At 41.1% G+C, this 54,052-nt stretch carries 48 protein-coding genes and 2 pseudogenes (1 of these 50 running past the window's edge); 35 read left to right on the plus strand and 15 right to left on the minus strand.

The window, feature by feature from the left end:
• The 14 genes and pseudogenes from E0H81_RS07890 to E0H81_RS07955 form a co-directional block, all read left to right on the plus strand.
• Positions 1-218, plus strand: the 3' end of a protein-coding gene (locus tag E0H81_RS07890) for a muconate/chloromuconate family cycloisomerase (protein WP_131317977.1). Its footprint begins 892 nt before the window's first position; only the last 218 of its 1,110 coding nucleotides appear in the window; its start codon lies off the left edge, out of view; it ends in the stop codon at positions 216-218.
• Positions 219-233: 15 nt separating this feature from the next.
• Positions 234-524, plus strand: coding sequence for a muconolactone Delta-isomerase (gene catC / locus E0H81_RS07895; RefSeq protein ID WP_131266175.1), 291 nt, complete (start codon positions 234-236; stop codon positions 522-524).
• Positions 525-683: 159 nt separating this feature from the next.
• Positions 684-1,604 (plus strand): catechol 1,2-dioxygenase, encoded by a 921-nt coding sequence (gene catA / locus E0H81_RS07900; RefSeq protein WP_131317979.1) that lies wholly within the window; start codon positions 684-686, stop codon positions 1,602-1,604.
• A gap of 81 nt (positions 1,605-1,685) precedes the next feature.
• Entirely contained in the window at positions 1,686-3,071 is a 1,386-nt protein-coding gene (gene benA / locus E0H81_RS07905) for a benzoate 1,2-dioxygenase large subunit (protein ID WP_131317981.1), read from the plus strand.
• Positions 3,068-3,559: a benzoate 1,2-dioxygenase small subunit gene (gene benB / locus E0H81_RS07910; RefSeq protein WP_131266172.1), complete on the plus strand. Its 492-nt coding sequence runs from the start codon at positions 3,068-3,070 to the stop codon at positions 3,557-3,559. The genes benA and benB overlap by 4 nt, the downstream gene beginning before the upstream one ends.
• A gap of 89 nt (positions 3,560-3,648) precedes the next feature.
• Positions 3,649-4,665, plus strand: a complete 1,017-nt coding sequence (gene benC, locus E0H81_RS07915) for a benzoate 1,2-dioxygenase electron transfer component BenC (RefSeq protein ID WP_131317983.1) — start codon at positions 3,649-3,651, stop codon at positions 4,663-4,665.
• 300 nt (positions 4,666-4,965) lie between these two features.
• Positions 4,966-5,751: a 1,6-dihydroxycyclohexa-2,4-diene-1-carboxylate dehydrogenase gene (locus E0H81_RS07920; protein WP_131317985.1), complete on the plus strand. Its 786-nt coding sequence runs from the start codon at positions 4,966-4,968 to the stop codon at positions 5,749-5,751.
• Between the two features lie 60 nt (positions 5,752-5,811).
• Positions 5,812-7,032: a benzoate/H(+) symporter BenE gene (gene benE, locus E0H81_RS07925; protein ID WP_131317987.1), complete on the plus strand. Its 1,221-nt coding sequence runs from the start codon at positions 5,812-5,814 to the stop codon at positions 7,030-7,032.
• A gap of 27 nt (positions 7,033-7,059) precedes the next feature.
• Positions 7,060-7,731: a 3-oxoacid CoA-transferase subunit A gene (locus E0H81_RS07930; protein WP_131317989.1), complete on the plus strand. Its 672-nt coding sequence runs from the start codon at positions 7,060-7,062 to the stop codon at positions 7,729-7,731.
• A 21-nt stretch (positions 7,732-7,752) separates the two neighbouring features.
• A complete protein-coding gene (locus tag E0H81_RS07935; RefSeq protein WP_131317991.1) occupies positions 7,753-8,406 on the plus strand; it encodes a 3-oxoacid CoA-transferase subunit B in 654 nt (217 codons plus the stop codon).
• A gap of 171 nt (positions 8,407-8,577) precedes the next feature.
• Positions 8,578-9,783, plus strand: a complete 1,206-nt coding sequence (gene pcaF / locus E0H81_RS07940; protein WP_131317993.1) for a 3-oxoadipyl-CoA thiolase — start codon at positions 8,578-8,580, stop codon at positions 9,781-9,783.
• A gap of 59 nt (positions 9,784-9,842) precedes the next feature.
• Positions 9,843-10,619, plus strand: a complete 777-nt coding sequence (pcaD, locus tag E0H81_RS07945) for a 3-oxoadipate enol-lactonase (protein WP_131317995.1) — start codon at positions 9,843-9,845, stop codon at positions 10,617-10,619.
• 147 nt (positions 10,620-10,766) lie between these two features.
• Positions 10,767-11,486 carry an SIR2 family NAD-dependent protein deacylase gene (locus tag E0H81_RS07950; protein ID WP_131317997.1) on the plus strand — a complete coding sequence of 240 codons (720 nt, stop codon included), beginning with the start codon at positions 10,767-10,769 and terminating at the stop codon, positions 11,484-11,486.
• A gap of 81 nt (positions 11,487-11,567) precedes the next feature.
• Positions 11,568-12,297, plus strand: a pseudogene (locus tag E0H81_RS07955) (HAD family hydrolase).
• 36 nt (positions 12,298-12,333) lie between these two features.
• Here E0H81_RS07955 and E0H81_RS07960 read toward each other — a convergent pair.
• The 4 genes from E0H81_RS07960 to E0H81_RS07975 form a co-directional block, all read right to left on the minus strand.
• Positions 12,334-12,672, minus strand: coding sequence for a hypothetical protein (locus E0H81_RS07960; protein WP_131317999.1), 339 nt, complete (start codon positions 12,670-12,672; stop codon positions 12,334-12,336).
• A gap of 197 nt (positions 12,673-12,869) precedes the next feature.
• Positions 12,870-14,372: a succinyl-CoA:acetate CoA-transferase ScpC gene (locus tag E0H81_RS07965; RefSeq protein WP_131318001.1), complete on the minus strand. Its 1,503-nt coding sequence runs from the start codon at positions 14,370-14,372 to the stop codon at positions 12,870-12,872.
• A gap of 95 nt (positions 14,373-14,467) precedes the next feature.
• Complete coding sequence (locus E0H81_RS07970; protein ID WP_131318003.1) at positions 14,468-15,637, minus strand: thiolase family protein; 1,170 nt, start codon at positions 15,635-15,637, stop codon at positions 14,468-14,470.
• 104 nt (positions 15,638-15,741) lie between these two features.
• Entirely contained in the window at positions 15,742-17,523 is a 1,782-nt protein-coding gene (locus tag E0H81_RS07975; RefSeq protein WP_131318005.1) for an acyl-CoA dehydrogenase C-terminal domain-containing protein, read from the minus strand.
• A gap of 622 nt (positions 17,524-18,145) precedes the next feature.
• Here E0H81_RS07975 and E0H81_RS07980 point away from each other — a divergent pair.
• The gene (locus tag E0H81_RS07980) at positions 18,146-18,754 is read left to right on the plus strand and encodes a TetR/AcrR family transcriptional regulator (protein WP_131318007.1); all 609 of its coding nucleotides are present in this window, start codon (positions 18,146-18,148) and stop codon (positions 18,752-18,754) included.
• A 46-nt stretch (positions 18,755-18,800) separates the two neighbouring features.
• Here E0H81_RS07980 and E0H81_RS07985 read toward each other — a convergent pair whose 3' ends face one another.
• Positions 18,801-19,736 (minus strand): LysR family transcriptional regulator, encoded by a 936-nt coding sequence (locus tag E0H81_RS07985; RefSeq protein ID WP_131266159.1) that lies wholly within the window; start codon positions 19,734-19,736, stop codon positions 18,801-18,803.
• A 296-nt stretch (positions 19,737-20,032) separates the two neighbouring features.
• Here E0H81_RS07985 and E0H81_RS07990 point away from each other — a divergent pair, with 296 nt between their 5' ends.
• Both E0H81_RS07990 and E0H81_RS07995 read left to right on the plus strand, forming a co-directional pair.
• Positions 20,033-21,640 (plus strand): GMC family oxidoreductase, encoded by a 1,608-nt coding sequence (locus E0H81_RS07990; RefSeq protein WP_131318009.1) that lies wholly within the window; start codon positions 20,033-20,035, stop codon positions 21,638-21,640.
• A gap of 173 nt (positions 21,641-21,813) precedes the next feature.
• Complete coding sequence (locus E0H81_RS07995; RefSeq protein ID WP_244926513.1) at positions 21,814-23,256, plus strand: coniferyl aldehyde dehydrogenase; 1,443 nt, start codon at positions 21,814-21,816, stop codon at positions 23,254-23,256.
• 82 nt (positions 23,257-23,338) lie between these two features.
• Here the strand turns inward: E0H81_RS07995 and cysK are convergent, their stop codons facing one another.
• Positions 23,339-24,337, minus strand: coding sequence for a cysteine synthase A (gene cysK, locus E0H81_RS08000; protein WP_131318011.1), 999 nt, complete (start codon positions 24,335-24,337; stop codon positions 23,339-23,341).
• Positions 24,338-24,604: 267 nt separating this feature from the next.
• Between cysK and plsB the strand changes: the two genes are divergently transcribed.
• The 7 genes from plsB to E0H81_RS08035 all read left to right on the plus strand — a co-directional run bounded on the left by plsB (position 24,605) and on the right by E0H81_RS08035 (position 33,729).
• Positions 24,605-27,106: a glycerol-3-phosphate 1-O-acyltransferase PlsB gene (gene plsB, locus E0H81_RS08005; RefSeq protein WP_131318013.1), complete on the plus strand. Its 2,502-nt coding sequence runs from the start codon at positions 24,605-24,607 to the stop codon at positions 27,104-27,106.
• Between the two features lie 185 nt (positions 27,107-27,291).
• On the plus strand, positions 27,292-27,615 hold the full coding sequence (locus E0H81_RS08010) for an ArsR/SmtB family transcription factor (RefSeq protein ID WP_131272079.1): 324 nt from the start codon (positions 27,292-27,294) through the stop codon (positions 27,613-27,615).
• A 95-nt stretch (positions 27,616-27,710) separates the two neighbouring features.
• Positions 27,711-29,441 carry a SulP family inorganic anion transporter gene (locus tag E0H81_RS08015; RefSeq protein ID WP_131318015.1) on the plus strand — a complete coding sequence of 577 codons (1,731 nt, stop codon included), beginning with the start codon at positions 27,711-27,713 and terminating at the stop codon, positions 29,439-29,441.
• A 328-nt stretch (positions 29,442-29,769) separates the two neighbouring features.
• Positions 29,770-30,963: a serine/threonine transporter SstT gene (gene sstT, locus E0H81_RS08020; protein WP_131266153.1), complete on the plus strand. Its 1,194-nt coding sequence runs from the start codon at positions 29,770-29,772 to the stop codon at positions 30,961-30,963.
• Positions 30,964-30,995: 32 nt separating this feature from the next.
• The gene (locus E0H81_RS08025; RefSeq protein WP_131318017.1) at positions 30,996-31,670 is read left to right on the plus strand and encodes a YoaK family protein; all 675 of its coding nucleotides are present in this window, start codon (positions 30,996-30,998) and stop codon (positions 31,668-31,670) included.
• A gap of 14 nt (positions 31,671-31,684) precedes the next feature.
• Positions 31,685-32,221 (plus strand): DUF2058 domain-containing protein, encoded by a 537-nt coding sequence (locus E0H81_RS08030; protein WP_131318019.1) that lies wholly within the window; start codon positions 31,685-31,687, stop codon positions 32,219-32,221.
• A 233-nt stretch (positions 32,222-32,454) separates the two neighbouring features.
• Positions 32,455-33,729 (plus strand): mechanosensitive ion channel family protein, encoded by a 1,275-nt coding sequence (locus E0H81_RS08035; RefSeq protein ID WP_131318021.1) that lies wholly within the window; start codon positions 32,455-32,457, stop codon positions 33,727-33,729.
• A gap of 223 nt (positions 33,730-33,952) precedes the next feature.
• Here the strand turns inward: E0H81_RS08035 and E0H81_RS15925 are convergent, their stop codons facing one another.
• Positions 33,953-34,090, minus strand: coding sequence for a hypothetical protein (locus tag E0H81_RS15925; protein WP_165492604.1), 138 nt, complete (start codon positions 34,088-34,090; stop codon positions 33,953-33,955).
• Between the two features lie 396 nt (positions 34,091-34,486).
• Between E0H81_RS15925 and E0H81_RS15930 the strand changes: the two genes are divergently transcribed.
• Positions 34,487-34,639 (plus strand): hypothetical protein, encoded by a 153-nt coding sequence (locus E0H81_RS15930; protein WP_165492605.1) that lies wholly within the window; start codon positions 34,487-34,489, stop codon positions 34,637-34,639.
• A 161-nt stretch (positions 34,640-34,800) separates the two neighbouring features.
• Here E0H81_RS15930 and E0H81_RS08040 read toward each other — a convergent pair whose 3' ends face one another.
• A complete protein-coding gene (locus E0H81_RS08040; RefSeq protein ID WP_131318022.1) occupies positions 34,801-35,316 on the minus strand; it encodes a hypothetical protein in 516 nt (171 codons plus the stop codon).
• Positions 35,317-35,456: 140 nt separating this feature from the next.
• The gene (locus E0H81_RS15935) at positions 35,457-35,627 is read right to left on the minus strand and encodes a hypothetical protein (RefSeq protein WP_165492606.1); all 171 of its coding nucleotides are present in this window, start codon (positions 35,625-35,627) and stop codon (positions 35,457-35,459) included.
• Between the two features lie 1,096 nt (positions 35,628-36,723).
• On the opposite strand from E0H81_RS15935, the gene E0H81_RS08045 reads away from it, so the two are divergent.
• The 5 genes from E0H81_RS08045 (at position 36,724) to E0H81_RS08065 (ending at position 42,113) form a co-directional block, all read left to right on the plus strand.
• Positions 36,724-38,577, plus strand: a complete 1,854-nt coding sequence (locus tag E0H81_RS08045; protein ID WP_131318024.1) for an ABC transporter ATP-binding protein — start codon at positions 36,724-36,726, stop codon at positions 38,575-38,577.
• A complete protein-coding gene (locus E0H81_RS08050; protein ID WP_131318026.1) occupies positions 38,577-39,011 on the plus strand; it encodes a MaoC family dehydratase in 435 nt (144 codons plus the stop codon). Before E0H81_RS08045 ends, E0H81_RS08050 begins: the two co-directional genes overlap by 1 nt.
• Positions 39,012-39,137: 126 nt before the next feature.
• On the plus strand, positions 39,138-40,166 hold the full coding sequence (locus E0H81_RS08055; RefSeq protein ID WP_131318028.1) for a helix-turn-helix transcriptional regulator: 1,029 nt from the start codon (positions 39,138-39,140) through the stop codon (positions 40,164-40,166).
• A 71-nt stretch (positions 40,167-40,237) separates the two neighbouring features.
• Positions 40,238-40,612 carry a glycine cleavage system protein GcvH gene (gene gcvH, locus E0H81_RS08060; RefSeq protein ID WP_131318030.1) on the plus strand — a complete coding sequence of 125 codons (375 nt, stop codon included), beginning with the start codon at positions 40,238-40,240 and terminating at the stop codon, positions 40,610-40,612.
• A 319-nt stretch (positions 40,613-40,931) separates the two neighbouring features.
• Complete coding sequence (locus tag E0H81_RS08065; protein ID WP_131318032.1) at positions 40,932-42,113, plus strand: MFS transporter; 1,182 nt, start codon at positions 40,932-40,934, stop codon at positions 42,111-42,113.
• Between the two features lie 118 nt (positions 42,114-42,231).
• Here E0H81_RS08065 and E0H81_RS08070 read toward each other — a convergent pair whose 3' ends face one another.
• Positions 42,232-43,425, minus strand: coding sequence for a PilT/PilU family type 4a pilus ATPase (locus tag E0H81_RS08070; protein ID WP_131318033.1), 1,194 nt, complete (start codon positions 43,423-43,425; stop codon positions 42,232-42,234).
• A 303-nt stretch (positions 43,426-43,728) separates the two neighbouring features.
• Positions 43,729-44,790 carry a 3-deoxy-7-phosphoheptulonate synthase gene (locus E0H81_RS08075; RefSeq protein ID WP_131318035.1) on the minus strand — a complete coding sequence of 354 codons (1,062 nt, stop codon included), beginning with the start codon at positions 44,788-44,790 and terminating at the stop codon, positions 43,729-43,731.
• A 668-nt stretch (positions 44,791-45,458) separates the two neighbouring features.
• Here E0H81_RS08075 and E0H81_RS08080 point away from each other — a divergent pair.
• Positions 45,459-46,586: pseudogene (locus E0H81_RS08080) on the plus strand (amino acid permease); the annotation flags it as partial.
• A gap of 32 nt (positions 46,587-46,618) precedes the next feature.
• A complete protein-coding gene (locus E0H81_RS08085; protein ID WP_131318037.1) occupies positions 46,619-47,824 on the plus strand; it encodes an amino acid aminotransferase in 1,206 nt (401 codons plus the stop codon).
• Positions 47,825-47,877: 53 nt separating this feature from the next.
• On the opposite strand, the gene E0H81_RS08090 is transcribed toward E0H81_RS08085, so the two are convergent.
• Positions 47,878-48,993 (minus strand): S-(hydroxymethyl)glutathione dehydrogenase/class III alcohol dehydrogenase, encoded by a 1,116-nt coding sequence (locus E0H81_RS08090; RefSeq protein WP_131318039.1) that lies wholly within the window; start codon positions 48,991-48,993, stop codon positions 47,878-47,880.
• 121 nt (positions 48,994-49,114) lie between these two features.
• Between E0H81_RS08090 and E0H81_RS08095 the strand changes: the two genes are divergently transcribed.
• The 3 genes from E0H81_RS08095 to E0H81_RS08105 all read left to right on the plus strand — a co-directional run bounded on the left by E0H81_RS08095 (position 49,115) and on the right by E0H81_RS08105 (position 52,070).
• Positions 49,115-50,668: a phospholipase D family protein gene (locus E0H81_RS08095; protein ID WP_131318043.1), complete on the plus strand. Its 1,554-nt coding sequence runs from the start codon at positions 49,115-49,117 to the stop codon at positions 50,666-50,668.
• Between the two features lie 285 nt (positions 50,669-50,953).
• Positions 50,954-51,391 (plus strand): hypothetical protein, encoded by a 438-nt coding sequence (locus tag E0H81_RS08100; protein WP_131318045.1) that lies wholly within the window; start codon positions 50,954-50,956, stop codon positions 51,389-51,391.
• Positions 51,392-51,584: 193 nt separating this feature from the next.
• Complete coding sequence (locus tag E0H81_RS08105; protein WP_131318047.1) at positions 51,585-52,070, plus strand: pyridoxamine 5'-phosphate oxidase family protein; 486 nt, start codon at positions 51,585-51,587, stop codon at positions 52,068-52,070.
• A gap of 43 nt (positions 52,071-52,113) precedes the next feature.
• Here E0H81_RS08105 and E0H81_RS08110 read toward each other — a convergent pair whose 3' ends face one another.
• From E0H81_RS08110 to E0H81_RS08120, 3 genes are all read right to left on the minus strand, one after another.
• Complete coding sequence (locus E0H81_RS08110; protein WP_131318049.1) at positions 52,114-52,707, minus strand: uracil-DNA glycosylase family protein; 594 nt, start codon at positions 52,705-52,707, stop codon at positions 52,114-52,116.
• 30 nt (positions 52,708-52,737) lie between these two features.
• Positions 52,738-53,448, minus strand: coding sequence for an SGNH/GDSL hydrolase family protein (locus tag E0H81_RS08115; RefSeq protein ID WP_131318051.1), 711 nt, complete (start codon positions 53,446-53,448; stop codon positions 52,738-52,740).
• A 423-nt stretch (positions 53,449-53,871) separates the two neighbouring features.
• Positions 53,872-54,052, minus strand: a 181-nt coding sequence (locus tag E0H81_RS08120) for a transposase (protein WP_165492607.1), incomplete at its 5' end; no start/stop codon positions are given.

Here is a 54,052-nt window from a genome sequence, read left to right on the forward strand (position 1 = left end):
TGCTTGAAGGTCCGGTCGGAACGATTGCTTCAGCACATGTGTTTTCAACTTTCGAAAGCCTTGCCTATGGCACAGAGTTATTTGGCCCACTGCTATTGACTGAAGAAATTTTAAAAACACCGCTTCAATATCAAAACTATGAGTTGGTTCTGCCCACTGTACCTGGTTTAGGTATCGAACTCGATTTAGACAAAATTGACAACTTGCGTCGTCAGTAATTAAAGGAATTAGACATGCTTTTTCAAGTACGTATGGATGTAAATATTCCGCTAGATATGCCAAGCGATAAAGCCAACGAAATTAAAGCCGTTGAAAAAGCTTATTCACATGATTTACAGCGTCAAGGTAAATGGCGTCATATCTGGCGCATCAGCGGTCAGTACTCAAACATCAGTATTTTTGATGTCGAAAGCAATGAAGAGCTGCACAACATTTTGCAAGGTCTTCCACTGTATCCGTATATGAATATTGAAGTGATGCCGCTGAACCGTCATCCCTCTTCAATTCATGAAGATGATCGTTAAGTTTCAAACATGCAAGATGGCGAACTTATTCACCATCTTCACAAAAGCAACACCCTATGGGTAATTAACAAGGATTGTGGCCAGCAAAATTTAGCCAGCCAATATAAAAGCTAATAGAGTTTGCCACTCAAAATGAAGACATACTTCAGGAGCAATAGTATGAATCGCCAAGAAATTGATGCACTTGTAAAAAAAATGAATGTCGACACAGCGACAGGACCTGTCGATGAACGTGTACAACAGATTGTTGTGCGTTTATTGGGTGATCTTTTCCAAGCGATCGAAGACCTGGATATTTCACAAACTGAATTGTGGAAAGGTCTAGAATATTTTACAGATGCAGGTCAAGCCAACGAATTGGGTTTATTGGCTGCTGGTTTAGGCTTAGAGCACTATTTAGATTTACGTGCAGATGAAGCAGATGCTAAAGCGGGTATTACGGGTGGTACGCCACGTACCATTGAAGGTCCATTGTATGTAGCAGGCGCACCTGAATCGGTTGGCTTTGCACGTATGGATGACGGTAGTGAGGAAGGTAAAGCTCCAACACTATTCATCGAAGGTACAGTAACGGATACTGAAGGCAACATTATTGAAGGTGCTAAAGTTGAAGTTTGGCATGCCAACAGCCTGGGTAACTATTCATTCTTTGACAAGTCACAATCTGATTTCAACTTGCGCCGTTCTATTTTAAGCGATGCCAATGGTCAATATGTCGCTCAAACGACAATGCCAGTTGGATACGGTTGCCCACCAGAAGGTACAACACAGTTCGTACTGGATAAATTGGGTCGCCATGGTAACCGCCCTTCTCATGTGCATTACTTTGTATCTGCACCGGGCTACCGCAAATTGACCACGCAATTCAACATCGAAGGTGACAAGTACCTTTGGGATGACTTTGCATTCGCAACTCGCGACGGTCTGGTTGCAACTGCTGAAGATGTAACAGACGAAGCTGAAATTGCAAAACGTGGCCTTAACAAAGCATTCAAACACATCCAGTTCAATGTTGAACTTGTGAAAGATGTTGAAACTGTGCCATCGACTGAAGTAGAACGTCGTCGCGCAAGCGCTTAATGACCTCATAATAAGGAACCGAGATGTCAGTTTCATGACATTTCGGGGACTTGCCCAAATTTGGAAAGTCGGAGAACGGACATGCCACGTATTCCTGTAATTAACACCAGCCATCTCGATCGCATTGATGAATTACTTGTTGAAAACTATGAAACAGGTGAATTTAAGCTTCATCGTTCAGTATTCACAGATCAGGCCTTATTCGATTTAGAGATGAAATATATCTTTGAAGGCAATTGGGTGTACCTGGCACATGAAAGCCAAATTCCAAATAATAACGATTTCTATACCACTTATATTGGCCGTCAACCAATCATCATTGCGCGTAACCGTCAAGGTGAACTCAATGCCATGATTAATGCCTGCTCACACCGTGGCGCACAATTATGTCGCAATAAAAAAGGCAATAAAGCGACCTATACTTGCCCTTTCCACGGTTGGACATTTAACAACTCGGGTAAATTATTAAAAGTAAAAGATCCTGCTGATGCCGGATATTCAGACTGCTTTAATAAAGACGGTTCGCATGACTTGAAAAAAGTAGCCCGTTTTGAAAACTATAAAGGCTTCTTGTTCGGCAGCTTAAACCCGGATGTTCAGCCTTTGGAAGAATACCTGGGCGAAGCAACCAAAATTATGGATATGATTGTTGATCAGTCTGATCAAGGTCTTGAAGTGTTACGTGGTGCATCGACTTATACCTATGACGGTAACTGGAAGCTCACTGCCGAAAATGGTGCCGATGGTTACCATGTATCTGCCGTTCACTGGAACTATGCAGCCACAACTCAACAGCGTAAAGAGAAAGAAGCGGGCGATAATGTTCGCGCAATGAGCGCAGGCTCATGGGGCAAACAAGGTGGCGGTTCTTACGGTTTCGACAATGGTCACATGCTGCTTTGGACACAATGGGGCAATCCTGAAGACCGTCCAAATTTCCCGAAAGCTGAGGAATATACCGAGAAATTCGGTGCTGCGATGGCGAAATGGATGATCGAACGTTCACGTAACCTGTGTATCTATCCAAACGTCTATTTCATGGATCAGTTCGGTTCACAAATTCGTGTACTTCGTCCTTTATCTCCCTCTAAGACTGAAGTGACCATTTATTGTATCGCCCCTGTGGGTGAAGACAAAGAAGCGCGTACTCGCCGTATTCGTCAATATGAAGACTTCTTTAACGCATCAGGTATGGCAACCCCAGACGATCTTGAAGAATTCCGTGCCTGTCAGGCGGGTTATGCTGGTATCGCGCTGGAATGGAACGATATGAGCCGTGGCTCTAAACACTGGATTCAAGGCCCGGATGAAGCAGCCAATGAAATTGGTTTAAAACCAAAACTGTCTGGTATTAAAACTGAAGACGAAGGTTTGTACCTTGCTCAGCATGAACACTGGTTACATCTGATGAAAGACGCGATTACATCTGAAAAAGAACTTGCTGCAACTGCAGGAGAAAACGCATGAGCGCGATTACTTTAGAAAATATTGCTCAGTTTCTGTATCAGGAAGCGCGCTTTTTAGATGATGAGCAATGGGATGACTGGTTGACTTGTTATGCCCCTACTGCCTCTTTCTGGATGCCAGCGTGGGATGATGATGACAAACTGACCACAGATCCTGAGTCTGAAATTTCCCTGATTTATTACCCAGACCGTCAAGGTTTAGAAGACCGTGTGTTCCGTATCAAGACTGAACGTTCTTCTGCAACCATGCCGGACACACGTACCAGCCATAACCTCAGCAATATTGAAATTGTGGAACGTAATGGTGACAAGGTAACTGTACGTTTTAACTGGAATACTTTGAGTTTCCGTTACAAAACCAGCTACAGCTACTTCGGTATGTCACGTTATGAAATCGACTTTTCAGGCGATAAACCACAAATTTTAAGCAAATACGTGGTACTGAAAAATGATTACATCAATCAAGTGATTGATGTGTATCACCTCTAAAAAATGCAATACAGCCGGTAAAACCTTTCAGCCAGATGGAAAATTGGCTGAAAGGCTCAGTTACAAAGATTTATATAGGATATTCAGCCATGTCAAACCACAATGTTGCACTTCAATTTGAAGATGGCGTTACACGTTTTATTTCTGTTTCAGACGGAGAAACACTGTCAGATGCAGCTTACCGTCAAAAGATCAATATTCCTTTAGACTGCCGTGATGGTGCTTGTGGAACGTGTCGTGCGTTTTGTGAATCAGGTTCGTATGACATGCCTGAAGAAACTTATATTGAAGATGCATTAACCCCTGAAGAAGCAGCTGAAGGTTATATTCTGGCCTGTCAGTGCAAACCGACTTCAGACGCGGTATTCCAGATTCAAGCATCATCGGAAGTATGTAAAACTGAAATTCACGCTTTCCAAGGTACTTTGGCGAGTGTAGAAAATTTATCTGACTCGACCATCACCTTTGACATCCAGTTAGACGAAGGTCAGCCTGACGTTCACTTCCTGGCAGGTCAATATGTCAATGTCGGTATTCCAGGAACCACTGAAACCCGTTCATATTCTTTCAGCTCTAAACCGGGTAACCGTTTAACCAGTTTTGTGGTACGTAACGTACCAAATGGCAAAATGAGCGAGTTCTTAAGTAGCAACGCCAAAGCGGGCGACAAAATGACTTTCGCCGGTCCATTTGGCAGTTTCTATTTACGTCCTGTGACTCGTCCTGTATTAATGCTGGCAGGTGGAACAGGTATTGCACCGTTCATGTCAATGTTGCAAGTGCTTGAAGAAAAAGGGTCAGAACACCCTGTACGTTTAGTGTTTGGTGTAACCAATGACTTTGACTTGGTAGCGCTTGAAAAACTGAATGAACTTCAAGAAAAATTCCCTTGGTTTGAATATCGCACAGTCATTGCCAATCCAGAATCTGCGCATGAACGTAAAGGTTATGTGACTGGTCATATTGAAAATGACTGGTTAAATGCAGGTGATGTCGATATCTATCTGTGTGGCCCTGTCATGATGGTAGAAGCCGTACGCGGCTGGTTAGATGCTGAAGGCGTTAAACCTGCAAGCTTCTTATTTGAAAAATTCTCTGCGAATTAATGATTTGAAGATGCGTATTTGTTTAGAAACTATTTGATACGCGTAAACGTCATCCGCTGCTGTACGAGGCAAACCAAATTTAGATACATCTAAGTTTCTGCGACAAATTTAATTTACACGATGCAATGGACGAGTTCAGCGGATGACAATGGTTTTGCCTACTTTTGCCAAAACAAAAGTAGGTCGAACCGAAGGTTAAACCTCATGTTGATTTATAAAAGTAAGACTCCGTCTTTCCTAAATCAAATTTAAAGGTTTTTTAATCGCACATATAAAGATTGGTTCATGAGTTAAAAAAATATGACTTCAAATCAAAGATTTCAAGATAAAGTCGTGATTGTAACCGGTGCCGCTCAAGGCATTGGTCGCGGTGTGGCCCTACAGGTGGCATCGGAAGGTGCGCAAGTGGTCATGGCAGACCTTTCTCCTTATGTGGAAGAAGTTTTAGCTGAAATTCAAGCTGCCGGTGGTGATGCTGTGACCATCAATGCAAACTTGGAAACCTTTGCAGGTGCACAATCGGTTGTTGAAAAAGCATTATCGACTTATGGTCGTGTCGATGCCCTGATTAACAATGTCGGTGGCGCGATCTGGATGAAACCTTTCGAAGAATTTTCTGAAGAGGAAATCATCAAGGAAGTGAATCGTTCATTGTTTCCAACGATGTGGTGCTGCCGTGCAGTTTTACCTGAAATGATTAAAAATCAGAAAGGTACAATTGTAAATGTGTCATCTATTGCCACTCGTGGTATTAACCGTGTGCCTTACTCTGCTTCTAAAGGTGGCGTAAATGGTTTAACGGCTGCCCTCGCATTTGAACATGCCAAAGATGGAATTCGTGTCAATGCGGTAGCAACTGGGGGTACAGAAGCGCCACCACGTAAAGTGCCACGCAATGCCAATCCACTTTCTGAAAATGAACAAGCGTGGATGCAACAAGTGGTTGATCAAACCATTGACCGTACTTTCTTGGGGCGCTACGGCACCATTCAAGAACAGGTGAATGCCATTGTATTTTTGGCTTCAGATGAATCTTCATATATGACAGGAACTGTGGTTCCTGTAGGTGGTGGCGATCAGGGTTAAACCTGATCTCATCAAAATTCAACAGGATCATTGAATTCTACGCATGGAGGCAATAGCGCAATGACGACCCTGTTAAAAACATTAAAAGATGATTGGTCCATTTCAGCCACGGTCGCAGGATTTTTGGCCGTGCTGATTTCCTATTCAGGTCCACTGATCATTTTTTTCCAAGCCGCCCAAAAAGCGCAAGTTTCCAGTGCCATGATGATTTCGTGGATTTGGGGAATTTCAATTGGTGCAGCTGTTGCCGGTATTTTTCTTTCGATTAAATACAAAGTTCCGGTGATTACCGCGTGGTCTGCACCGGGAACGGCATTATTGGTGACCCTGTTCCCCAATATTTCATTGAATGAAGCCATCGCCGCATACATCACTTCTGCTGTGGTGATTTTTTTGATTGGAATTACCGGTTATTTCGACAAATTATTGAAATGGATTCCCCAAGATGTCGCAGCTGGCATGATGGCCGGAATCCTTTTTCAGTTTGGTTTGGGGCTTTTTACTGCAACTGACACCATGCCGATGATTGTTTTTGGCATGCTGATGGTGTTTCTCGTTGCAAAGCGTTTAGTACCACGCTATGCCATGGTTTGGGTGCTCGTTTCAGGTGTGGTTCTGAGTCTGGTTTTAGGCAAGATGAATCCGGTTGATGTCAATTTCACCCTCGCCATTCCGCAATTTATTGCCCCTGAATGGACCTGGAATTCAACCCTGAATTTGGCCATTCCCCTGATTCTGGTCAGTCTTTCCGGTCAGTTTTTACCGGGTATGGCCATCATGAAACTCAGTGGTTATGACACGCCGGCTAAACCGATTATCACGGCAACCAGTATTGCGTCCTTAGCAGTCGCTTGTGTCGGTGGGATTACCATCGTTCTGGCCTCTATCACTGCTGCTTTATGTATGGGTAAAGATGCCCATGAACTGAAAGACAAACGTTATATCGCCGGAATCGCCAACGGTATTTTTTACATTTTAGGCGGTTTATTTGCCGGCAGTATTGTCATGTTGTTCAGCTTACTGCCTAAAGAACTGGTCGCTGCATTAGCAGGTCTGGCTTTACTGGGTGCGATTGCAAGCAATATTTCTGTCGCGATGAAAAATGAATCTCATCGAGATGCAGCTCTCATCACTTTTTTAGCCACTGCCTCTGGCATGCATTTTTTAGGGCTCAGTTCCGTATTTTGGGGTATTTGTATCGGTGTCATTGCACATTTAATTTTAAATAAACGTGAACCGAATAGCACTGCTCTCCCTTCAACTCAAAGCTCTAAAAGTTAATGGGCAAATGATTGTCTAGGAAACATTATGATTGATAAAAGCTCCGCTTCACTGACTGAAGCACTTTCCCAAATTAAAGATGGTGCAACCATCATGATTGGTGGTTTCGGTACGGCTGGACAACCGGCTGAACTGATTGATGGCTTGATTGAACTGGGTGTTAAAGACCTGATCATCGTCAACAACAATGCCGGTAATGGTGATTACGGTTTGGCTAAACTGTTAAAAACCGGTGCGGTACGCAAAATCATCTGCTCTTTCCCTCGTCAGTCAGATTCCTATGTATTCGATGAAATCTATCGTGCCGGCAAGATCGAACTGGAACTGGTACCGCAAGGCAACCTGGCCTGCCGTATTCAGGCTGCAGGTATGGGCTTAGGTCCGATCTATACCCCAACCGGTTTTGGTACCTTGCTGGCGGAAGGCAAACCCACCCTGAACTATGAAGGCAAAGACTTTGTGCTGGAAAACCCGATCAAGGCTGACTTTGCCTTGATTAAAGCGCATAAAGGCGACCGCTGGGGCAATCTGGTGTACCGTAAATCGGCACGTAACTTTGGCCCGATTATGGCCATGGCAGCCGATATCACCATTGCCCAGGTTTCTGAAGTGGTTGAACTGGGTGCGCTTGATCCAGAGCACATCATCACCCCGGGGATTTTTGTTCAACACGTGGTTGCAGTAAAACCTGCACAGTAATTGGCATTGGAGTATTAGAAGATGAGTTATACCAAATTAAGCCGTGACCAGATTGCTGAACGTGTGGCACAGGACATTCCAGATGGTGCCTATGTCAATCTCGGGATTGGCTTGCCGACCAAGATTTCCAGCTACCTGCCTTCAGACAAAGACGTGTTTTTACATTCTGAAAATGGTTTGCTGGCTTTTGGTCCTCCTCCTGCTGAAGAAGACCGTGATCCAGAGTTAATTAATGCCGGTAAAGAGTTTGTCACCTTGCTTGAAGGCGGTTCATTCTTCCATCACGGTGATTCCTTCGCCATGATGCGTGGCGGTCATTTGGATATTGCTGTGCTGGGTGCATTCCAGGTCGCTGAAAATGGTGACCTGGCCAACTGGCATACCGGTGCACCGGATGCGATTCCTGCTGTTGGCGGTGCGATGGATCTGGCAGTGGGTGCGAAAAAAGTCTTTATCACTACAGACCACGTGACCAAAAAAGGCGAACCAAAAATCGTGGCTGAACTTTCTTATCCGGCCACTGGCTTGAAATGTGTCGACCGGATTTATACCGACCTGTGTGTGATTGATGTGACAAGCGACGGCATGAAAGTGATTGAGAAAGTTGAAGGTCTGTCATTTGAAGAATTGCAGGCATTGACCGGTGCCAAACTGATTGATGCAACTCAAGGCTAATACACTTTAAAGAAAATTTTAAATCCCCCTAATCCCCCTGAGCCAGACTTAAGCATTGCTTTAACTCGATGCGCAAGAAAGGGAGACTTTATACCCAAGCTCAAATCATTTTGAAGCCGGGTAAGTCTCCCTCCTTTCAGGAGGGATTAAGGGAGGTAAAAGGATTACACAATGAAAAACGCATATATCGTAGATGCCATCCGTACCCCATTCGGCCGTTATGCCGGGGGTTTGGCACCCGTTCGTGCCGATGACCTCGGTGCACTTCCAATCAAAGCCTTAATGGAACGCAATCCGTCGGTGAACTGGGAACAGGTTGATGATGTGATTTATGGCTGTGCCAATCAGGCCGGTGAAGACAACCGTAACGTGGGTCGCATGTCGGCACTGCTTGCAGGTCTGCCTTATCAGGTGCCTGCAACGACAGTCAACCGTTTATGTGGTTCATCGCTGGATGCGGTAGCAATGGCTGCACGTGCGATTAAAGCCGGTGAAGCAGACCTGATTATTGCCGGTGGGGTGGAATCCATGAGCCGTGCGCCATTGGTGATGGGTAAATCCGAAGGCGCCTTTGGACGCAGCCAGAAACTTGAAGACACCACCATGGGCTGGCGTTTTATCAATCCCAAACTGAAAGAGATGTATGGCGTAGAAACCATGCCGCAAACGGCTGAAAATGTCGCGGAACAGTTCAACATTAACCGTGCAGACCAAGACCAGTTCGCTTTCACCAGTCAGCAGCGCACAGCAGCAGCACAAGCAAAAGGGTTCTTTGCCAACGAAATCGTGCCTGTGGTGATTCCGCAACGTAAAGGCGATCCTGTTTTGGTGGATACCGATGAACATCCACGTGCTTCAACCACCCTTGAAGGCTTAACCAAGCTGAAACCTGTGGTGAAAGCCGAAGGTACCGTGACGGCAGGCAACGCTTCAGGGATTAACGATGGTGCAGCAGCCCTGCTGATTGCTTCAGATGATGCTATAGCACAGTATGGCTTAAAACCACGGGCCAAAATTATTGGCGCAACGGTGGTCGGCGTTGAACCTCGCATCATGGGCTTTGGTCCTGCACCGGCGATTAAAAAACTGTTGAAACAAACCGGTTTAACGCTTGAACAAATGGATGTCATCGAGCTGAATGAAGCCTTTTCTGCTCAAGCCTTAGCCGTAACCCGTGACCTAGGCATTGAAGACGGTTCAACCCAAGTCAATCCGAATGGTGGCGCGATTGCTCTGGGTCATCCGCTCGGTGCATCCGGTGCGCGTCTGGTGACCACGGCACTGAATCAGCTGGAACAGACAGGCGGCAACTACGCACTGTGTTCGATGTGTATTGGTGTCGGTCAAGGCATTGCTTTGATTATTCAACGTGTCTAATAAACTCTTAAAAATATAAAACTCCTCCCTTTTTTAAAGGGAGGTCGGGAGGGATTTTAATGCCAACTTTTAGCTCTAATGGTGCTCAAATCAATTACCAAACCTTTGGTAATGTGACGAAACCTGCGATCATTTTTTCAAATTCGCTTGGGACGAATTACGCAATGTGGCAACCTCAAATTGATCATTTTAAAGATGATTTTTTTGTGATTTGTTATGACACGCGCGGTCATGGTGCATCATCAGCTCCACAAGGTCCCTATACGCTTGAGCAATTGGGTCAAGACGTAGTGAACTTGCTTGACCATCTGAATATTGAAAAAGCTGTTTTTTGTGGTATTTCAATGGGTGGATTAACGGGTCAATGGCTTGCTGTTCACAAGGCCAAACGTTTTAACCAAATCATTGTATGCAATACTGCAGCGAAAATTGGTCAAGAACAAGCGTGGAATGAGCGCGCAGCACTGGTGCGTGAGCAAGGTTTACAGCCGATCGCCTCAACTGCAGCCGGGCGCTGGTTTACAGATAAATTTATTCAAAGCAATGCAGCAGAAATTAAAAAGTTGCAAAACAGCTTGGCAGCTGGCAGCGCCGAAGGTTACGCAAGTTGCTGTGAAGCTTTAGCAAAAGCAGATTTACGTGAACAGTTAGAAGAAATTCGTGTACCGATACTGGTGATTGCAGGTCAAAAAGATCCAGTGACCACAGTTTCAGACGGTCAATATATGGTAAATCATATTAAAAATAGCGCATTATTTGAAATTAATGCCTCGCATATTTCAAATATTGAATGTCCAAACGAGTTCAATCAGGCTGTTAAGCAGTTTATTGCTTAATGTGAAAATTAAATTCCTAAGCCCTGCTAATGAGTGGGGCTTAGTTTTATGGTTGCTCAAAAAAATTAAAGAGCTGTATAAAACCTATAAAAACCTGAATAATTTATGATAGGTTTATTTAAATTAAAGACAGAAACCTGAGAAAAAATGCCAAAAATCGTGATCTTTTCCGGTGCAGGAATGAGTGCAGAAAGCGGAATCAATACCTTTCGTGATCATGATGGATTCTGGGAAAACTACAAGATTGAAGATGTCGCGACACCCGAAGCATGGCAAAGAAATCCAGAGCTGGTGCAACGCTTTTATAATGCACGGCGCAAAAATGTTTTGGAAGCACAGCCAAATTTAGCCCATCAACTGATTGCCAAAATTCAAGACTTTGCAGAGTGTTATGTTATTACCCAAAATATCGATGATTTGCATGAACGCGCTGGAAACCGGCATGTTCTGCATTTACATGGCAATATTCGCTTAGCCAAAAGCTCTGCCCCGGGTGCGCAATATTCTGAGACGTTCTATCCGATTCAAGGTTGGGAATTAAATTTAGAACGCGACAAATGCCCGCAAGGCTATCCGCTGCGTCCGCATGTGGTCTGGTTTGGAGAAGCAGTTCCGGCTTATGAACACGCCATGCAACTGGTTCAAGATGCCGATATTTTTATCGTGATTGGGTCCAGTTTGGTGGTTTACCCAGTTGCCGGATTGATTCATGAAATCCCTGAAAGCTGTGAAGCCTATTATATTGACCCTAAAGCCGATCATCTTCGTGTACCACCGCAATATCATTTAATTCCCGAAACAGCGACTCAGGGCATGCAAAGCCTGTTTACCCAGCTTGAAGAAAGATTTTCCAATCATAACTTATGAGAAATTTTGTACTTAAAGCACGGTTCATATTAAGAAGAGATATAATTCGGATTATCCAACTCAACAAAATGTAATATGTCGATGTTTCACGGGAAAAAACTCATTTGTTTTGATTTAGATAGAACCCTAATTGATTCTGTCGGAATCTGGAATCAGGTCGATGCCAGTTTGATTGAACAGCTCTCTACACAAAAAATAGATTTAGACGTCATTCAACAACAGCGTGATAGGCAACTTAAAAAGTTTAAGAACTGTGTCGATCCTTATTTGGAATATTATGGTTTTATTCAGGACTTCTACGGTTCAAAACTTTCCAAACAAGAAATCAAAATGCAGCGCCATGCCCTTTCCTATCATTATCTGGACCATATTATTGCGCTAAAACCTCAAGCAGAACTGTTTTTAAAATAACTTAAATTACAAGGCTTCGAATTAGCCATTGCCACAACAACCAGTATTCATAATATTCAGCGCTATAAACTCAACAATCAGAATATTAACCAGAAAATTGATTTTGATGACTTATTTCCTCTCATTTTAACCCGTGAAAATGTGCAAAATATTAAGCCCCATCCTGAAGTCTATTCAAAAGCAATTCAGCATTTTGGGTTTAAAGCCGAAGAATGTCTTAATTATTGAAGATTCACTGGTGGGTGTAGAAGCAGCCAGACAAGCCGGTATAGATGTGATTGCCATTTATGACGCATATTCGGCTCATGAGTTAGAGGAAATTAAAACGCAGGCAGATTATTTTGTGCAGGATTATGCCGAGTTATTAAACGCTATCAGCGCGATAAAAAAGATGCCGTGACTTACCTAAACCACGGCATCGGAGGCAATCATTCAATTATTTTGCTTTTTTATAGATCGAGCCTGAACCCACCAGATTTCCGGTTTTCTCGTCAATCGCAAAATCAACCACACCGGTCCCTGCATTGACCTCAAGTAAACCATTCTTGCTGACCGAGGCAGGAACAGGATTTTTCTTTTCAGTTTTTCCGGTGGCTTTGTCTTTTAAGGTATTGGTAACGAAATAATTATCACCGTTTTTGGAAATCACCAGTGAATTTTCAAGTTTTGGGTTTTCTAAGGTATTTTTCCAAGTACCCTGATAATCCGGTGCTTTGGTACAGGCAGTTAATAGAAGTAATAATGTAATTCCTGAAAAATATTGAATATATTTCAAAATTTTGACCTTGAGTGTTGCGATGCGGCCATTATAGAAAGAAGAGTCTTTGGGTTAAGCGGGTTCTTGTTGGCAAAGCGTTTCAGTAGTACTGGCTCTGTTTTGCTTTCGTGATTTTTTGAAATTTATATCCATATTTTATTCATAAAAAAACCCATCTCGTGATGGGTTGTCTCATTGTCTAGCCAGATTGGATCTTATGCAGTTTTCTGCATGCTGCCTGTTTCTTCAAATGTTGCATGCCAAGACAAAGCTTCTTGCAAAAGATGTGGAGTATGTCCACCCTTGGCACAAGCACGGTCAAAATAGTCATTTAATGCATCGCGGTAACTTGGATGCGCACAGCAGTCAATAATCTTGCGGGCACGTTCACGCGGTGCCAAACCACGCAAATCGGCCAGGCCTTGTTCAGTGACTAAAACATCAATGTCATGTTCGGTATGATCGGTATGACTGACCATTGGAACGACTGATGAAATTGCCCCGCCTTTGGCAATCGATTTGGTCACAAAAATCGCCAGATGTGCATGACGGGTAAAGTCCCCCGAACCGCCAATACCATTCATCATTTTGGTACCGGTGACATGGGTCGAATTTACGTTGGCGTAGATATCAAACTCAAGTGCGGTATTAATCGCAATAATCCCTAAACGGCGGATCACTTCAGGATTATTGGAAATTTCTTGCGGACGTAGCACAATCTTGTCTTTGTATTGTTCAAAGTTGCTCATGACACGTTTGAAACAAGCGTCAGACAGGGTCATTGAACAGCCTGAAGCAAAAGTCATTTTGCCAGAATCAATCAGTTCAAAGGTACAGTCCTGCAAAACTTCCGAGTACATTTCCAAATGATGGAAGTTTGAATGCTCAAAACCTGAAAAAACGGCATTGGCAATAGAACCCACGCCTGACTGTAACGGACCCAGATTTTCCGGTAGTCGCCCTGCTGCCACTTCACCTTCAAAGAACTGAATCAGGTGTTTGGCAATCGACAAAGTATCGGTATCCGGCTCATCCATATGGAAAGAGGTATCTGGAATCTCATTTAGTACAATCGCGGAAATCTTTTCAGGACTGACCTGAATTCCAGCGGTACCAATACGGTCACCAGCATGAATCAAAGGAATCGGTGAACGGTTTGGACGGGCTTTAGGCACATAAATATCATGCACGCCTTCAAGCACCGGATTGATCGTGTTATCAATTTCAATAATCACATGATCAGCCATTTCAATAAAATTTGCCGAGTTACCGCATGAACCTGTTGGAATAATTTGGCCATCTTCGGTAATGGCCGTCGCTGCAATCACAGCCACATTAATACGCGGCAAATTATGATGACGAATGTTATCTGCCATTTCAGACAGATGCTGATCGATATACATCACCTCACCGGCATTAATCGCTTTACGCAAGCCGGGATCGGCCTGATAAGGATAACGGCGTTGAATGGCATGCGCTTCATTTAAGCGGCCATCAATTTTATTGCCCAGACTTGCACCTGTTGCCAGGGTGATTTTTAAGGGATGTTCTTTTGCATGTTCAGCTAAAGCCAAAGGCACAGTTTTGGCTTCACCTGCACCACCAAAACCACTTAAACCCACTACAGCACCGTCTTGAATCAATTCAATCGCTTGTTGAGCGGACATAATCTTGTCGCGAAGGGAGACTAAGCGAATGCGTTCTAAACCGTTTTTCATTAAAAAATCTCAACATAAACATAATTTTTACCATCATCCTAGCGCACTAGAATCATGGCATTTGTTGTGCTTATTGATGTATTCAGTGCGTCGGTTTAAACCAATTCAACCGCAATCGCAGTCGCTTCACCACCACCAATACATAATGCTGCAATACCTTTCTTGCCGCCGGTACGTTGAAGCGCATGAATCAAGGTCACAATAATACGTGAACCTGATGAACCCAGTGGATGTCCAAGTGCACACGCACCACCGTTCACATTGACTTTGGCTTCATCTAGATTGAAAGCATCCATGGCTGCCATGGTCACCATCGCAAAGGCTTCATTAATTTCCCAAAGATCAACTTCGGCAGCTGTCCAGCCGGTTTTCTTTAGAACTTTCTCAATTGCGCCCACAGGTGCAATACTAAATTCAGAAGGATGCTGTGAATGGCCTGCATAGGCGATCACTTTAGCCACCGGTTCAAGACCACGTTCTGCTGCAATTTCTTCAGACGTGATTACCAAGGCAGAGGCGCCATCGCTGATCGAGCTGGCATTTGCCGCTGTAATGGTTCCATCTTTTTTAAACGCTGGACGTAAAGTTGGAATCTTGTCAGCTTTGGCATTCAGGGGTTGCTCATCTTGCTCAACCACCACATCACCTTTACGGCTAGAGATGGTTACTGGCGCAATTTCAGCCTTGAAATAATCGTTCTGGATTGCGGTTACGGCTTTATTTAAAGAGCTGATTGCAAAAGCATCTTGTTGCTCGCGGGTATAGCCTTTTTTATCTGCCATCTCTTGTGCAAGGATGCCCATGGAAAGACCGGTTTCCGCATCTTCCAAGCCTTCCTGGAACATGTGGTCTGTGGTTTTGCCATGTCCCATACGGTAACCGGCACGTGCTTTTTCAAGTAAATATGGCGCATTACTCATCGATTCCATACCACCGGCAACCACAATTTGTGCAGAACCTGCTTTAACGGCATCTGCAGCTTGCATTACCGCTTTCATACCCGAACCACAAATTTTATTGATCGTGGTGGCACCGGTCGAATCAGGCAAGCCTGCCTGACGCATCGCTTGGCGTGCTGGACCTTGCTTTAAGCCCGCAGGCAACACACAACCAAAAATGACTTCATCAATATCTGTAGGCTGTAAGCCTGAACGTGCAACCGCTTCTTTAATAGCCACTGCACCTAAATCGGGTGCGGTACATGCAGAAAGTGCGCCTTGAAAACCGCCCATCGCTGTACGTACACCATTCACAATAACAATCATTTTTTCCATCCTAATTTATAAATTTTGTTGTTTGAGATGAGCAGAAGACCCTGCCCATCTCATTTCCATCGATGCTAAATCCAGATTCGAACCACTTACCGCACTTAAGATTGGGCAGTAAAGTAATCTTCTGGCAACTGCATCATTAAGTTTGAACCGGCTTTAATTTGTGCAATACGGGCAGTTAAGCCTGGTAATACTTTCTCTGCAAAGTACTGCGCCAAAATAACTTTGTTTTGATAGAACGTTTCTGTTTTGCCCTGAGCCGCTTGCGCGATTTTCGCAAACATATAGCTGAAGCTGAGCAGACCCACTGCATGCAAATAATCTACCGCAACACCATTGGCAAAATCCGGTGCTCCTTTCGCCTGTTGCAAAATAAACTGGGTGATGGCTTCTACTTCGCTACAAGCGTTTAAAGTCGCGGCTTTAATGGCAAGTGAATCATCCAGTGTAGTGACAAATTCACGAATTTCAGTGATATATTCCGCCATATTTGCGCCATTGTTGCGAATGGTTTTACGACCGATTAAATCCTGAGCTTGTACGCCATTGGTACCTTCATAAATCTGTGAGATCCGCAGGTCACGAACGCACTGTTCCATGCCCCATTCACGGATATAACCATGACCGCCAAACACCATTTGTGAATCAAGCACCGCATTCAATGCCGTATCGGTTAAATAGGCTTTGGCGATTGGTGTTAACAATGCCACACGGTCATTGGCTTTTTTCACCGCTTCGGCATCGCTAGAGAACTTGGTTATATCCAGTTGCTGACCGACATACACGGCAAATGCACGCGATGCTTCATTGTTGGCACGACCATTCAGCAGCATACGGCGGACATCACCATGAACCAGAATTGAATCGGCAGGTTTCTCTGGAGATTTCACGCCTGTTGCACTGCGGCCTTGCAAACGGTCTGTCGCATATTGCGCTGCATTTTGATAGGCAAACTCAGATGCGCCTAGGCCTTGAATGCCCATAGATAAACGTTCGTAGTTCATCATCACGAACATGGCCGCCAGACCTTCATTTTCCTTGCCTACAAGGAAGCCTTTGGCAGCATCAAAGTTCAATACGCAGGTTGAAGAACCTTTAATGCCCATCTTGTGTTCAATTGAACCGGCACCCATGCTATTGCGTTCGCCCAATGACCCATCTTCATTGAGCAGGAATTTCGGCACGATAAATAACGAAATACCGCGTGAACCTGCCGGTGCATCCGGTGTTTTCGCCAAGACCAGGTGAATAATGTTTTCTGACAGGTCATGCTCACCGCTGGTAATGAAAATTTTGGTTCCGCTAATGTCATAAGAACCGTCATCATTGCGTTCAGCTTTGGTTTTAATAATCCCTAAATCGGTTCCTGCATGCGGTTCAGTCAGGCACATGGTACCTGACCATTCACCTGTGTAAATTTTAGGTAAATAAGTTTCTTTCTGCTCTTGAGAGGCGTAGTTGTTCAATGCCATGCCTGCGCCTACAGACAGTAACGGATAAAGCATAAACGATGGATTGGTCGCCCAAATCATTTCATCAGCAAGTACGGTCAGCATTTTCGGCATGCCTTGACCGCCCCATTCTTCTTCCGCACCCAGACCAATCCAGCCGCCTTGTGCATATTGCCTGAATGCTTCTTTAAAGCCTTTTGGCGTGGTCACAACACCATTGCTAAATTGAGCGCCGCCTTCTTCATCACTTGAGCGGTTTAAATCCAGAATGACATTTTTAGAAAATTTGGCCATTTCTTCTAAAATGGCATTGGCTGTTGCCATGTCAATATGGGCTAAGTCGTCGTTGCCTTGCCAAAAATCTTCAGCCTTAAATACATCATTTAAAATAAAATCCATGTCTTTAAGAGGTGCGTTATAAATAGGCATATTGCTTTCCTTGGGTGAAGACTTCGCATTAAATGTTGAAGTGCTTTTTTAAGTTGTAAGAACCTAAACTGAAATAACGAACTGCATTTCGACCGCCATCTATATACATATAATTTGGGTGTTCAAACCGGTTTTCAATATCCATCAGGAGAAATGGGATTGAACTCAGGACCGAATTTGCAGGACAGCCCCATCAGGGTTTAAGCGTTAAAATATATTCATCATCTGATGTTCACTCTAATACTGACTGAATGAAACCTCTTTTCTGTAATTTACTTTGAATTGAACGATTCATCCTAAACCTAATCTTTAAATGTACGGTTGAAATACTGTTTGATCAGAACATTATTCTATTTGCGCTTAATCGGTGATTTCACTTTTCAGCGCAAAAAGACAATAAAATAATTATTACCCAATTGGAATTTTATTGACGATTATTGACCTCTAAGGTTCTCATTTATTGACTTTTAATTTTCGCTATGCAATCGAGAATAGTTTTAAATAAAAAGATTTATTTTAACGATTTATTTTTACCCCTACCCGACAATGGTGGAATGGTCATCACGATTTTATTGATATATGTTGTAGGCGCTTTTTTTAATATCTGCTTGGAACGATTGCAATGAATACAGTACGCCAACAAAATTTTCTATTACGTAAAGAGAAAATTTTAGCTATGGCAGAAACGCTGTTGCTGGATAACAATCAGGATATTACCCTAGGCGAGTTAGCCTCTGAACTGGATATTGCCAAGGGTACAATTTACAAGCATTTTAAAAGCAAGAATCAGCTGTATTTAGAGCTGATTATCCTGAATGAAAAAAGACTGCTAGAAATTTCAAAGAAATATAAAAATAATATTAAAACCTATGTTTCGCAGTACATGCTGTACAACATGTTAAATTCCAACCGCACGATTTTATTACATGTGATTGAAGACCGATTAACCAATAATGAAAGAAAATTAAAAGAATTATTTGAAGAATTATATCAGGTGCGTGAAGAACGGATTATTGAAATCAAAGACATGACCGATGAATATTTAAAATCACTCGATAGCGCCATGTCGATTCGCGATTATTTATCTTATATCTGGACAGTAACCTATGGTGCATCATTATTACTCAATTCAACCCATTATCAAAAATCCATTGGTTCGCGTGAACGTTTAATCAAGCTGTATATTAATCAGGCGCTGATGACGCCTGATAAAATTTCTTCGGTGAGTTAATACAATCCATGATTCCATGATTGCGCTTGTGGTTATTATTACTGAATTATCGCTGAATAATGCCATGAGCCGAACCATCGAGTTCGTTCATATGACTGAATAATTCATGGCACATCTGACGTAGCCATTGATGACTGGTTTTATGGTGGCAAGACATGTGCCAATATTGTTTTACCGCATAGCTTGGAAAGGTAATCGGTGCCTCTAAAACCTGCAAATTGCCCCTAGACAATAAAACCTTACTTAAATAATAAGGCACCGTCGCAATCGCATCGGTTTCCTGAACCACCAGTCCCACCCCTAAATAACTCGGTAGACGCATCAGAATATTACGTTTTAATTCCAGGTTTAATAATTCATTTTCAATATGGTAATGCCCCATTCCCGCATCAATATCGATATGCGATTCACTAATATATTGTTCAGTGCTTAAATTGTTTCCACTGAGCCTTGGATGATCCTTAGACGCGATCACCACATAATATTGCTCAAATAATTTCTGCTGATAAAAACCATTTTCCAGGTGCGGTAAAAAACCAATGGCTAAATCAATTTCACCATTGGCCATTTGATAACTGGTTTCAGAAGTAATCGCACGAACATTCAAACGGATGTTTGAAGCATGTTGTTTTAAATACTGCGAAATTTTCGGCAATAACACCAGATGCGACACATCGGTCATGGCAATGGTAAATTTCTGCTGTGAAGTTGACTGGTCAAAATTAATGGTGAAATTATTAATGATCTCGACCTTGCTTAGCGCCTCACTCACCAAAGGGAAAAGCTGTTTAGACAGTTCGGTCGGCACCATTTCATTGCCAATTCTTAGAAAAAGCGGATCGTTATAATGCTGTCGAATTTTATTCAGGATATTACTGACCGCCGGTTGGCTCATCGCCAGATATTCAGCTGCAACAGAAACACTTTTATATTTATAGATATAAAGAAAAACACTGAGTAATTTACAGTCAAGCTCAAACACGTATCACAATCCCTAATCTTGTATTTTTTACAGCTGCCATATCATCTGCTTTTTTCGACATATTTCCAATGTTCATTTATACCGAATATGGCAGGGAATTGTAATTAAATTGGTGCTTAATCATATAACTGTGAATAAGAATAAAATATTTTTTATTTTATGAATCAGGATCTAAACTATATATCTTTTCATTTAAGGCTTCGGTAAGATGAGTTTTAATAGGTGATAAAAACAATAGAAATATCACTTAAAACAAAAATGATATTCAAGAATAAATAACAGGAAGAAGATCCTCTATGCAAAACCAGACGTTTGATTATATTGTCATTGGTGGCGGCAGTGCCGGTTGTGTTTTGGCTGGACGTTTATCAGAAAATCCAGATATTTCAGTGTGTTTATTAGAAGCTGGTAGTCATGGCAATAGCTGGACAGTCAATACACCTGCCGCAGCCGTGATCAGCATTCCCACCAAAATCAATAACTGGGCCTTTGAAACTGTGCCGCAAAAAGGTCTGAATGGTCGTAAAGGCTATCAACCGCGCGGAAAATGTTTAGGCGGTTCATCTGCCATTAACGCGATGATTTATGTGCGTGGCCATCAAAAAGACTATGACCAGTGGGCAGAACTCGGCAATCATGGCTGGAGTTATCAGGAGGTACTGCCCTATTTTATTCGCTCGGAAAACAACCAGGATATTAAAAATGAATATCATGGCAATACTGGGCCATTGTCGGTGGCGAATTTACGCACCGATAGCCCATGGCATGAGCGTTATATTACCGCAGCCAAAGAACAAGGCTATAAAATTCTGGATGACTTTAACGGGGCTGAACAAGAAGGCTTAGGGGTTTATCAGGTCACGCATATTAATGGTGAGCGCTGTAGCGCGGCACGTGCCTATGTGTTTCCGCATTTGGAACGTCCCAACCTGACCATTTTTACCCATGCATCGACGCAGCGTATTTTAATTGAAAATCAGGTTGCGGTGGGCGTTGAGGTTAAACATGGCGGTCAAATCAAACAGTTGCGGGCCAGTAAAGAAGTGCTGCTCAGCGCAGGTGCCATGCATTCGCCGCAGATCTTAATGTTGTCGGGCATCGGCGATAAAAAAGAGCTGCTTGAGCATCAAATTGATGTGACCAAACACCTACCCGGTGTCGGTAAAAATTTCCACGATCATCCTGACTTTATTTTCAGTTATACCGTCAGTGAGATTGCCGGTACGTTTGGCGTGTCACTGGCCGGTACAATCGACCTGATGAAACAAATTTCACGCTACCGTAAAGAGCGCCGTGGCATGCTCAGCACCAACTTTGCCGAATGTGGCGGCTTTTTAAAAAGTACGCCGGAAAAAGACATTCCGAATTTACAGCTGCATTTTGTGGCCGCCTTGGTCGATAACCATGCCCGCACTTTTCATGCCAGTCACGGTATTTCCTGTCATGTTTGTCTACTCAATCCAAAAAGTCGCGGTAGCATTAAAATCAGTGGCCCAAGTATTGAAGATCCACTACTGATTGACCCAAATTTCTTTGATCATGCAGATGACATTGAAGATATGGTCAATGCCTATAAAGTCACGCAAAAATTGATGCATTCACCGGCATTGAAAATACTGCATAAAAAAGACCTGTTTTGTAATTTGGTCAAAAGCGATGACGAAATTCGGCATATTTTGCGTCAACGCTCGGATACCGTGTATCACCCTGTGGGAAGCTGTAAAATGGGTGTTGATGAGATGGCCGTGGTCGATCCGCAGCTTTGTGTCTATGGCATTGAAAATTTACGCGTGGTCGATGCTTCCATCATGCCGAATGTGGTCAATGGCAATACCAATGCACCGACCATCATGATTGCTGAAAAAGCCGTGGATATGATACGCGCCAAGCAGTTGCATGCTTAATTCAAACAACAAACCAAGTTTATTCTTACTTCATTCATAATATGACTTGATGATGTGTTTAAACTTGGCATGTAATATTTCTAAAAAAATCAAAGTTATAAGTAAGCTGAGAATAAGCAAAGCATCATGAAAAATTCAGGTTATTCTCTCAGCACCGACAAAGGATATGTAAGATGTTGAATCACAAAATGGATCAAAATGCAGATCAAAGTACAGATCAAAATGCCTCGATCGAGTTACAACAATTATTCGAAAAACAGCAACAGGCCTTTATTGAAAACAGTTACCCGAGTCTGGAACAGCGTAGGCAGCATCTAAAAACCTTGCAGCAATTGATTCTGCAAAATAAGACCGAGATTAATGTAGCCATTAATCATGATTTTTCTAACCGGAGTTATTCTGAAACCGAAATGTTTGAGGTCATGACCAGTGTATTCGGGATTAAATATGCGTTAAAAAATTTGAAAAAATGGATGCGTCCCAGCAAACGTCATATTGGTATTCTTTTCCAACCCGCGACAGGTTATGTCTTGTATCAACCGGTCGGTGTGGTCGGTATTGTGGTTCCGTGGAATTATCCGCTATTTTTAGCCATTGGCCCCCTCTGCCAGGCCCTCGCTGCAGGCAACCGAGTGATGTTGAAAATGAGTGAATATACGCCTGAATTTTCAGCCCTGTTTAAACAACTGATCGCGCAAGCCTTTCCTGAAGATTTGGTCTGTGTGGTCAATGGTGATGCAGAAGTTGCACAGCAATTTACCCAATTATCTTTTAATCACCTCTTGTTTACCGGTGCCAGTGAAGTGGGTAAACATGTCATGCGTGCCGCTGCCAACAACCTCACGCCAGTGACACTGGAACTCGGTGGAAAGTCTCCGGCGCTGGTTCTAGCCGATGCCAATATTCGTGAGAGTGCGCGGCGGATTGCCTTTGGTAAAGCCATGAATGCCGGACAGACCTGTGTTGCACCCGACTATGTGCTCATTCCTGCACAATTACAGGCTCAATTTATTGAGGAATATTCGAGCGCCATTCAGGAATTTTTCCCGAAATTAGCTGATAACCCGGATTACACCGCAATTATTAATGAACGACAGCTCAATCGCTTAAATGGATATATTGAAGATGCAACTGCGAAAAATGCGACTGTGAATGTCATTACCGAGCCTTCTTCAGGACGGCGTTTAGCGCACTATGTTTTAAGCAATGTCACAGATGATATGCAGGTGATGCAGAATGAAATTTTTGGTCCCCTCTTGCCGATTGTGACTTACCAGCAGCTCGAGGAAGCGATTGACTATATTAATCAAAGGCCACGTCCTCTGGCTTTATATTATTTTGGTTATAACAAGTCAGAGCAGCAAAAAGTACTCATGCACACCCACAGTGGCGGTGTTTGCCTGAATGAAACTCTGGTTCATGTCGGACAGGAAGATTTGCCTTTTGGCGGTGTGGGTACATCGGGAATGGGCAATTATCATGGCTATGAAGGATTTGTCACCTTTAGTCATGCCAAAGCCGTGTTTAACCGACCGAAATTTAGCCTGATGTATTTGTTCTATCCGCCTTATGGCACCTTTATTCAAAAACTGATTTTAAAAATGTTTATCCGTTAAAATTTTGTGACTCGTATATCTTTAATAAAAAAGCTGAAGATTAACTTCAGCCTTTTTATTCATCAGAAACATTCGTACCGCATTAATCGGCAGAAATGTCTTCAAACAATACAGAGGATAAATAACGCTCACCTGCATCCGGTAAAATCACCACAATGGTTTTGCCGGCATTTTCAGGACGCGCTGCCAGTTGAGCTGCTGCTGCCATTGCGGCACCACTTGAAATACCCACCAAAATGCCTTCATGGGTTGCAGTTTTACGCGCCCATTCGATTGCGGCTGAGCTTTCAATCGCAATGACTTCATCCACCAAATCTAAATCCAGATTTTTTGGAATAAAGTTTGCACCGATGCCCTGAATTTTATGCGGCCCCGGAGTTAATGGCTCGCCACGTTTGGTTTGTCCAATAATTGGCGATTCAGCAGGTTCAACGGCTACCGAATAAAGTGGCTGGTTTTTTACCTGCTCAAAATAACGTGAAATGCCGGAAATAGTACCGCCTGTGCCTACGCCAGAAACTAAAATATCAACTTTACCGCCAGTGGCTTCCCATATTTCAGGACCGGTAGTTTGCTCATGAATTTTAGGATTGGCCGGATTTTCAAATTGTTGCGGCAAATAATACAGTTCAGGCTGTTCAGTGGCTAATCGAACCGCTTCATCCACCGCACCTTTCATGCCTTTAGCTGGTTCAGTCAGGACCAGATTTGCACCAAATGCCTTTAACACTTTACGACGTTCAACACTCATGCTTGCAGGCATGGTTAATGTAATGTCATAACCTTTTGCAGCCGCTACGAATGCAAGTGCGATGCCGGTATTACCACTGGTCGGCTCGACAATATGCATGCCCGGTTTAAGCAAACCTTTTTCTTCAGCATCCGCAATTAAAGCGGCGCCAATACGACATTTTACTGAAAATGCCGGATTACGGCCTTCAATTTTAGCCAGTACCGTCGCAGCTGAAGAAATTGAGCGGTTAATGCGAATTAATGGGGTGTTGCCAATCGATTCAGCATTATTACTATAAACCGCAATGCCTAAATTATTTGGTGCTGCAAATGCAGAATCTGTACTCATTTTAACTCCTTGAGCGATCTTTTGATTTTAAAGCCATGCTTTCATCATAAGCCATTTAGACCTTTAAGATAAGTTTTTCTATTGCAGTTGTTGTATTTAAACTTTCTGTTTAAGCTTAAAAAATAAAGATTTTTTTTAGCTTGTATGCTCTTGGTTTTTCTTAAATAGTTACAACTTAAATGATGTATTTGCCATTAATAAGATTTGTATTTATTCTTGTTATTGCACACAATATCCATCAAATGAAAACTGATTTTAGGGAAGCAAATGTCTAATAAGGGTTATAGCCGATTCTATCGACAATTTACGCAAAAAATCCTCGATAAAATCGTGACTCCTCAAGTCTTAGGCAATACAGAAGAATTAGAAAAAAATAGAGAAGAGCAACTGGATAAGAAATTAATTTGTTATGTCTTGCAAGATGCCTCACTCAGCAATACCGTATTAATCGATAGTGAAGCGAAAGTGCGCAAACTGCCTTCAGTTTTTGCGCCATTAATGATTCAGGAATTTAAAGAGGATGACGCGATCCTGGCTTTAAATGCGCCGAGTTCCAAAAATGAGGCTTATCATTATTCTGCCAAGCTCATTCGCCTGATTGAAGTTTTAGAAAAATATCCTGAATACGATATTGAACTGGTGCCGGTAACGGTTTTATGGGGACGTTCACCTGAATATGAAGATTCCTGGTTTAAGGCTTTATTTTCCGATGCCTGGTCTACCCCATCGAAATTAAAACAGGCCTTAAATATTTCTTTATATAGCCGTGAAAACTACATTGAATTTCATAAGCCGATTTCACTCAAATCGGCTATTCAAAATGCCAAAATTGAGCATCCCAACTTTTCTCCCGCCCATTCGATTGTCAAAGAACTCAATACCAATTTCAATAAACATAAAGAAGCGATTTTAGGCCCCGATTTATCCGACCGTCGCAATCTCATTAACAAGTTAATGAAAACTGAAACGGTTCAGGATGCCATTCGCAAAGAAAGTATTGATCATAAAATCAGTATGTTTGAAGCGGAAAATCGCGCCAAAGGTTATTTAACCGAAGTGGTTTCGGATTTTTCCTATTCAACTTTACGATTTGCCGAGCTTGCCCTGACCAAGTTATGGACCCAACTTTATGACGGGATTGAAGTGCATAATTTCGATACAGTGCGTGAATTGGCCAAGGATTATGAAATTGTCTATACCCCATGCCATCGTAGCCATATCGATTATTTACTGCTCTCTTATGTGATTTTTAACCGTGGACTCATGGTTCCGCATATTGCCGCCGGGATTAATTTAAACCTGCCGATTGTCGGTCAAATCATGCGTGGCGGCGGTGCCTATTTTATTCGCCGCACCTTTAGCGGCAACGAACTTTATACTTCCGTATTTAAAGAATATTTGCATAGCCTTTTATCACGCAACACGCCTTTGGAATATTTTATTGAAGGTGGACGTTCACGCACAGGCTTATTGTTGCCGCCTAAAAAAGGCATGCTTTCGATGACGGTTCAAAGTCATTTACGTGGCGCGACCAAGCCGATTGCTTTTATTCCGACCTATTTTGGTTATGAAAAGCTGATGGAAGGAACTTCTTATTTAAATGAACTGAATGGCAAGCCCAAGGAAGCCGAATCGATCTGGGGCATTTTAAGTTCAGCGCGTAAAATTGAAAAAGTTTTTGGGCAGGTTCATGTTAATTTTGGCGAACCCATTTTTCTGGATAAGATTTTAACCGATAATCAAGCCGATCAAATTAAACTCAATATTGATGATGAATTACCGCAGCCTGTAGTTCAAACTGTCAATCAGGTCGCGAGTTCAATTCTAGAAAATATTAATAAAGCGGTTGTGGTTAATCCTATTTCACTCATTTCACTGATTTTACTCAATGTTGAAAATCATGCTTTAAGTGAACAGGATTTAATCTCGCAGATTGATCAATATCGTCAGTTATTAAATGACACGAAATACGATCAAAGAATGATGATGACGGAATTATCCAGCGCTGAAATTATTCAATATTCCAAAAAGTTAAAACAGGTTGAAACATTCAGTCAAAATAATGAAAACTGGATTCGTGTTTCGGAAAGCCAAAAAATCCTGTTAAGTTATTTTAGCAATAATATTCTGCACTGTTTTATCGTTCCTGCATTAATCGCCATGCTGATTCAATCTTATAAAAAGATTTCATCTCATTATTTAATCGATAGCGTTAAAAATATGTATCCCTATTTTAAGGAAGAGTTTTTCTTAAAATGGAATCTGGATGAATTAGAAAATGAAATTGGATTAATTTTAAATAGTTTAGAACAGTTGGGCTGGATTGTTCAGCAAGACAACACGGTATCTGTTGTGTTAGATGAACAGATGCAAAACAAGCTGTTATCACTGGCACATTTATCTAGTTCCAGCTTAAATAACATGATCATGATTTCAGAATTACTCAAGCAATATGCGCCAACTCAAGCCCTGACCATGAAAGAGCTGGAAAAAATGGGCAAAGCGGTATTGAAAAAACTGTTCCAGACTCAAAAAATTCAGTCGGGTTATTATTTTGACAGTGCAACCTTAAAAAGCTTTATTTCTATATTGAAACAAAATGGCTTATTAAATATTCAAGATGATCATTTTGTGCTGAGTGATGATTTTGAAGAAAATATGGCAGCTATTTTCAACTGGTATGATCTGGATACCCGTCAAGCCATAATCGAAGCATTGCAGTTTAATGAAAAGGAATTAAAACAATTTAAGCCATCCGTTAAAAAATAAGATTCGCATATCTTCGTACTAAAATAAGGCATTTGGTTTAAACTCAATGCCTTATTTTATTGATATAAGAATATTTGATATTTAGCTTCATTAAAAACCATTGAAAATGTTACATTTTTATAATATATGAAATTAATCAGGCATTATACTGCGTAGGTTACTGTTGCGTAGTATGGAAATGCTGTATGAACACCGATCTTGAAATTGCGTCTATGCATGATTCTATCGATATTGTAGTCACGATATTAAAATCACTTGCCAATACAGATCGCCTGCTTATTTTATGTCATCTGGCTAAACAAGAACTTAATGTTTCGCAAATTGAGGAAATGACCCAAATTAATCAACCCACCTTATCTCAACAGCTGATGATGTTACGCAAAAGTGATGTGGTTTCGACCCGTCGTGACGGCAAACAGATTTTTTATTCGATTAAGGATGAAAAAATGGTGCAGCTGTTAAATACTTTATATCAGCTCTACTGCCCTAAAAACCTAATTAACGCTTAAAAATATCCGTAGATGAAAGCGATAGATGGATCAGGTTAAGACTTCTTAGCATTTTTTATGCATAATATATCTAAAATAGTGATTTAGTTTTAGATATGTCAGATTTAAATACTCGCTTAACGACGTTGTTGCCCGCCTGGCAATGGTTGCGCAAATATAACCAAGCTAAATTTAAATCAGATCTTCTTTCTGCGCTGATTGTGATTGCAATGCTGGTTCCGCAAGGTATGGCCTATGCCATGCTTGCAGGCTTACCTCCGATTATGGGCTTGTATGCCAGCATTCTGCCGATGATTATTTACGCGATGGTGGGTGGTAGCCCTACACTATCGATCGGTCCGGTCGCGATTATTTCCATGATGACCTTTGCCATTTTAAATCCCTTATTTGAAGTCGGCTCTCCGGTTTATATACAAGCCGCCTGTCTGCTTGCAGTGATGGTCGGCGTCATTTCATTATTGCTCGGGATTTTTAGATTTGGCTTTCTGATTCAACTGATTAGCCATCCGGTAATTAAAAGTTTTATTATTGCTTCCGCTTTGCTGATTGCATTAGGCCAATTCAAGTTTCTGGTCGATGTGCCCTTAGAAGCCAATAATATTCCTCAATTTTTGCTCAGTTTTTGGCAATATATCCGTTATGGCAATATTGAGACATTCATTTTTGGCATGCTTGCCTTACTGTTTCTGATTTATCTACCTAAAGTTTTAAGTTCCAATGCGGTTAAAAGTCGCATCGGTTCTACAGCGTTTATCTCTAAAGCGTTGCCTTTAGTGCTTGTGGTGGTTTCAATTGCTGCGGTTTATTTTCTAAATTTGCAAGAAATCGGCATTAAAACTGTGGGAGAAATTCCTTCAGGACTTCCGCCTATCACCATGCCGTTTTGGAATTTGGACCTGGTCATCACGCTATTGCCCGGTGCTGCAATGATTGCCATGATTAGCTTTGTCGAATCGTTGTCTATCGCTCAGGCAACCGCTTTACAACAACGCAGCAACTTAAACAGCAATCAGGAACTGGTGGCTTTAGGCTTAGCCAATTTAAGTGCAGGCCTAAGTTCTGCCTTTCCGGTGACAGGCAGTTTATCTCGAACAGTGGTAAATGCAGATTCAGGCGCTAAAACGCCAATGGCGGGGGTATTTTCATCGCTGCTGATTGTTATGGTCAGCCTTTATTTCACCGGTTTTTTCCGCGATTTGCCTTTGGCTATTTTAGCAGCGACCATTATCGTTTCTATCTGGAAGCTGGTCGATTTCAAGCCTTTTATTGAAACCTGGCGTTATTCAAAAGCCGATGGTATTGCCATGTGGATTACCTTTTTTGGCGTGATCTGCATTGATATTAGCACCGGTTTAATTATTGGGATCGTCTCCACCTTCATGCTTTTATTGTGGCGAATTAGTCGTCCGCATATTGCAGTGATTGGTTTGGTTGAAGGTACGCAGCATTTTAGAAATGTGCAACGGCATCATGTCCTGACCTCGTCCAAAGTGATTTCCTTACGGATTGATGAAAATCTTACCTTCTTGAATAGCAATACCTTTAAAGGTTTTATAATTAATGCGATCAGTCCCTATACTGATTTGGAACATGTGGTGATTAACTGTTCCAGTATTAGTGCAATTGATTTCAGTGCCCTAGAAATGCTGGAAGATATCAATGCTGAATTTAGAAAGCTCAATATCAAATTGCACTTTTCAGAAATTAAGGGACCGGTGATGGATAAATTACAGCATTCAAAACTGTTAAAGCATTTAAGTGGTCAGATTTATCTATCGCATTTTCAGGCCATGCAAGAACTTTCACCTGAAGTTTTTCTAAATTGATAGCGCTAAATACACGACTCTAAATTTATGAAGCCTATTTGTGCAGGCTATTTGAAATAATGGATTGGATGAAATCTGGTCAATGCTTCGTAATGAATGAAAACTCCAGGGAAATTCCAGTCCAATCATGATGTTTTGAAGTAGTCTCAGGATCACAATATCTGGTTTTTTGAGTTTAAAAAATATTTAAAAATAAAAATATCAACTTTAAAAATAAGTAGTTAGTTTTTATATAAAAATTAATTTTTAGCAGTAACTATTTTAGGTATAAAATGGCGAGCATATTTGTAATTTTTTTTAGTCCTCGTATTTGTAACAAGGCACTTTTATGTTCACTGCTTTAATGCGTTTGAGTTTAGTCTCCCGAATTATTATCGCCATTATTTTAGGTATTGGTGTTGCTGTTTTGTTCCCTAATGTGGCTCCCTATTTAAGCCTGTTGGGCGACTTGTTTATTAAAGCGCTTAAATCTGTTGCCCCTATATTGGTTTTTGTATTGGTTCTATCGTCTATTGCGAATTTTAAAGTCGGACATAGCGCGAAAATCAAACCGATTATGGTGATGTATGGTGCTGGGATGTTTTTGGCTGCGTTAAGTGCAGTGATTGCCAGTATCGTTTTTCCAAGTACCCTGTTTCTGGATATCCCTGCAAATACAGACTTGCAACCACCTGGTAGCCTGATTGAAATCTTAAAGAACCTGCTTTTAAGTTTTGTGGCGAACCCGGTTGTGGCAATTAGTGAAGCGAACTTTATTGGTATTTTGGCTTGGGCTGTTGCTTTGGGTGCTGGATTCCGTCATGCCAATGACACCACGAAAGTGCTCTTAACCGATGCTGCAAATGCGGTAAATACAGTGATTCGTCTGGTGATTAATTTTGCCCCGGTGGGTATTTTTGGTCTGGTGGCTGTTACAGTTGCAGAAGCTGGATTAAGTACCTTTGAAAGCTATGCGCAATTATTGGCTGTGCTGATTGGCACGATGTTCTTTGTTGCATTGGTGGTTAATCCAATTATGGTCGCCTTTGTTACCCGTGCAAATCCTTATCCACTGGTGTTTAAATGTCTACGTGAAAGTGGGATTACCGCATTCTTCACCCGTAGTTCGGCAGCAAATATTCCAGTGAACCTGGATTTGGCCAAACGTTTAGGTGTGAGCGAATCTACTGCCAGTGTGGCTATTCCGCTCGGTGCTACGATTAATATGGCAGGTGCTTCAGTGACCATTACCGTGCTCACCTTGGCCACTGTAAATACCTTGGGTATTTCGGTTGATTTCAGCACCATGCTGGTTTTATCTGTACTTGCAGCTATTTCAGCATGTGGCGCATCTGGTGTTGCCGGCGGTTCTTTACTGCTTATTCCAGTGGCTTGTGGCTTATTTGGCATTAGTTCAGATATCGCCATGCAAGTGGTTGCGATCGGTATGGTCATCAGTGTGTTGCAAGATTCAACTGAAACGGCATTAAATTCTTCTACAGATGTGCTATTTACTGCTGCTGTAGACCGCGGTTTAGATTAAGATAGTCATTATTAAGATTTTTTTATGACGTTATGCCTCTTCAAACTTTACCGCTTTGGGTTCAACTAGGTGCTTTTTTTCTTGCAATGAATGCAGGAATGATTAACGTCCTCGGACTGGTGACCGTTTTGCATCAGTCCGTTTCACATATGACCGGTAATGTCAGCATGTTAGCCATGGCCTTGCTGCATTGGCAACCTGAACAGATCCTCTACCTGGGCCTGGTTGTCCTGTGTTATGTGATCGGTTCATGTTATAGCGGATTAATACTGGGAAATAGCCACTTTAGCTTAGGGCGCCGTTATGGTTTCCCTTTAAGCCTGGTGGCTTTTTTCATTCTCCTGTGCTGGTTCCTATTACCGTATTTCCCCCGTTACGCACTGCTTTGGGCATGTGTGGCGATGGGAGTACAAAATGCCATGTTCAGTCATTATAAAGGCACGATTATTCGAACCACCCATTTATCTGGTGTTTTGACCGATTTAGGTTTAGCGTTAGGTTATCGCTTACGTGGCTTGGATGTAGACCGCAGACGGATTATTCTACATTTAGCCATTTTATTTGGATTTTTCGTGGGTGGCTTAGTTGCCAGCCTGATTTATCCTTATTTAAAATTAAATTCATTCCTCATCCCTGCGCTGTTAAGTTGGACGCTTAGCGCCGTATATTGGATTATTTATTTTCGTTATCGACGTATTCAAGAGTAGTTTCGGAATTTATTATGGTCAAAAATGCATTACAGGCTCAATTGCTAAAAGCGGGTTTAGTCGATAATAAAAAGGCTAAAAAACTGTCTAAACAGGCTGTACATGAGCAGCGTACTGGACAAAGCAACGAAGCTGAATTGAAGGCGAAAATTGCGCAAGACAAGCAAAAAAAACTCGCGAAAGATCAAGCTTTGGATTTAGAGAAGAAACGTCTGCTGCAAGGCAAAGAATTAAAAGCTGCCATTATCCAAATGATCAATCAGCATAAAATTCGCGACATAGACGGCGAAGTGTCTTATCAATTTATTGATGAGAGCAAAATCAAAAAGATTTATCTGAATCAGCAAATTTATAATGCGTTGGTTTCAGGCTCCTTGGTGATTGCCAAAGAAAGCGAGGGTTATGCTGTTTTGCCTAAAGCCCTGGCAGATCGTATTAATGACAAAATGGAAGGCTTTATTATTGTCAATAATTCTGAAAAGAATGAACAGATTACTGATGAAGAAGATCCTTATGCAGCTTACGTGATCCCTGATGATTTGATGTGGTAAGTTCGACATCTGTCATTAGAAAGAGCGATGCCAATATCTGTATTGGCATCCACTACAAACCCAAAACAAGCTTGAGTAAAATTTCAAAAATACGCATAGCCTGATTTCAACATTCCATACGGTCGTTAATTCAGTTTGATTTCATGTAGCTAAAACGTTATTTTTAACCATAAATAAAACATAACTATATAAACTATAAAGAATTTTTAAATTTATATTTTGAGGGTGTACTTTTGCAGCATTTTGCTTTTATCCAGAATATTCAGGATTGGTCAGATCAATATCCATGGTTAGAGATGCTGACCTCTTTAAGTATCTTGATTTTACTGGCTGTTCTTGCAAACTTTATTGCCAAGCAAGTGGTGGTTGGGGGTATTCGTAAACTAGTCACCAAGATGAAGTCGGCTAATTCGAGCATTTTTGCCCAGCATAGCGTCATTCGCCGTATTTCAAATATCGTACCTGCCATTGTCATTATGAACGGCATCGTGACTGTTCCGCACCTTTCAGACAAAGTGGTGACCTTTGTTCAAATGGGCGCACAAGCCTTTATTTTCCTGACCCTGGCGCTAGCCATCAGTGAATTTTTAAGTATTTTTAACCTGATTTATCAACGTAATCCGAAATCGAGAAATAAGCCGATTAAAGGTTATTTACAGCTGATCAAGCTACTTATCTTTATTGTCTGTGGCTTGATGATCTTAGGCACCTTCCTGAAAAAAGACGTCTTTACCTTGCTGGCAGGCTTTGGTGCCATGGCTGCGGTGCTGATGTTGGTGTTCCAAAATACCATTCTGTCTCTGGTCGCTTCAGTGCAGATTTCATCTTATGACATGGTGCGTATAGGTGACTGGATTGAAATGCCGACTCTGAATGCAGATGGCGATGTCATTGATATGTCATTACATACCATTACCGTGCAAAATTTTGATAAGACGCTGACCACTATTCCAACCAACAAACTGGTGACGGATACCTTTAAAAACTGGCGTGGTATGGCTTCTGCCGGTGTACGCCGCATCAAACGCTCCATCTATATTGATCAGAGTAGCGTGCACTTTATGACGGATAAAGAGCAACAAAAACTCAAAGAATTTTTATTGCTCGATCAATACTTAAATACCAAACATAGTGAACTGGAAAGCTTCAATCAGCAGTTGTCGAATCAGGCTTCATATAATCAGCGGCGTTTAACCAATTTAGGCACATTTCGTGCCTATATGGAATTTTATTTAAATCAGCATCCGGGCATCGCGCAAAATCAGTCTTTAATTATTCGCCAATTACAACCGACCAGTGAAGGTTTGCCACTGGAGATTTACGCTTTTACCAATACGACGGTATGGAAGGATTACGAGGCGATCCAATCGGATATCTTTGATCATCTGATTGCGATTATTCCTGAGTTTGGCTTGAAAGTTTATCAGGCCCCTTCTGGTGCCGATTTTAAGCAATTCGCGGCTGCTTCAGCACCAGCAGCAGAATCAAACCATCAATTTATGAATTAAGTTTTCCATAAGCATTCCTTAAGCATACTTATTTTAAATGTCGAACTTATGCTGACTTTAAAAAACCCCTCAATTGAGGGGTTTTTTATATCATTTAATTTTTCGCATTTATTATTTTTAAATGAATTAATTTTTAAATACCTGAATTGAAGATTCGAGGAAAGTTTTGATTTTTATTATCCTATGAATCTTCAAGTTTCCAATTCGATTATTTCTTGGCATTTTACTGTCGAAGATGTTGGTTGGGTTGATCAGGCTGTGGATTGGGAGGATTGGGTTCTTTCTTTTCATCTGGCTGTTGATGGGACTCAATGTGCTGGTTTGGCTGATCGGGTTGCGGAATTTGTGGTTGAATGCTCATGTTTAACGGCCTCCTTTTCGATTTTGAATCTCTATCGCCTTGATCACGACACTCTCAATGTACCCTTTCTCCTGCTTTATCTCAGCCTCAGTTTGTGTCAGTTTCCTTCATTGTAAATACGAGAACTGCATGCTGTTGATTTGTAATTACACTGTATCCCCTACGCTCACAATCATTACTTGAACTCACTTCCTTTTAACAGTGTGACCACCATTCATAATCTAAAACGCCTTCACTTACACCCGATTCACTGTTTAATTTAAGTACAAGTTTAATATTTGTCTAAGGTGAGATCGAATGGCAAAATACTGTATAAAAATGGAAGGAAAATTTTTAGCTTATCGTGATCTGTTGAATGATCTATATTCTTGAACCAGCTCCAATTGGGATCAAACCATGGGTAAATCCTGGTATTGGACGAACGATAATCTAGTCGCAAAACAGTTTGATGATCAGCGCGATGCAAGTTCGTTTCTTAATATGAAACAAGGACATTTCTGGAACGGTGCGGCTGTTGAGGAATTGGTTTATGAACCTAGCTACATTTAACTTGCAGTTTAGCTTGCAAAATACAGCTCTCACTTGAGGGCTTTTAAACAGTATCAAGATAAAAATAAGATTTAATTACTATATCGAATATGCAAACAAAAAAACCAACCTTTAAGATTCAAAAGGTTGGTTTAGATGTGATTATTTTATTTGAGTCGCGACTAGGGACGCAAACGGTTCCATGCATCACGTGAAGCATGCTTAGCTTCATCCCAAGACAGGCGGGATTCTGCTTTTGACTGTTCCCATTTAGTCCGAAGATCTGGCTCTACATCGTCAAACCTTTTGGATGAATCATACGCAGATGAATCCTCATAACCGACACGATAGGCATGCCGATAATCGCGATCATAATCCAAATCCGGATAAGTATTTTGTGTGGACTTATAATAGGGCTGATGAGCACTGTTTTCACGCCAGTAGGTATCTTCAACAGTAGGATCCATCGCTTCACCTGCTGCGCTGCCGGCGACACCCCCCACGATTGCACCCACCGCTCCACCCACTAGAGCTCCGATTGGGCCACCTGCACTACCGATTGCGGCACCGGCAGCCGCTGCACCTGCAGCACCTACACCTGTTCCCACTGGGTGTGCGTCTCGCTCATCATCATCATTTAAATCTTTTCTTGCGTCATTTCGATTGTTTTTAATACGCTCATCATCAGGATTGGCCATCTTTTTTCTCCTTATAACATTAGGGTGTTTAGGGAAATTGGCGGTTCTAGCCAGTTTCACTTATCCAGGTTCTCATCAAAAAAGCTTTTCGTTTAAATTGATTGCTAGAAATCATCCATCTTTTGCATTGTCATTTGGGGCTATGCGCTTGAGCTTAGCTTGTTCACAGGGCTAACCAGCATACTGCCTTGGTCATTCCCCATATTTCCCATGTTTTCATCTTTATTTCGTTCATAGAGGGAATAAAGAATGACTGCCACGATGACAGCGATGATGACAGCAATGATAATTTTTACGTCTTTTGAGTTCATATTATTCTTTCCTTTTGATTAATAAGGATAAATATAAATAATGAAACTATAAATCTGACAAAACTTTGAGCAGGAAAAAAAATCATGAATAAGCATTAGTATTCAGGATCGTTATCGAGCAAAGTTTTATTTCTGTTGTTTATACGGATGTTCTTGTTAATTGGGCTGTTTTTTTCAGATTTTGTTGAGCTGGTTCTCGCGTCGTCATTTATATACCTCCTATACTTGTTTAGGATCTACCGCACTCATTACGCCTTTATTTACTCTACTCTTTATATTTCATTCACCAAGCCTGCATCTGTTTCAATTTCCTTCAATGTAAGCCTGATCAATATATATGATTGATCTACAACGTATACATTTTGAATTGATTAACATTTATTACTAAAACCCTAACAAGACTCAAGCAATACAGCACATAATAAATCAATATCACCGAATGCTTTAATCCCTTTACCCCTCATGAGAACTTTAATTTAAATTATTGTTTTTAAATGAATATTTTTAAATTTCAAAGATTTATATTAAATCTTAAAGTGCCCATTGATTGCTTGGTAGAGACTATTTCTTAGTAGAGAGTATGTTGTTCGACTTTCTTGATCGCGCTCATTATTTGCTCTTATTGCTGCATGGTGAAAGAGTGAAGGAATCTATAAAAACTTATGCTAGAGCGTACCTAGCGAAATAGACTAGCAAAACAGAAAATCTTTTGGCCAAATTCAGCATAGGATAGTAGAGATCAATCGTATATTTTTGTGTTGATCCGCTCTATAGAATTACTTGGATTTAGTTCGATTTCATGTTTTTAAGCCAATTATTAGTCTTGTAGAATGTGCCAAAAGTTTAACTCTTTTTATAATCTTGTTAGTTTTTAAAATTGCTACCAATTTTGGTGCAATATCTTAAAATATCCTCGGTAAGCTTTAGTTATTTTTCCTACTGTGATGTAAATGAGAGCCTAAACATAAACGTTATGCATAGATGCTGATTTACAGCGATTTGAAAAGGCTTGAAGCGTTAATATCGAATACTGTTTATACTGTAAAAATCGCATAATACCGATATTGAATTATTTGAATAAAATGGAGCGTCACCCATGTTGCAGTGGTTTGAAAAACTGGTCGATCCTTACCCATCCAAAGGTTTAAACGAACCACTTCCAACGCGATTTTTCCCTTTTGTATGGCAAGCTGCAACGGGTGTTCGCCGCTATTTGCTGTTACTGGTGCTATGTACTGCAGGCGCGGCGAGTTTTGAAGCTGTACTGTATGCCAAAATTGGCGATTTGGTGAACTGGTTGAGCAAGAGTCAACCTGAAACATTTTTAGCCGAACATACACAAAACTTGACCCTTTTAACCGGTATTTTGCTGGCCAATATTTTATTCGCCAGCATGCAATCGATTATCAAGCATCAAATTTTATATAGCACCTTCCCCATGCGCCTGCGTTGGCGCTTTCACAACCTGCTTCTGCTGCAAAGTCTGGATTTTTTCCATAATGATTTTGCCGGTCGCCTATCTGCCAAAGTGATGCAAACCTCACTTGCAATACGTGAGTTCTGGGTGATTTTAGGTGACATGCTGGCCTATGTGCTGATTTACTTTGTCACCATCAGTGTTGTTCTGGGCGCGATCTCCCCGCTGCTGATTTTGCCGCTGATGCTGTGGTTGCTGCTGTTTATTATTGCTGCCTGCTATTTCATTCCACGTTTAAGTCAAATTTCCAATAAACAGGCGGATGCACGTGCGGTAATGACCGGTCGCGTAACAGATGCCTATACCAATATCCAGACCGTGAAACTCTTTGCCCATGCGGGGCGTGAAAGTCAATATGCCAAAGAATCCATGCAAGGCTTCATGATCACCGTTTATAAGCAAATGCGCTTAGGTGTGCAGTATGAAATCAGCATTAATTTACTCAGTATAGTTTTATATGTGGGCGTTTTGGGAACCGCTCTTTGGCTCTGGATCAATGGCCAAGCTCAGCTGGGGATTATTGCTGCGACTACCGCAATGATCTTAAAACTCAACAGCATTGCTGAATTTATGATGTGGCAATCTTCTGCTTTATTTGAAAATGTCGGTACCATTCAAGACGGCATGAAAACCATGGGTCGCCCAATCAGCATTCAAGACAAGCAAGATGCCAAGCCTTTACAGGTGTCACAGGGTGAAATCAAGTTTGAAGATGTCAGCTTTGCCTATAACAATAGAAATGTGATTGATCATTTAAATTTAACCATCAAGCCCGGTGAAAAAATTGGCATCGTTGGCCGTTCCGGTGCAGGTAAATCGACCCTGATTCAATTGTTACTGCATTTTTATGATCTCAACCAAGGTCGTATTTCGATTGACGGTCAAAACATTGAAGATGTGACTCAGGACAGTTTGCGCAAAAGCATTGCCTTGGTGACTCAAGACACCTCTTTATTGCACCGCACGGTCGCTGAAAATATTAAATATGGTCGTCCACATGCCACAGATGAAGAAATGTTTGAGGCCGTCCGCAAAGCCAAAGCCGAAGATTTCATTCCCCAGCTGACCGACTTGCGTGGTAAAACGGGTTATGAAGCCTATGTCGGTGAACGTGGTGTCAAACTCTCTGGTGGGCAACGTCAACGTGTGGCCATTGCACGGGTATTTTTAAAAGATGCACCAATCCTCATTTTAGATGAAGCGACCAGTGCTTTAGACTCTGAAGTTGAAGCAGCCATTCAATCCAGTTTGGATGACTTGATGGAAGGTAAAACCGTTATTGCCATTGCCCATCGCCTGTCGACCATTGCTCAAATGGATCGTTTGGTTGTACTGGATGAAGGCAAAATAGTGGAACAAGGCACGCATGATGAACTTGTGGCGCTGAATGGTATTTATGCGCAGTTGTGGCAAAGACAAACTGGCAGTTTCTTGATAGAACAACAGGCATTGAAGAAAAAGGAAGCGCATTAATGCTGTATTTAGAAGATATAAAAATTGGTGATCGTTTCATCAGCCGTGAATATGAAATGACCCTGGACGAAATCAAGCAATTTGCACATGCATATGATCCGCAAATTTTCCATACTGATGAAGACCAAGCGAAAGATCATCCTATTTTTCAAGGTATTGCTGCAAGCGGTTGGCATACCTGTGCCGTGACCATGCGTTTATGGACAGAATGTTTTCCTGTCGCTTATGGCCTGATTGGTTCGGAATCCAATTTGCGCTGGCCACGCCCCACCCGTCCTGGCGATAAAGTTCATGTTGAGGTTGAAATTGTTGCCATTACGCCATCAAAAACCAAAACTGACCGCGCTATAGTGAGCTATGTAACTCAGGCATTGAATCAAAATCATGATGTTTTGCTTATCTCTACAACCAAAATTGTGGTCTTTAAAAAGTGATTTAAACCCGCTTAATTTACGGGCTTTAGAAAATTGTCTAACAATTTTAATGGGATACTGTTTCTTTTCATGCCAATATGAAAAATCAATAAATAGAAAGAACGACTTAAGTGCAATGGATAGCGCATGAAAACGATTTCTCCAAGACAAGATCAAGGAATACCGGGAGTTTACGGTCTGCTGCTCTTAGATGTGGTGTCACGCTGGGGCTACAATGCAGAAGCCTTGTTTACCCCCTTTCATTTAAGTAGTGAACAATTGGCGGAGCCAAATTTCCGCATTCCAACCCCTGTCGCAAATGAACTGGTTAAACACGCGTTACGTTTAACCGGTGAACCGACCCTAGGTTTCCATTTGGGTACCCAAATGCGAATCTCCATTCATGGTTTTATCGGCTATGCCATCATGACCGCACATGATATTAGTGATGCCCTGGTCTTGGCCAACCGCTTTATTCAGCTACGTTTACCCTTTTTACAACTTTATTTTTCCACTTTTGGTGACAAAGCCACGCTGCAATTGCAATGCGATTTTGACATCGAGCCGCTCAGGACTGAAATTGCCATAGCCTTGACCTTTGGGATTGTCACCATGGCCAAAGCCTTGACGGGCTGTGATGATCTATCTGGCGAGATTGATTTTGATTTCTCGAAACCGCTTGGTTTTGAGCGTTATATGGCAAAATTTCCATCGCATCATTTCCGTTTTGAACAACCGCATTTAATCTCAAGTTTTGATAAAAAATACTTGGGTTTGAAAATGGTCAATGCCGACCCGATTGCCAGCCAGATTGCGATTAACCAATGTGAAGCAGAACTGTCTGCGCTAGGTGAACGCCGTCGTTTGGCCATGCGGGTTCGTGATATTTTGACCAATTCAGAACAGCATTATTTAAGTATCGAAAATGTCGCAGATCGGCTGCATATGTCCGATCGGACTTTAAAACGCCAATTAGCTGCCGAAGGCACGTCTTTTTCAACCATTGTGGATGAAGTGCGTTATCGCCATGCAACATCGCTGCTTTCTCGGACGGATTACACCCTAGAGTTGATCGCGGATGAACTGGGTTATAGTGATGTAGCCAACTTCAGCCGGGCATTTAAACGCTGGAGTGGCCGTAGTCCAAGCAATTGGCGTAAAGATCCTTATTTATAAACTTTTGTTTTGATCAAAAAACCTGTATAAAACATGGCAAAAATGATTTGAATATTTTAAAGGAGTCATCAATGAATCATCCTTCAGAATTAAAGTACGCCAGTACACACGAATGGGTCAAAATTGAAGGTGATCTGGTCGTTACAGGTATTTCCGACCATGCACAGGATGCTTTAGGGGATTTGGTCTATGTAGAAGCGCCAGAAGTCGGCCAGCACATCACTGCCGGTGAACAAGCCGGCGTAGTGGAATCTGTTAAAACCGCTTCTGATATTCATGCACCTGTTTCAGGCGAAGTGGTTGAAGTGAATCCAGACCTGGAAGATGATCCAGACTTCGTCAATGATGACCCGTATGGCAAAGGCTGGATTTATAAAATCAAGCCAAACAATATGGCGGATGTCGAAAAGTTACTTTCAAGCAGTGAATATGAAGCAGGCTTATAATCCTGTTTATATCCCTAAAAAAATCAGTCGTTATGGCTGATTTTTTTATTTTAAGCCAATAAATGTCAGAGATGAAAAACTCATCTCTAAAAATCATATTATGAGATTAACAGTAAATAAAACCAGAGAATTAAATTTATTAAGGTCTTTCATTCTTGATATACCTATACTTTTTCGCAGTAATCATCTAAAATTCGTACAATCTAACGATGATCTGACTTATCTTCAATCATTATAAAAAATCATTTGCCTAACTTACAAAAATAATTGCCCCGATAAGCCTGATGACTCGTCTACCTCTTAGGAATCTAGGTCAATTATGTCTCCTGTAAATGCACAACAGTTATGGAATAAGTCCTTTATTCTGTGTCTGGCCAACAATCTGTTTTTGTTTGTGTTTTATTTTGCTCAAACCACAATTTTACCGATCTATATTGTAAATGAATTACATGGAACCTTGGCGCAAGCAGGTTTAGCCATGACGCTATTTATGGCCTCCTCAATTGCCGTTCGTCCTTTTAGCGGTTTGATTATTGAGAAAATTGGACGCAAAAAAGCGCTATATATTTCAGAGACCTTATTCTGTCTTTTTTCATTTGCCTATATTTTTGCAGATAATCTGACTTTTCTTTTAGTCATCCGCCTGTTTCATGGTATCTGGTTTAGTATTTTAACCACCGTGACCGTCCCGATTGCCAATGACTTTATTCCTGCTAACCGTAAGGGTGAAGGCATGGGATATTTTGTCATGTCGGTCAACCTGGGGATTGTACTGGGTCCATTAATTGGTCTTAGCTTGATTCAGCAACTGTCTTATCAAATGGTTGCAGCGATTTTAGCTGGCATTATTTGTTTAGGGTTTGCATTTTGCTTCCTGATTCCAGTTCAAGAAACCATAAAAACCCAAGTTAAAACCGTTAAACGTAAATTATCTGTTCATGATTTTGTTGAAAAGAAAGCCTTGCCTGTTTCTATTATGGCCATGATTATCTCTTTTTCTTATGCCAGTATTATGTCGTTCATTTCGACTTTTGCCGAATCAAAAAATTTACTTGCCTATGCCAGTTTATTCTTTGTGGTCTTTGCCATTTCGATGATGAGCTTGCGACCAATCACCGGGAAAATTTATGATCGTAAAGGGCCAAATTTTGTAGTCTACCCTGCGATTGCGCTATTTTCGATTGGGCTGATTTTTTTAAGCCAAATCAATAACGTGACTGGATTGATGATTGCAGCGGTATTTGTCGGTATGGGCTTTGGGTCGGCACAGCCATGCTTGCAAACCCTTTCCATCCAGCATTCACCGAAAGCCAGAATTGGACATGCAACCTCAACCTTTTTTACCTGTTATGACATTGGTATTGCGCTGGGTTCAATTTTGCTGGGTGTGCTGATTGCTCATCAGGGCTACAGCTTTGCCTATCTGCTCTGTGCATTTATCACGGCTTTAAGTTTGATTTTTTATAAATTATTTGTAGATCGTAAACATACAGTAGCCTAAAAAACTTCATACCAGACTCATATAATAAAAAACATGCACCACCCTACAATTGGATGATGCATATTTTTTATAATTTCACTTAATAATTTTTAAATTATTATTTTAAAACATGACTCAACTAAGCTTGGTGCTCTTCCTTGGTTTTACTTTCTTCAGGATTACTTTCCTGCAGCATGCTAAATGATGCTGTTGAACCAGGTACAGACTGATCTTCTCTTGGACTTTTTAATTTGATCTGTAAACGTAATTCATTCATGGAGTCTGCATTACGCAAGGCCTCTTCATAGCTAATAGCACCTTCATTATACAAATCAAATAAAGCCTGATCGAAAGTTTGCATGCCCAATTCACGGGATTTTTTCATGATTTCTTTCAGTTCATGCAATTGACCTTTAAGAATATTATCGCCAATCAGCGGCGTATTGAGCAAAATTTCAATGGCAGCACGACGACCGCTGCCATCTTGAGTTCGTACCAAACGCTGGGAAATAATCGCTTTCATGTTTGATGACAAATCCATCAATAACTGATTTTTTCGCTCTTCAGGGAAAAAATTAATAATCCGGTCAAGTGCTTGATTGGCATTATTCGCGTGTAGCGTTCCCAAACATAAATGTCCGGTTTCCGCAAAAGCAATCGCATGTTCCATGGTTTCAGTATCACGGATTTCCCCAATCAAAATCACATCGGGCGCTTGGCGTAAGGTGTTTTTCAAAGCATTGTGCCATGAGTGACTGTCTACACCGACTTCACGATGAGTAATCATGGATTTCTTATGTTTATGTACAAATTCAACTGGGTCTTCAACCGTAATAATATGCCCGGCTGAATTTTCATTACGATGATCAATCATGGCGGCTAAAGAGGTTGATTTACCCGAACCCGTTGCACCCACGACCAGTACCAAGCCGCGTTTTGCCATCATCACGTCTTTGAGTGATTCAGGAAGTTTTAACTGGGCAAAGTTTGGAATTTCCGCGGTAATGGTACGAATGACCATGCCCACTTGTAACTGTTGTTGAAACACATTAATACGAAAGCGCGAAACGTTAGGCACACTAATGGCAAAATTACATTCGAGTTCTTTTTCAAATTCTTGCTGTTGTTTTTCGTTCATTAAACTATAGGCAAATAATTTGGTTTTATCTGCCGTCAATGCCTGTTGTCCAATAGGTTTCATTAGACCCTGATGTTTAATGCTGGGCGGAAAATCTGCTGAAATAAATAAGTCCGAACCGCCATATTCCACCACTTTGGTCAGCATATGAAATATTATTTTACGTGCTTCTTCCAGTAATTCTGCACTATACATATTTTTCCCCCCAGTTAAAAGCATCTCTAACGACCAAGCCACATCTATAGCGAATTGTATTTATGAAACAATTAGTTATTACTTAGTTGTTACTTGGAATCATTTTTTATTATTGTGCCTAAAGAACGTAGATGACTCAAATTTGTTAATTTTAATCAGTTAAAAGAATTCATAAAAAATGTATAGGGCATCAACAAAATAGGGTTCTAAATTTAAACAGATAACATAAATGTATTGATCAGCAACGATGCAGCCCCGATGAACGGGGCTGCATCAGAAAACAAGTATACTTTTTAAGAAATCTTAAGCACTGCGCTTTAATTGAGAAACACGCAGTGAATCGGCAACCTCCACTAAAAGTTGCTGTGTTTTATCCCAACCTAAGCAGCCATCCGTTACAGATTGACCATAAGTCATCTCACACGAAATCTTTTGCTGACCATCGACCAGATGGCTTTCGAGCATTACGCCACGGACATTGCTATTAGTGCATTCAGCTACAATAGTCCGTAAAACTTCAGCTTGTAATAAGGGATTTTTATGGCTGTTACCATGACTGCAGTCAATCACCAAAGCCGGCAGTTCCCCTTTGGCCTTTTCCTTAATTTTTTCAATTTCGGCCAACTGGTAATTTGGGCCTGAATTGGCACCACGTAAAATCAGATGCGCTTTGCGATTGCCTTGCGACTCTAAAATACACGGTAAGCCTGACTGACTCATGCCCATGAATTCATGTGGATGTGCAGCCGATTGAATGGCATCCAGCGCAATTTGAATGGAGCCATCTGTGCCGTTCTTGAAACCGATGCTGTACGGCATATGGCTTGAAATTTCACGGTGAATTTGTGATTCGCTGGTCCGTGCACCAATTGCACCCCAAGCCAGCAAGTCATCGAAATAAGCGGTTGCCATCGGGCTTAGAATCTCTGAGGCAATCGGTAAACCCATTTCGATAATTTGCAGATATAACTCACGTGACTTTTCTAAGCCTAGTTGCATATTCGATGAGCCATCTAAATTTGGGTCATATAAAAAACCTTTCCAGCCAATTGTTGTGCGTGGTTTTTCGATATAGGCACGCATCACCAGAAAAATTTGATCCGCTACTTTGCTTTGTAATTGTTGTAATTTTTCAGCATATTCAAGCGCAGAAATGGGATCGTGAATTGAACATGGACCTGTCACCACCATTAAACGATGATCTTTGCCATCTAAAATGTTTTGAATGGTTTGACGCTGCTCGGCAATTTGTTGAGCCAGTTTTGCAGATAAAGGCAATTGTGCCTTTAATTGGTGAGGCAAACTTAAAATGGTTTCTTTTGCAGTCGTTTGCGTTTGTTGTAAAGCAGTATTTAAAGCATTCATTGGTCTTTCCTGGGGACTATTTTCAGTCCAATCTTTTATTTGAGCGTTATGGGTCTAATGGATGGCAAGGCAAGATTCATCATTTGACTAAAATAAAACCAATAAGAGCTGCTAAAATATGAGTAATTTAATGTTTTCATGAAGTAACTCCAAAAATATATAAAAAAATAAAGCATAAAAAAACCTGATCAGGGTTGCCGATCAGGTTATAAACTGGGTGGGCAACCATTTCTTGCCCGAACGCGTTCAGGCAATTATCTAAATTGCCAAAAATAATAACGTGCGTTTGAGATGACTGGTTGCTTTAACATCTTTATTTCTTCAAAAAAGTATGTGTCTTAAAATTAAAATACGCTGTATTCATCACTTTGACAAGCGTTTTATCTAAAATAAAAATACATAAATCAGTCAACTTTTACTTATATATTGTTTAAAAAATATGAGAAGATTGAGCTTTATACTTTTATATGTAGACGAAGAACGCCTTATAACAGATTGATGCCTTAATCATTTAGCTTTAATTATGTACCAAGGTTAATTTTGATTTAATAATTTTCATCTTTTCTCTCAAAACGAATAATTTAAAATATTAATAAATAAAATAAAATTAGTTTTTATTTTCGCAGTTTGATGTTTAAAAAATCTCAGTTACAAAAAAACAATTACGGATATCTAGATGGAATTACTGGGTACTGAACATTCTGGTCTGCATGGCTGAATTGAGTGCGATTGGTCTGTATATTCATTACTGGTGGCCGGAAATTCCGACCTGGGTATCTGCACTGGGTTTCTTTATTTTCATTAATGTAATTAATCTGTTACATGTAAAATTATTTGGTGAAATGGAATTTTGGCTCGCCATTATTAAAGTATTGGCCATTATTGTCATGATTGCTTTTGGCAGCTATTTACTCGCAACTGGTAGTGGTGGTACACAATCGAGTCTGCAAAATTTATGGGAATTAGGCGGCTTCTTCCTGAATGGTGTTATGGGATTGGTCATGGCAATGGTGATGATTATATTTGCTTTTGGTAACATTGAATTGGTCGGCATTGCCGCTACAGAAACGGATAATCCGCAAAAAACTTCACCTAAAGCCATCAACCAGATTGTGTATCGGGTCCTGTTATTTTATATCTTAAGTCTGGTGATTATTTTATCGCTTTATCCATGGAATCAAATGGCGCAAGGCGGCAGCCCTTTTGTACTGATCTTTGACTCTCTGGGAAGCCAAACCGTGGCGACAATTTTAAATTTTGTCGTGCTGACTGTCGCTGTTTCTGTCTATAACAGTACCAACTATTGCACCAGCCGTATGCTGTTAGGCTTGGCTCAACAAGGCAATGCACCCAAGTTTTTAAGCAAAATTAATCCACGGGGCATTCCAGTCAACGCAGTCATGGTCTCGGCATTTTTTACATTAATGTGTGTATTGATCAATTATTTATTCCCTGAAAAAGCCTTTAGCCTGCTGATGATGCTGGTGGTCGCAGCAATTGTGATTAACTGGGTTGTGATTTCCTATACGCATTTGAAATTCAAAAAACACATGATCGCCATGAATGCACCGACGCAATTTCCAAGCATTGCCTACCCTTTTACCAATTATCTGTGCATCATTTTTATGTGCGGTATTTTGCTGATTATGAGCCAAACCCCAGATATGCGCATTGCGGTGATGATGATTCCGGTCTGGATTGCAGTCCTATCGATTGCCTATTTTTTCAAAAATAAGAAAATAACGGACCCTCAATTGGCATTAAAAGATAAAATGCGTTCTGTTCCGAAGGCTTGATTTGTTTACTCTATATAACGAAGGATGTATTCATGTTCCAACATGTTGATACTTATGCAGGTGATCCGATTCTTTCTTTGATGGAAGAATTTGGAAAAGACCAACGCTCTCATAAAGTTAATCTAAGTATTGGCTTGTATTACAATGAAGACAATATTGTTCCTCAACTCAATGCCGTTAAAGCGGCTTATAAAAATATTGAAGCGAGCAATGATCAGGTCAAGCTCTATTTACCGATGGATGGTTTGAAGTCTTATAACCAAGCCACTCAAGCCCTCGTTTTAGGTCAAGACAGTCAGGCGCGTCTTGATGGACGTGCGGTAACGATTCAAACTTTGGGCGGTTCAGGCGCACTTAAAGTCGGTGCCGATTTTCTTAAAAAATATTTTCCTGAATCTGATGTTTGGGTCAGCCAACCGACTTGGGAAAATCATATTGCCATCTTTAATGGGGCGGGTCTTCACACGCATTTCTATCCGTATTTCGATGCAACAACCAATGGGGTGAATGTTCCGGCTATGCTGGAAAAATTAAGCCAGCTTCCTGCCAAAAGCATTGTGCTGTTACACCCTTGTTGCCATAACCCGACAGGTGCAGATTTAACCACGGCTGAATGGGATCAAGTGATTGAAGTGTTGAAACAACAGGACCTGATTCCATTTTTGGATATTGCCTATCAAGGTTTTGGTCAAGGGCTGGAACAAGATGCTTATGCCATTCGCGCTTTAGATCAAGCCGGGATGAATTTCATTGTCAGCAATTCATTCTCTAAAATTTTCTCGCTTTATGGCGAACGGATTGGCGGTTTAACTTTTGTGTGTGATGATCAAGCTACTGCACAAAAAGTATTGGGGCAATTAAAAGCCACTGTACGCCGTATTTACTCAAGCCCGGCAACGACGGGCGCCTTGCTGGTGGATAATGTGCTGAATGATGCTGATCTGACTGCACAATGGCAAGCTGAACTGACTGAAATGCGCGAACGTATTATTAAGATGCGTCAAATATTGAATGAAAAATTAAGCCAAGCTTTGCCTGAACGTGACTTTAGTTATCTGGTCAAACAACAAGGCATGTTTAGTTATACCGGCTTAACGGCTGAACAGGTTGATATCTTAAAAGATCAATATGCGATCTATCTGGTGCGCAGTGGCCGTATGTGTGCTGCCGGCTTAAATTTAAGCAATATTGATTATGTCGCTGAGTCTATTGCAGAAGTCATTAAAGCAACTGCTTAAACACGTTGATATAAAAAAACGGGCATATTGCCCGTTTTTTATTTTGCAGAAGATCAGTCTTTGAAATGTACCACTGTACGAATTGATTTACCTTCGTGCATCAAGTCAAAAGCTTCGTTAATTTTGTCTAGACCCATGGTATGCGTGACAAAAGGTTCAAGTTGAATCTCACCTTTCATAGCATCTTCAACCATGCCGGGAAGTTGTGAACGACCTTTCACGCCACCAAATGCTGTACCCATCCATTTACGACCTGTCACTAACTGGAACGGACGGGTCGAAATTTCCTGACCTGCACCGGCTACACCAATAATCACGGATTGTCCCCAACCACGGTGTGCACATTCAAGAGCAGAGCGCATTACATTGACGTTGCCAATACATTCAAATGAGTGGTCTACGCCCCAACCGGTCATTTCAACAATCACTTCCTGAATCGGTTTGTCATATTCTTTCGGATTCAAGAAATCTGTCGCACCAAATTCTTCAGCAAGTTTGAATTTTTCAGGATTGGTATCAACCACAATAATACGGCCTGCTTTAGCTTGACGGGCACCTTGCACAACCGCAAGACCAATACCGCCTAAACCAAACACGGCAACCGAGTCACCTGCCTGAACTTTTGCCGTGTTATGTACCGCACCAATCCCTGTGGTTACGCCGCAACCCAACAAACATACATGTTCAGGATTTGCATCCGGGTTGATTTTCGCCAAAGACACTTCAGCAACCACGGTATATTCACTAAAGGTTGAACAGCCCATATAGTGGTAAATCGGCTGACCATTATATGAGAAACGGGTTGTGCCATCTGGCATAACGCCTTTACCTTGGGTTGCACGTACAGCCACACAAAGGTTGGTTTTTCCAGATTTACAGAATAAACATTCACCACATTCCGCAGTATAAAGTGGAATCACATGATCGCCCGGTTGAACACTGGTCACGCCTTCTCCAACTTCTACCACAATGCCTGCACCTTCATGACCCAATACTGCCGGGAAAACACCTTCAGGATCATCGCCCGATAAAGTAAAGGCATCGGTATGACATACACCGGTATGGGTAATTTTGACCAGGACTTCACCTGCTTTCGGTGGAGCAACATCCAGTTCAACAATTTGAAGGGGTTGACCCGGACCAAATGCGACTGCAGCACGTGATTTCATGAAATACCATCCTTTATTTGATTCTTTAACAGATGAGCTACAGTAACCGCTTTTTATTATCAGATTCAACCTCTAACATGATGATAATATGTACGTATAACTTTATGACTTCATAACAATTATGCAGATTAGACAATCTACTCAAGCTGTCTTACTTTCATTTGCAGTCATCACACTGACAGGATGCAGTTTGCCGATGAATGAATCAAAAAAGCAATCTCCTATACACGTTCATGCTGAACACTGGTTAAACGGTTCCAATGCTGATACACAAATGGCGCAAGGCCTAACGGCTTATTTGACGCTGGATGATGCCTTTATCAGCATTGCATCAAGACTTCATCTGATTAATAAAGCGCAACATAATCTCGATTTGCAGTATTACATTTGGGAAGATGATTCAATTGGACATCTGATGCTGGCCGAGCTTTTAAAAGCAGCAGATCGTGGAGTGAAAGTCCGTTTATTGATTGATGATCAGAACGGAACCCAACTTGATTTCACCTTAAAACAACTGGCAAAACATCCGAACTTTGAAATCAAACTGTTTAACCCCTATAAATTCAGAAAATTGCGGGTGATTGATTACGCATTCCGTCTAAAAAACATCAACCACCGTATGCACAACAAGCTGATTATTGCTGATGGGGCTATCGCTGTAACCGGCGGGCGCAACATCAGTCGCGAATACTTTGATGCCAGTGAAAATTTCCAGTTTACCGACATGGATATCTTGTTCTATGGAAATGCAGTCGACAATGCCAACCAAGTGTTTCAGGACTTCTGGAATGATGATTTAAGCTATTCAGTTCCGCAGCTGCTGGGCAATGCGACTCAAGAGCAACTGAGCAAATTGCGCAAATATTATGAACTGACAGCTTTACAAAAAGATCAGTTGAAAAGACGGATTGAATTGGCGGAAAAGCAAATCAATGAGCACTTAAAAGACCGTCCCATCAATTGGGCCAAAGCACATTTTATCGCAGACTCGCCGAATAAAATTCGTGGAGAGGCATCCGGAGATCAACTGATTTATCGTCAGATGCTGAATATTATGGGGGAACCCAAGCAGCATCTTGAACTGGTTTCTGCCTATTTTGTGCCGACCCGTAAAGGTACAGATTATTTAGCCGAGCTGGTCAAAAACAATGTTGAGGTTCGGGTCCTGACCAATTCATTTCTGGCCAATGATGTTCCCGTGGTACATGCCTTTTATAAGAAATATCGCCATGATTTGCTGAAAGGCGGGGTCAAAATTCATGAATTTAAGCCTTATATTGAGCGTAATAAACGTACCTGGTATGAAGTGGTCACAGGCAATGTGATTCCCGCCAAAAATAAAAATGCCTCAAGCCTGCATGCAAAATTCTTTGATATCGACGGCATGGTATTTATTGGTTCATTTAACTTTGATCCGCGTTCAGCCAATTTAAACACTGAAGTCGGCTTGGTGGTTGAATCAGATGTGCTTCAAGACCAGATTTCTACATCACTGGATCAATATTTACCGCAAATTGCTTATGAATTAAAACTCGACGCACAAGGGGAAGTGATTTGGCTCGATCATCAAAAAGATGGATCTGTCGTTGAATACAGCCATGACCCTGAAAGCACAAAATTCCAAAGATTTGCCATTAAAGCGGTGTCTTACTTCCCGATTGAATGGCTGATGTAATGACAAATGAGTGACATTTAAATACACATACGCTTTTTATTGCCCTCACGGTGCGCGCATTTAAGCGCAGAAGACAGCTTCATTTGTCTAAATGTTGTGAATCTTTTAAATCAATCGGGCATGGTAATTCTTTGATTAATCTCATTATGACTTATAAGAGATTGAAGGCTATTTATACATATTTCAGATCAATTAGCACAATGCTTTTACTCACTTCCTGATTTGCTTTAACATTGCATTTTTCGAGTTTTTAACTCATTTATCTCCTGATCGTGACCCTCTGCAATGCAATTTTTTGATTTAAGTCGTCAATTTAATTTAAGTGATATTTTAACGCCCTACAAAACACTGAATGAGCTTGGGCATCAAGAATGGTTTCTAGCCAAAGTCCGTGTGGAATATGACTGCCTATCTGATTCTGAAATTCTTGAAGGTCAGGCTGTTTTGAAATCCAGTGAAAATATTCAACTGGAATTGGAATGGATGATTCAGGATACCGGTTCGGAATTGCAGGTGTTATTTAAAGGCATTGAAACTGAAGCAAATGAACAAACCTTGCTCTTGGTTAAAGGCGCTCAAATTGTAGGTGGTGATCAAAAGAAAATTTCTGCTCAGGCTTTAAGTCTATGGATTGATGGCACATTGTTACCCATGCTGCCCGATATTCGCCGTGAAATTAAATCCCGTTTAAATCTTTGGGATTATGTGGAATATGACGGATAGATTTTGGTGTCATTCAAAACCTTTCATTTGAATCGCCTCGGTAAGCTTTGCAAAGTATCAAAGGCTTCTGATCAAGACACTTAACTTTCCAATGAAGTATTGTTACGGATGACCACTCAGATAGATATAATTGTATTCCAATTACTTTCATCCTATTGAATACTATTAAAAAATAATAAGAAGGAAAATCACAATGAATAAACAAGAATGGCAGCATATTGGTAAAGTGATGAATGATGCTCAAAAAGCCGCCATGCACTGCTCTATTGCCACGGTTGATGCACAGTTGCAGCCAACAATAACACCTATAGGCACTTTATTTCTTAGAGAAAACCAAAGCGGCTTTTTCTTTGATACCTATACGGAATCTTTGCAACAGAATTTGCCGCAAAATAGCAAAGCCTGCATTCAGGCAGTCAATAGCAGCCGATTATTTTGGTTAAAATCTTTATTTAAAGGTCAGTTTAGTGATTATCCCGGTGTGCGGCTATATGTGGAAATTGGCGACCTTCGTCTGGCCAATGCAGAAGAACTGGCTCAAATTTCACGACGGATTCAAAGTCTAAAATGGACCAAAGGCAGTCAATTGATTTGGTCTGATTTTACCCATGTACGGGATTTTACTGTGCAGTCTTTTAGATGGGTCAAATATCCAAAAATGATGCCTTTTAAACAATAAAATCTTTGATGCTTTTTATCTTCAAGTTATCTCCAAGACTTACTTAAAGTAAGCCTATTTCCTTAAATAACTGAGCATAGGCTTCAGCCTTCTTTTCAATTGCTAAAGGATAAGCTCTTGAAGATGAAGGCATACGATATAAAGTCAGATCGCGTTCAGCAAAATGTGCTTTTGAAGACTTTCCAATTTGCGGTTTTTCAGTATCTTCTGGCATGGAAAGCATCAGCGTGTCTGTCGCTTTATCACCCGTGGTCATAATGCTGTGACATTGTGGAATATGTTGTAGCAGCTTGGCTAAATCAGTCGGCTTGGAAATTTGCAGGAATTTATCTGAAGCATTGCCTTTTAGGCGAACGATTTGATATGCCGTATCAAAAATCGCGATGCCTTTTTCATTTAGAAAATCTCGGATCTGCTGTTCCTTAAATTTTTTGTTTGCGATATCTAAAAAGTGTTCTTTATTTTGAAAGAAAACCAAACCAAAAATCTTCCACATATCATTTTGATAGTTTGGATAATAAAATTCCATTTTCCAGCGGTTTTTAGGGGGCGGAAAACTGCCCATCATCAGTAATTTGGCATTTTCTGGTAAGAACGGTTCAAGCGGATGAGTTTCAATTTCCAGTTCGGTGGTCATAACAGCCCATTGATCAGTCTTTAGCTTAATTTAAAACATTTGACGGATTTTATCTGCCATTTGTTGTCCCCAAAGTGTATAGATTTCCTTGCTGGGATGAAAACCATCGGCTGCCATTTCTAAATTGAGCAGTTTAAATTGTTCCAAATCATATTCAATCCATTGCATATTGGCTTGTTGTTGAACAAATTTATCAAGTGTTTCATTCATGGCTTTGGCATATTGGCCAAATAACCAGGCCAGTGGATTGGGTAAAGCCGGGAACATATTCATAGGCGGTACACCAGAAGCAATAATCAGTTCAGGGGTAAATTTCTGATTAATTTCTGCATAAAGTTGCTGCTGTTTTTTAATCCAGTTTTTAGGTGACGTCAGCTTGGTAATGTCATTTACCCCGACAGAGGTAACCACCACATCAAAATGTTGAGCCGACATCGTTTTGGCCGTTTTAATCACTTGTCCAGTACTAAGCCCTGTTTTTGCTTCCAGCATATAACTGATGTGGTATTGATCTTTCAACTGGTTCAACACAGCCCCCAGTAAAGCATCTTCCTGAATTTGGACCCCGACACCTGCGGCTGCCGAATCACCCAAAATTAAAATAGACAGTGCTTTTCCTGTTCCAATGATCCCCTGACGGTTTCCTTCAGGCTCTGGCAAGCATAAGGTATTTTTTTTGACTGCATGACCTTGAATAATCAGCGAAGGAATAAGAGCGATAGTCGAAATTTTTAAAAACATAAATAAGACAAGTCGCAGAAAATATCCTGATCAATATACGGTTTTATCTTGTTAAAATCATTAACCCAATATGCATAGGGTTTAAAATAAAAGGAATATCATCAACCAAAAGTTATATCGGTGTACATTCTTATGCAATTTGGCAAGTAATTGAGCAAGAGGCTTTGGCTAAGTTGTTTGGGAACTCAGATATATAAAGATATATAAAAATTTGACTAAAAAGTCCTCTCCTGAAGATCGGACTTTTTGCTTGGTTTTTTTGGTTAATACGGTTAAAGCCTGATGACTTCAATGATCCAGCTTTAACTGTCTAACTTAAAGTGCAACCTCTACCTAGTAAATATCTTCTTGCAATTATTTCAAGAAATCAATTTTATGGAATTAAATTAAAAAAATTATTTTTCAGTAGGGTCTGTTGACATTTTATAATGGTAGCCAAATAAAGATACAAGCTAAGGCAACAGAATTTTCATAGCTTCGCTTTAGCTTGTCATAGCGTGTGGCAATTCCTCTAAATTGCTTTAATCTAGCAAAGGCATTCTCAATTAAATGCCTGATTTTATATAAATACCAATCCATATGATCATTATTTGAAAGCGTATTG

The organism is Acinetobacter terrestris (assembly GCF_004331155.1).
Taxonomy (GTDB): Bacteria; Pseudomonadota; Gammaproteobacteria; order Pseudomonadales; family Moraxellaceae; genus Acinetobacter; species Acinetobacter terrestris.

What these genes read in the sequence shown, in the direction of transcription:
- E0H81_RS07970 (WP_131318003.1), bottom strand. Translation starts at nt 15,637, where the DNA reads ATGATTGTTATTGTGAATGGTGTACGTACAGCGATGGGCGGTTTTCAA.
- E0H81_RS07920 (WP_131317985.1), top strand. Translation starts at nt 4,966, where the DNA reads ATGACTTCAAATCAAAGATTTCAAGATAAAGTCGTGATTGTAACCGGT.
- E0H81_RS08015 (WP_131318015.1), top strand. Translation starts at nt 27,711, where the DNA reads ATGTCAGATTTAAATACTCGCTTAACGACGTTGTTGCCCGCCTGGCAA.
- catC (WP_131266175.1), top strand. Translation starts at nt 234, where the DNA reads ATGCTTTTTCAAGTACGTATGGATGTAAATATTCCGCTAGATATGCCA.
- E0H81_RS08030 (WP_131318019.1), top strand. Translation starts at nt 31,685, where the DNA reads ATGGTCAAAAATGCATTACAGGCTCAATTGCTAAAAGCGGGTTTAGTC.
- E0H81_RS08070 (WP_131318033.1), bottom strand. Translation starts at nt 43,425, where the DNA reads ATGTATAGTGCAGAATTACTGGAAGAAGCACGTAAAATAATATTTCAT.
- E0H81_RS08110 (WP_131318049.1), bottom strand. Translation starts at nt 52,707, where the DNA reads ATGACCACCGAACTGGAAATTGAAACTCATCCGCTTGAACCGTTCTTA.
- benA (WP_131317981.1), top strand. Translation starts at nt 1,686, where the DNA reads ATGCCACGTATTCCTGTAATTAACACCAGCCATCTCGATCGCATTGAT.
- benB (WP_131266172.1), top strand. Translation starts at nt 3,068, where the DNA reads ATGAGCGCGATTACTTTAGAAAATATTGCTCAGTTTCTGTATCAGGAA.
- E0H81_RS15935 (WP_165492606.1), bottom strand. Translation starts at nt 35,627, where the DNA reads ATGAACTCAAAAGACGTAAAAATTATCATTGCTGTCATCATCGCTGTC.
- E0H81_RS08100 (WP_131318045.1), top strand. Translation starts at nt 50,954, where the DNA reads ATGCAATTTTTTGATTTAAGTCGTCAATTTAATTTAAGTGATATTTTA.
- gcvH (WP_131318030.1), top strand. Translation starts at nt 40,238, where the DNA reads ATGAATCATCCTTCAGAATTAAAGTACGCCAGTACACACGAATGGGTC.
- E0H81_RS08010 (WP_131272079.1), top strand. Translation starts at nt 27,292, where the DNA reads ATGAACACCGATCTTGAAATTGCGTCTATGCATGATTCTATCGATATT.
- E0H81_RS08055 (WP_131318028.1), top strand. Translation starts at nt 39,138, where the DNA reads ATGAAAACGATTTCTCCAAGACAAGATCAAGGAATACCGGGAGTTTAC.
- sstT (WP_131266153.1), top strand. Translation starts at nt 29,770, where the DNA reads ATGTTCACTGCTTTAATGCGTTTGAGTTTAGTCTCCCGAATTATTATC.
- E0H81_RS08115 (WP_131318051.1), bottom strand. Translation starts at nt 53,448, where the DNA reads ATGTTTTTAAAAATTTCGACTATCGCTCTTATTCCTTCGCTGATTATT.
- pcaD (WP_131317995.1), top strand. Translation starts at nt 9,843, where the DNA reads ATGCCAACTTTTAGCTCTAATGGTGCTCAAATCAATTACCAAACCTTT.
- benE (WP_131317987.1), top strand. Translation starts at nt 5,812, where the DNA reads ATGACGACCCTGTTAAAAACATTAAAAGATGATTGGTCCATTTCAGCC.
- E0H81_RS07990 (WP_131318009.1), top strand. Translation starts at nt 20,033, where the DNA reads ATGCAAAACCAGACGTTTGATTATATTGTCATTGGTGGCGGCAGTGCC.
- pcaF (WP_131317993.1), top strand. Translation starts at nt 8,578, where the DNA reads ATGAAAAACGCATATATCGTAGATGCCATCCGTACCCCATTCGGCCGT.
- E0H81_RS07995 (WP_244926513.1), top strand. Translation starts at nt 21,814, where the DNA reads ATGTTGAATCACAAAATGGATCAAAATGCAGATCAAAGTACAGATCAA.
- E0H81_RS07930 (WP_131317989.1), top strand. Translation starts at nt 7,060, where the DNA reads ATGATTGATAAAAGCTCCGCTTCACTGACTGAAGCACTTTCCCAAATT.
- E0H81_RS08095 (WP_131318043.1), top strand. Translation starts at nt 49,115, where the DNA reads ATGCAGATTAGACAATCTACTCAAGCTGTCTTACTTTCATTTGCAGTC.
- benC (WP_131317983.1), top strand. Translation starts at nt 3,649, where the DNA reads ATGTCAAACCACAATGTTGCACTTCAATTTGAAGATGGCGTTACACGT.
- plsB (WP_131318013.1), top strand. Translation starts at nt 24,605, where the DNA reads ATGTCTAATAAGGGTTATAGCCGATTCTATCGACAATTTACGCAAAAA.
- E0H81_RS08085 (WP_131318037.1), top strand. Translation starts at nt 46,619, where the DNA reads ATGTTCCAACATGTTGATACTTATGCAGGTGATCCGATTCTTTCTTTG.
- E0H81_RS08040 (WP_131318022.1), bottom strand. Translation starts at nt 35,316, where the DNA reads ATGGCCAATCCTGATGATGAGCGTATTAAAAACAATCGAAATGACGCA.
- E0H81_RS15930 (WP_165492605.1), top strand. Translation starts at nt 34,487, where the DNA reads ATGGGTAAATCCTGGTATTGGACGAACGATAATCTAGTCGCAAAACAG.
- E0H81_RS07935 (WP_131317991.1), top strand. Translation starts at nt 7,753, where the DNA reads ATGAGTTATACCAAATTAAGCCGTGACCAGATTGCTGAACGTGTGGCA.
- E0H81_RS15925 (WP_165492604.1), bottom strand. Translation starts at nt 34,090, where the DNA reads ATGAGCATTCAACCACAAATTCCGCAACCCGATCAGCCAAACCAGCAC.
- E0H81_RS07965 (WP_131318001.1), bottom strand. Translation starts at nt 14,372, where the DNA reads ATGAAAAACGGTTTAGAACGCATTCGCTTAGTCTCCCTTCGCGACAAG.
- E0H81_RS07980 (WP_131318007.1), top strand. Translation starts at nt 18,146, where the DNA reads ATGAATACAGTACGCCAACAAAATTTTCTATTACGTAAAGAGAAAATT.
- E0H81_RS08065 (WP_131318032.1), top strand. Translation starts at nt 40,932, where the DNA reads ATGTCTCCTGTAAATGCACAACAGTTATGGAATAAGTCCTTTATTCTG.
- cysK (WP_131318011.1), bottom strand. Translation starts at nt 24,337, where the DNA reads ATGAGTACAGATTCTGCATTTGCAGCACCAAATAATTTAGGCATTGCG.
- E0H81_RS07950 (WP_131317997.1), top strand. Translation starts at nt 10,767, where the DNA reads ATGCCAAAAATCGTGATCTTTTCCGGTGCAGGAATGAGTGCAGAAAGC.
- E0H81_RS08025 (WP_131318017.1), top strand. Translation starts at nt 30,996, where the DNA reads ATGCCTCTTCAAACTTTACCGCTTTGGGTTCAACTAGGTGCTTTTTTT.
- catA (WP_131317979.1), top strand. Translation starts at nt 684, where the DNA reads ATGAATCGCCAAGAAATTGATGCACTTGTAAAAAAAATGAATGTCGAC.
- E0H81_RS08075 (WP_131318035.1), bottom strand. Translation starts at nt 44,790, where the DNA reads ATGAATGCTTTAAATACTGCTTTACAACAAACGCAAACGACTGCAAAA.
- E0H81_RS08090 (WP_131318039.1), bottom strand. Translation starts at nt 48,993, where the DNA reads ATGAAATCACGTGCTGCAGTCGCATTTGGTCCGGGTCAACCCCTTCAA.
- E0H81_RS08105 (WP_131318047.1), top strand. Translation starts at nt 51,585, where the DNA reads ATGAATAAACAAGAATGGCAGCATATTGGTAAAGTGATGAATGATGCT.
- E0H81_RS08045 (WP_131318024.1), top strand. Translation starts at nt 36,724, where the DNA reads ATGTTGCAGTGGTTTGAAAAACTGGTCGATCCTTACCCATCCAAAGGT.
- E0H81_RS08050 (WP_131318026.1), top strand. Translation starts at nt 38,577, where the DNA reads ATGCTGTATTTAGAAGATATAAAAATTGGTGATCGTTTCATCAGCCGT.
- E0H81_RS07975 (WP_131318005.1), bottom strand. Translation starts at nt 17,523, where the DNA reads ATGCCTATTTATAACGCACCTCTTAAAGACATGGATTTTATTTTAAAT.